Origin of the sequence: Mesorhizobium sp. CA16 (assembly GCF_020165175.1) — a bacterium.
Taxonomy (GTDB): Bacteria; Pseudomonadota; Alphaproteobacteria; order Rhizobiales; family Rhizobiaceae; genus Mesorhizobium.
Window position 1 is genome coordinate 169,752 of sequence record NZ_JAIUHP010000009.1, and the last position, 56,605, is coordinate 226,356.

Consider the following 56,605-nt stretch of genomic DNA (forward strand, 5'->3'; position numbering starts at 1 on the left):
ACGGCTGATCTCCCCCCTAGAGGGGGAGATGTCCGGCAGGACAGAGGGGGGCGCGAAGGAACGCCGTCCTGCGCGATTGACTTCCCGTCAACCGGGAGCATCCCCCAATGAACGCCCCCGATCACATCATCGTCGGCAGCGGCATCAATGCCCTGGTCTGCGCGGCGATGCTTGGCGCCAAGGGCGCAAAGGTGCTCGTGCTCGAGCGCAACGACCGTATCGGCGGCTGCGTGCGCAGCGAGGAAATCACGGCGCCTGGCTTCGTCCATGATGTGATGGCCACGACTTTCGTGCTGTTCATCACCTCGCCGGCCTTTGCCGCGCTCGGCAAGGACCTTGCGCGGCATGGGCTGGAGTTCTGCCACACCGCCACCCCGACAGGCGTGATCACGCCCGACGGCAGCCATGCCGTGCTCACCACCGACCACGCCGCCAATGTCGCGGCGCTGAACCGGATCGCCTCCGGCGACGGCGACCGCCATGGCGGCGATGTCAGCGGCATCGAGCGCAATGCCGGGCTGCTGTTCGGCCTGCTCGGCGGCGCACTGTGGTCCTATCCGACGACCAAGCTCGTCGCAGGCGAGGCCTGGCGGCGAGGCCCGCGCAACCTTGCCGCCTTCATGGGCGAGGCGCTGGTGCCCGCGCGCGGCTGGTTGGAAACGACTTACAGTTCCGACCTCGTCCGCGCGCTCTGGGCGCCCTGGGTGTTGCATGCCGGGCTCGGCCCGGAAGACGCCTTCTCCGGCCAGATCGCCAAGGTCATCGCCTTCGCGCTGGAGGCCGCCGGGGCGCCGATCGTCAAGGGCGGCGCCAAGAACCTGCTCGCGGCGTTCGAGGCGCTGATCAGGGAACGCGGCGGCGAGATCCGCGTCAACGCCGACGTCGCCTCGATCGTCCAGACCGGCGGCCGCGCCAGCGGCGTGCGGCTCGCCTCCGGCGAGACGTTGAACGCCGAGAAAAGCGTCATCTGCTCGGTCACGCCGACGCAGCTCTATGGCCGCCTGCTCGGCGATGCGGCTCCGAAGCGCGACGTCGAAGCGACGCGCGTTTATCGCTACGGCAAGGGCAATTTCCAGGTCCACTATGCGCTGAACAAGCCGCCCGCCTGGCGCGGCGAGGGCCTCGACAAGGTGGCGCTGCTGCATCTGACCCCTGGGTTGGATGGCGTGTCGAAGGCCTGCAACGAGGCGGTGCGCGGTCTGCTGCCGCAGGTGCCGACTATCTGCGTCGGCCAGCCGCACGCGCTCGACCCGTCGCGCTGCCCCGATGGCAAGGCGATCCTGTGGCTGCAGCTTCCGGAAGCGCCGCGCCACATCAGGGGTGATGCTGCCGGCAAGCTCGAAGCGCCCGCCGACGGCCGCTGGACCGAGGCGCTGCGCGAAGCCTATGCCGACCGCGTCGAGGCGATCCTCGCCAACCACATCGACGGTTTCCGCGAGACGGTCATTGCGCGCCGCGCCTATTCGCCGGCCGATCTTGAAGCCATGAACGTCAACCTTGTCGGCGGCGATCCCTATGGCGGCTCGTCGACCATCGACCAGTCCTTCCTATGGCGGCCGTTCAAGGCGAGCCGCAACCACGAGACCGGCATCAAGGGCCTCTATCATATCGGCGCCTCGACCCATCCAGGCGCCGGCCTCGGCGGCGGTTCCGGCTTCCTTCTGGCGGGGAGGCTGTGATGGAACAGAAGCTCGTCGAAAAGCGCCAGCGCATCTCGACCCTCGGCCAGATCGGCCTGCAGCAATTCGCGCCCTACCTGATGAACCGCATTATGGGCCGCTACAACGCCACCTTGCGCGACGACTTCCGCAAGCAGGGCCTGACCATCCCGCAGGTACGAACGCTCGCCGTGCTCTCGGTCGCCGACGGCGTCACCGTCAACGATCTCTCGGTTTACACGGTCATCGAGCAGTCGACCTTGAGCCGCACGCTCGATACGCTGGAAGGCCAGGGCCTGGTGCGGCGCGAGCAGGGCGTCACCGACAGCCGCATCCGCCATGTTTTTCTTACCGATGACGGGCGAGCGCTGTTCACCCGCGCCTGGCCGGCCATGCATGATGCCTTCGAGGCGATGTTCGACGGTATCGACGATGCCGAATACGCGGCGCTGATCGCGACGCTGCAAAAAATGCTGAAGAACATCCGCAAGCACGAGATCTAGATGTACGCGCCGCCCCATGGAAGGCGGCAACGGAAGGAGGCGGAGATGGCCGAACGGTCTTTTGCCAAGGAAGTCGAAAAGCTGAGGCTTGGCGCCGGCGAGGAATTCGCCGGCGAGGGCATCCTCGCCATCACCAAGGCGCTCTTGCAGTGCGGCGTAGGCTATGTCGGCGGCTACCAGGGCGCGCCGATCAGCCATCTGATGGATGTGCTGGCCGACGCGCAAGACATTCTGGGCGAGCTCGGCGTGCATTTCGAGGCGAGCGCTTCCGAAGCGACTGCCACCGCCATGCTGGCCGCCTCCGTGCATTATCCGATCCGGGGCGCCGCCACCTTCAAGTCGACGGTCGGCACCAATGTCGCTTCCGACGCGCTGGCCAACCTCGCCTCCGGCGGCGTCACCGGCGGCGCGCTGATCATCGTCGGCGAGGACTATGGCGAGGGCTCCTCGATCATGCAGGAGCGCAGCCACGCCTTCGCCATGAAAAGCCAGGTCTGGCTGCTCGACCCGCGCCCGAACCTGCCCTCGATCGTCAAGGCGGTCGAGGACGGCTTCGAGCTGTCCGAGGTGTCGAACACGCCGGTGATGCTGCAGGTGCGCATCCGCTGCTGCCATGTGCACGGCCACTTCATCGCCAAGGACAACAAGCGCCCGCCAATGTCGGTCGCCGACGCGCTTGCCGCGCCGCGCCGCGACACCGGCCGCATCGTGCTGCCGCCCGCCTCCTTCCTGCATGAGAAGGAAAAGGTCGCCAAGCGCTGGCCGGCGGCGGTCGATTTCATCAAAAACCGCAAGATCAACGAGATCTTCGGCTCGGATCACGGCTCGGTCGGCATCGTCATGCAGGGCGGCATGTATAATTCCGTCATCCGCGCGCTGCAGCGGCTCGGCCTTGCCGACACCTATGGCGAGACCGACGTGCCGCTTTACGTGCTGAACGCCGTCTACCCGCTGGTCGACGATGAGTTCCTCGCCTTCTGCGAGGGCAAGCAGGCGGTGCTGGTCGTCGAGGAAGGCCAGCCCAATTATATCGAGCAGGCCTTTGCCGCGATGCTGCACAAGGCCGGGCGCGGCACCAAACTGGTCGGCAAGGAGCATCTGCCGATGGCCGGCGAATATACCGGCCAGGTGATGCTCGACGGCATCGGCTCCTTCCTGCGCGCCAATGCCCCGCATCTGCTGCCGGGCGAGGTCCGGGCTCCGAACAAGGCGGGCGAGGGCGTCGACACGGCCGACCTCATCAATGTCGTTCCCGGACGGCCTCCGGGCTTTTGTGTAGGCTGTCCCGAGCGACCGATCTTCGCCGCGACGAAGCTGGTCGAGCAGGAGCTGGGCAAGCACCACATCGCCTCCGACATCGGCTGCCATCTGTTCTCGATCATGCCGCCCTTCGAGCTCGGCGCCACCACCATGGGCTATGGGCTGGGGCCGGCGTCGGCTTCCGCCTTCAACTCACCTGATGCCAAGCGCCGCTCGATCTCCTTCGTCGGCGATGGCGGCTTCTGGCACAACGGCCTGACCTCCTCGATCGGCAATGCTGTCTTCAACAAGAATGACGGCGTCATCGTCATCGTTGACAATTTCTACTCCGCCGCTACCGGCGGCCAGGACATCCTGTCCTCGCGCGCCAACAACCGCACCAAGTCGACCAAGCATCCGATCGATGAAGCGGTGAAGGGCATGGGCGTCAAATGGCTGCGCCATATCGACCGCACCTATGATGTCGGCAAGATGCAAGCCGCGCTGCGCGAGGCGCTGACCACCGAGGAGAAGGGTCCGAAGGTCATCGTCGCCTCGTCCGAGTGCATGCTCAACCGCCAGCGCCGCGAGAAGCCGCTGGTCGACAAGGCGATCAAAGGCGGCGAGCGCGTGGTCAAGCCGAAATTCGGCGTCGACGAGGACATCTGCACGGGCGACCATGCCTGCATGCGGCTCTCCGGCTGCCCGTCGCTGTCGGTGAAGTCGCTCGACGATCCGCTGCGCGACGATCCGGTCGCCTCGATCGACCAGAACTGCGTCGGCTGCGGCAATTGTGGCGAGGTGGCGGACGCCGCCGTGCTCTGCCCGTCCTTCTACCGCGCCGATGTCGTCCACAATCCCGGCCGTTGGGACCGTTTCCTGGAAGGTGCGCGCCGCGCCGCGATCGGCCTTCTGCAGCGCCGCCGCGAGAGCCGCAGATTGACGTTCGCCGATGCTTGACCAGGCTTCTCCCCTGCGCCCGAAGGCGGGCGCCTCTGACGACGAGCGGGTGATAAAACTCGCCGTGCTCGCGGTCGGCGGCCAGGGCGGCGGCGTGCTCGCCGACTGGATCACCGACGTCGCCGAGCGCAACGGCTATATCGCCCAATCGACCTCCGTGGCCGGCGTCGCGCAGCGCACTGGCGCCACGATCTATTACATCGAGATGGCCCGCGACACCGGCCGGCTGCCGGTTTTCGCGCTGTCGCCCTCGCAGGGTGACGTCGACATATTGATCGCCGCCGAGCTGATGGAAGCCGGCCGCGCCATCATCCGCGGTTTCGTCACGCCTGAGCGCACGACGCTGATCACCTCTTCACACCGCATCGCCGCCGTCTCGGAAAAGATCGAGCCGGGCGACGGCCGCGCCTCGTCGGAAAAAGTGCACGCGACGGCACAAGCGGCGGCCAGGCGCTTCATCGCCTTCGACATGGAAAAGATCGCCGCCGACAACGGCACCATGATCTCGGCCAGCCTGCTCGGCGCGCTGGCCGGCTCCGACGCGCTGCCCTTCACCCGCGACACTTACGAGCAGGCGATCGGCGCCGGCGGCCGTGGCGTCAAGCCGAGCCTCGCCGCCTTCGGCGCGGCCTACAACCGCGCGCGCGGGATCGCGGCAGCGCCGGCCGGGGAAAAAGCGGCGGCGGAACCCCCCGTTGCCCAGCCCAGGCCAACGGGGAGGGTCAGTGGCCCGGAAACCCTGCTCAAGGGCTGGCAGGCGCTTGCCGCTCGCGTCGCGTCGCTCCCGGAGCCCGTGCGCGACATGGCCGAGCGCGGGCTGAAGAAGGTCGTCGATTACCAGGACATCGCCTATGGCGGCGAATATCTCGACCGGCTGGACAGAGCGGTGGCGATGGACAATGCGGAGCGCGGCTATGCGCTGTCGATCGCCGCGGCAAAGCATCTCGCCAACGCCATGTGCTACGACGACATGATCCGCGTCGCCGATCTCAAGACGCGCTCGACCCGCGACAAGCGGGTGCGCAGGGAGGTCGGCGTCAAGGAAGGGGCGGTGCTGCAGGTCACCGAATATTTCCATCCGCGCATCGAGGAGTTCTGCGGCACGCTGCCGGCGGGGCTCGGCAGCTACATCGAGAACCGCCCAAAACTCGCCGCCTTCCTCGACCGCCGCATCAATCGCGGCCGCCACATCCGCACCGACAGTTTCACCGGCTTCGCCATGCTGTGGTTCATCGCCGGCCTGCGACGCTGGCGCCGCCGCCTGCTGCGCCACAAGGTAGAGCTCGAGCATCTTGAGCGTTGGTATAGCCTGGCGCTTAGCCACGCGCGCCAGGACTACGCTTTGGCCACCGAGGTCCTGAATTGCCGCCGGCTGATCAAGGGTTACAGCGACACCCATGCCCGCGCCCAGTCGAAGTTCGACCGCGTGCTCTCGGCGCTGCCGACGCTCGAGGGCAGGGAGGACGCCGCCGACTGGATCCGCCGCCTGCGCGAGGCGGCGCTGAAGGACGAGAAAGGCGACATGCTGGACGGCGCGCTGAAGACCGTAGCGACGCTCAACGAAGGCGCTACCCCGCTAACGAAGACGTGATCCAAACCGCTCCGACGGAATTCGACCGTGTCCCCCGTTTCACGGCGGTAGGGATTGAATCACGGAGACAAACCTTGATGACGAGATATTTTCTGCCTCTCGCGATGGCCGCCGGCACGTTGCTGCTATCCAGTGTCGGCTCGCAGGCTATGCCGATGGCCAGGTCCGATGCTGCGCCGCTGCCCATCGAAACCGTCGGCTGGCGCTGCGGTCCCGGCTGGCACGCGAGCCGTTGGGGTAATTGCGTGCCGAACGGCCGCCGGTTCATCCGGCCGGTGCGCCATTGGCATCCCGGCTTCTGGGCGCATCACCGCTGGCACCCTGGCTATTGGAGCTGGTGATCGCTCTCGGATCGCCGTTGATGCCCGCGCTGGCAACGGCGCGGGCGGTTTGGCTAAGGTCCCACGCACAGGTTCGAAACCTCCGCGCCAGCGTTGGTGATTGGCCGAGGCTCCTCAGCCTCGTCATCCACGGGCGGAGCAAGGAGCGAAGCGACGCAGCGCAGACCCGAGGATCCATTCCGTGACGTTCAGGCGTTGCCACGGTTCAGAATTCTGCTCCGCAGCACCCACGATCAAAGTCACGGAATGGATCCTCGGGTCTCCGCGTCCGCTTCGCTCCCGCTCCGCCCGTGGCGCCGCCAGCCTATCGCTGACCGGCAAACTCACGGCTCACGCCACCAGATCCCGCATCGGCTTCACCGCCGCCGACTCCGGAAACACCTTGTCGCCAAGCACGGCCGGCGACAGCCCGAACTGATCGGCCAGCAGCCCCTTCAGCACCGCACGCACATCGCTGGTCGGCGCGAGATCGCGCTGTTCGTAGAGCTGCGCCGGCTTCAACCCCGGCCAGTCTGCGATGACGCGGCCGCCCTTGATCGCGCCGCCGGCGAGCAGCACCACCGTGCCGGTGCCATGGTCGGTGCCGACCGTGCCGTTGATGCGCGCCGTGCGGCCGAACTCGGTGATGGCGACGACCGCGGTGTCGCGCCAACGCTCGCCAAGCCCCTTCTCGAACTCCTCGAACGCCCCGTCGAGGCCGCCGAGCAGATTGGCGAGCCGCCCTGTGGCGCCGCCTTCGTTGACATGGGTGTCCCAGCCGTCGAAGGCGAGCGCCGCGATGCGCGGCCCGTCGTCGGCGGCCATCAGCCGCGCCGCGCCTTGCGCCGATTGCCGCATGCCGGCGGCGTTGTCGAAGCCGGCCTTCGGCTTCATCGTCTTGCTGTCGAACTGGTCGCCCAGCGCCATGCGGTCGGCGTCGAGCCCTTTCTGAAGCACGGCCGCCAGCACAGGATCGCGATGGTTGTAGAGGTCGAGCACGCGCTCGGCCAAGGCGTCGCCGGGCGTCGGCAGCGCCTGAGGCGCCCAGCCGAGCACAGGGGCGGCACCGCGGATCACCAGCGGCGTCGAAGGCCCGACCGCCAGCCCGCCGAGCTTCGCCACGCGCTCGCCCGCCGGCAGGCTGGCCAACGCCCGGTTGAGCCAGCCGGTCGTTGCGTTGCCGGGGCCAGGCAGGCCGCTTTCCAGCACGTCCTGGCCGTCGAAATGCGAGCGGTCGCGGTAGCCGGTCGCCGCCGCATGCACGGCCGCCGCCTGGCCCGCCTTGAACAGGCGCGCAAACACCGGCATGGCCGGGTTGACGGCGAAGAAACCGTCAAGCGGCAATGCCGGGTTGGCGCCTGAGAGCGAAAGCGCGATGTCGCCGTGCAGGCCGGCATAGTCTGGATCGCCGACCGGACCGACGGTCGACAACCCGTCCAGGGCGCCGCGCAGCACGATGACAATCAGGCGCGGGTCGCGCTTGTCGGCTGCGCGCGCGAAGCGCGGCAGATAGGCCCAGGCAAACAGCGCGCCGCCGCTCATCAGCACCGCGCGCCGGGACAGGCTGGGGGTTTCGCAAAGAAGGCTCATGGCCGCATCTCCATCACTGTTACCGGCGCTGGAATTACCGGCGCTGGAATTCTGGCGCCATCAACAGCAGCGCCAGGCCTTGCTGCTTGGACTCCGCGCGCGAAATCGCCTGCCGCGTCTCGGCCGAGACGGATGTGCCGATCAGCGACGCGAGCATCTCGTCGGGATCGCCGATATCGTCCGCCTGCTTCGCCGCCTGCCACGCAATGTCCAGCCGCGTCTTGAGGCCCTCGGCGGAAACCCATGCGTCCGTCCGGTCGGGAAAGCCGTTCGGCCCCGGCGGTCGCCACAGCGGTTCGCCGAGCACGTTCAGCCAGCGAAGCGATCGTTGCGGTTCGTTGCCGGCGGTGGCGCCGACCGCCCGCCGCAGCGCCACGACATAGTCCAAGGGCGAACGCAGCTTCGTGAGCGGCGTCGACCAGGTTTCGGGCATGTCGATCAGCGTCAACGCGATCGCGCGCAGGTCGCCGTCGGTCTTGGTGAAGATCGTGGCCAGGCGGGCGACCGCCGCCGGGGGCGGATCGTCCGCGACGAAATGGCGGGCAAGCTTGGTGGCGATGTGCCGCGCGGTGGCCGGGTGACGGGCAATGTCGTTGAGCGCGGCCTCCGCCTGGCCCATGCCGCCATCGGGATAGGTCTTGCCGAGCAGCACCGCCTTGCCCGGCTGATGCGCATTGGCGTTGAAGACGAAGCTTCCCGGCTCGCCCAGCCGCCCCTCGCGGCCGGCCATCGTCCAGCCGGTCAGCATGTTCGCGAAACTGGTGACGTCGGCCTGGGCATAGCCGCTGCCGACGCCCATCGTGTGCAATTCCAGGATCTCGCGGGCGAGGTTCTCGTTGAGGCCGCGTCCGCGTCGCTTGCCGGCGCGGGAATCGGGGCCGATGGACTGCCGGTTGTCGAGATAGAACAGCATGGCCGGATGGTGCTCGACGGCCAAAAGCATGTCGGCGAAGCGGCCGAGCACGAAGGGGCGGATCGCCTCGCGCTCGAAGGCGCCGGCGCAGGCCCGCACGACCGGTGCCTTGGCGACGGAAACGCAGAAATGGTTCGACCAGAAGCCGACCAGGCGCTCTACGAAGCCGGGCGTCGCAGTGAGCGCCTTGTCGAACCGGGCCTGCGCTTCGTCGCGATAGATATCGGCCTCGACACGCGGCACCATGGGTTTGGCTTTTGCCACGGCCGGGCCGGCTGGATCATCCGTTGCCATCGGCTGCATAGCGGCGGCCGCCGTCTCGGCGCGCGCCGCCTTGCGCTCCATGGCTGCCGCCATGCTGGCCTGGATCGCCGCAGTGCTGTCCAGCAACCCGGCATTCCGTGGGTCGTCGGGGGAAATGAGCGCGATGTCCTGCTGCTTGAGCTCGGCCTCGAGGTAGCCGCGCGGATCGGCGGCGATCTTGCCAAACTCGTCGCCGGGTTTCGCGCCGAGGCCGAAGCGGTTGAGCACCACCAGGGCGGGATCCGGCGAGACGGAATTTGCAAACGGTGCGGCCAACGAAGCCTCCGTTGAACCCGGCGCAGATCGCGTCGGTTTCATGGATCATCGGGGATCCTCACGATGCCGGCCGCAGCACCGGCATCGAAGGGTTGTTACCAGCGGCGCCAGTAGTGCCAGCGATGGTAGGGATGCCAGACCGGGCCGATATAGACGCGCGGTCCGCCCCAGTAGTAATAGCCAGGATAGATCACGCGGCGATTGGGCACGCAGCGGCCCCAGTGGTTGGGATGCCAGCCTGGACCGCAGCCCCAGGCGACGTGCTCTATCATTGCGGGCGCCGGCGCAACAGGTGCGATCGGCATCGCTGAGGCGGCGCTTGCGGCGGCCGTTCCGCCGAGGGCGAGCGCAGCCGCGATCGAATATTTTGCCAGACTGTTCATGCGATACTCCCGAGAGTTTCGAGGTTGAAGAGAACCTGCCGCCGCCAAAGGCGGTCGCAGGCCTGTCCCTCTTCCCTTGAACGGAGCGCGCTTGCCCTTTCCGTCGCCGCCTATGGCAATTTTTTTGCAGGCGGCGGCTGCCGGCCAGCGCGTCGCAACAAGGCGTCCGCCAGCAGCCGGCGGTCCTCCGGGGAGCCCGATGCGGCGAATTCGATGATGCGTTGCTCGATCCGGGTGCGCACGGTGACATCGGCATTGCGCGCGCGCTCCAGGGCGGCGGCAAGCGCGTTGGTGTCGAGAGCTGGCTGTTGCAGAAGGTTTGCCGCCTCACGCCGCGCGGCTTGGCCGTCGAGGATCACGTCGCGCGACTCGCGGCGAACGTCGCGCAACGCTTGGCGGAAGACCTTGCGGTCGGCGGCAGGCAACCTACCGCCGGCCGATTCCAGCGAATAGCCCGGATTGGACTTGCCGATCAGCCAGCCGGCGCCGCCGGCCACCGCGCCGATCAGAAAGACGTTAAGCACCAGCGATGCCGCGACAAGACGGGGGTTCATAGATCTTCCTCGTAAGGATCGGCGTCGGGACCGGCATCGCCGAACGACGTCGCATTGGCATCCATCACATAGTGGTCGGGCTGGATATCCGGGTTGACGACGGTCACCAGCGCCAGGCCGGCCACGGCGCCGGCCAGCCCGACACCCGCAAGCCCGAAGCCCAGCCACCAGAACTGTCGGCGGCGGCTCTGCCTGACCTCGGCCGCTGCCCGGGCGACAATGGCGCGATGGAGCGCCGGGCTGGGTGCTTCGACCCGATGCCGGTCGAGCATGGCGTCGAGCCTGCCCGCGCGCGCCAGGATAGCTCGGCCCTCGTTGGTGTCGGCAAACAGCATCGCGGCTGCCTGTTCGCCCGGCGGCCAGCGGTGCAAGGCGCCGCCATAGGCATCTGCCAGCGCAGCGAAGCGCCCGGCATCCATCCGCCCCTTCGTTCTCTTCTCAGCCATCCCGTTCCCCCTTCCGCCATCCCGACCTGGCCCCCCACGTCCTTGCCCGCAACGCCGGCAATGCCTTTGCTGTCTCAGTCATCGCCATCTCCAACGAGCATGGCCTGCAACGAGCGACGACCCCGCGCGAGCAAACTTTCCAGCGCATCGACGCTGACCTGCATGGCGCCGGCGGCCTCGATGTTGGACAGCTCCTGATAATACACCAGCACGATGGCCTCGCGCTGGCGTGGCGCGATCCGCTGCAGCGCTTGGTTGACCCTGCGCTCTTCGTCGCCCGGCATGACATCGGGAAGCGGCGCCTCGTCCGCCACCTCCGGCAGCTCGTCCGTCGTCCATTCGCGCCGGCGCCGCAGCCGGTCGTAGCAGAGGTTGAGCGCGACGCGGTGAATCCAGGTGTCGAAGCGTGCGTGCCCCTGGCGCCAGCCCGAGGCATGGCGCCAGATGCGCACGAAAGTCTCCTGGGCGACGTCCTCTGCTTCCGCCGGGTCGCCAAGCATCCTGGCGGCCAGGGCCAGGATGCGCGGCAGCTTGCGCGCCACCATCGCCTGCACCGCGGCGGTGTCGCCGGCGCCGATGCGGCGTACCAGTTCCTCGTCCGGATCGGCGCCCATCACGTCGGGCGCTCGCAGCTGTCATTGTGCGGCATAGCCTCTTGGTCATTGCTCCTGATTGGGAGCGGTTTTATGGCCCGGCCTCTCGTCGGCGCCGAGCACGCCGTCGCTATTCTTGTCGAGCCTGGCGAAGCGCTCGGCGAGAAAGGCGTCGAGCTCGCCCCTGTCGACGAAACCGTCCTTGTTGGTGTCGATGCGCGCGAAGGATTTGGCCGGATCGCCCTTGGCCTTGCGCGTGGTCTGGAAAGCGGTCCATTCGGTGAGGCTGACCTTGCCGTCATTGTCTGTGTCGGCCCGCATGAACGCCCTTTCCCGGCGCGCCTCGAACTTTTCCAGCGTCAGGCCGGATTTGGGTTGGTCAGACTTGGCGGCCGGAGCCGGGCTGCTCGGCGCCGTCTGGGCCGGGGCAGGGAGCGGCGTCGTTGTCTGGGCGACCGCGGCCGCGGTCTGCAGGCCAAGGGCAACGACGAATATGGTGGGGCGGATCATGCTCTCGTCTCCGGTTGGGCGCGGCCATTGGCGGCCACGCTTCAACCATTGAACGCGAGACAGAGCAAAATCCGTCGGCCTTTTTCGACCGGACACCAACCTACCGGATCCGGCGCAGCCGGATCGAAGGATTGCTAAGGACAGGAGGCGACGGCTATCTCGGCTGGTCGACCGCCACCAACTGGTCCTGCTTGAAACCTGCATGTTGCGGCGTCCAGACGTCGCCCTCGCGGTTGAACCAGTGGCACAGATACGTGCCGGAAGCCGCCCCGTCGCTGACAGTCATTTCGGGGCCTCCGGACTTCAGCCTGACGACGTCTCCGGTCTTGAAACTATTGGGCATTTCGACCTCCCATGCTGACAAAGGGAGTTTCCCACCAACAGCTGTTCCCGACAATGGCCGAGATGCGCCGATCACGTGGTGCAGCCTGGGAAGGCGTGAACATGACGCCGCTTGTGAGACACGCCGGGCGTGGCCAGATCATCTCGAGATTTTGGAGCCGAAGCGAGCGGCCCGATCGCTCCTCGGATTCAATCGGTGTCGCGCTGTGGACCCGGCGGCTGTGCCGATTGGTTGTCTTCGGCTGGGCGGACGGTCATAGACCTTTCATTGGGCCACAACGCTTGTGCCTTCGTCACCGCTGCCAAAAGATCGTCTGCTTCAACGCTTCCGATTTCAGTTAGAAGCGGTCTGCCGCCCCCTGCTCTGAAACCGACGTGATAGACCGTCCAACTCCTCATTGAATTCCGACAAAAATTGCGTCTCGGCGTGGACACGCGGATGGAAGCCCGGCTCGCTTTTGTGGTTAGGATTTTGAGGTCCGCAAGCCGGGCATGCACCGACCGATAGGGCGGGGGGCTTGGGGTTATCAGCCGGTGCGATCGCGAGACTGTCTGATTTGCCCGCCAGCCCACAATCGACCGAGGTCCATCCTGCCGAACGCATTGGTCCGAAAGGACCAAAGATATAGCCCCTTATTCCGTTGGGGCAGGTTGCCCCCGCCGGTGACTTTTTGTCATCCGCCGATGGCCCATGGTTCACGGCAGACCGCTCAAGCGCTCGGCCTCCGCTAATGCGCCTGGGCAGAGATGGCGGGGACCGGCGAATCGCGGGACGTGAACCGCTGGACCTCACAGGCCCAAGCATTTCGCCGGAGCCTGTGAGGAAGATCCGCCCTAGCCCCCGTTAGCAGGTGCCGGTGCCGGTTTGGCGGGAGCGGCGGGCTTGGAGACGGACGGTGCGGACGGCGCCTCAACCTTGGGCGTGTTCACGCTAACGTTCACATCCTTACCTCCGCCCCCATTTATGTTTATCACCCCCGTGAAGAATAGTAGGGCAACAACTGCGATGATGCCAAGGATTATCGCAACGGCTGTTCCGCCACCACCAGAGTTTACGACTGTAGGGCCGTCAGACATGGCTTTTCTCCTTTTCTTGAGTTCTCACTCGGAAGAAAAGAGAACTTTGTGGTATTTGTTCCGCACTCGGGCCACAGTCTTAAAGTACATACGACCGAAGTCCATTGACTGGAATGCCCAGACGGTTGTCGCCGAGCTGTAACAGAATGAAAAAACCCGCCGGCCGAAGCCAGCGGGTGAAGGTGGTTGGGCTCGGCCCCGCCAGGACCGAGCGCCTATCATGTGCACACGGCCGAACTGGTCGCGCCTACAAATGTTAGGGCTAAAGGAAATTCCGAAGCACGGTCTAGGCGAGCAGAGAGAAAGTTAGCTGATCAGACGGTGAAGTTCGCGGTCGCTCAGGTCTACAGCCTTCGGCATCAGGTGTTTCTGTGCGGTTTCTGTACAAATCCGGCGAGGCGATCGGCTAAGTTATTGGAATTTTGGTGCCGCTTGCGTGACTCGAACACGCGACCCCATCATTACGAATGATGTGCTCTACCAACTGAGCTAAAGCGGCCCGGGAAGCGTCAGGCTTCCAGAATGGGCTGGGTGATAGACTCAACCGCTCGCTAATTCAAGATGGGCAGCGGTGAATTTCCGGCCTCGCCGGCGGCAATTCCGATCTACGGTTACCGCGCGACGGGCGCCGGCGCGGCCCGCGGCGGCGTGCGGGTATGCGGTCCTTCGCATCCGGTTGGCCGGCGCGGCTGCAGCCGCGGTGACGAAAAATGTTGATTCTTCAACAAAAAATGCCGAAATGGCTTTGGCCGGCAAGGCAGCCGCTCGCCGTTGATCGATTGGTCGTCTGCGGCTGACGACCAGACAACCGGGAGCGAACGCGCAGAGGGAGCTCGCTTGGACCCCATCGAGAAAGCGATCCGCAATGCCTTCGAGAAAGGCAATGCCGAGGACCGGGCGTTCCGCGAGAGGGTCTATCGATCCGCCTTTGCCGCGCTCGACCGCGTCCTGCAGGCCAATCCGAACGTCACGGTCGAGGCCGCCATCAGCCGCCGCAAGGCAGTCCAGGCCAAGATCACCGAGATCGAATCGGAGTTCCTGCCGGCTGTGCCAGAGGTGACGCTGCCGCCGGAAAACGTAGCGCCCGCCGGCAATGGCGCACCGGACCCCCGCGTCGAAGCGCCGTCCGAATCGGCCGCGCCGTCTGTCGACGCGCCGCTGCCGCCGTCGCAAACCGCGCCCTCGCCCTCGATTACCGTCGACAGCCCGGTCCAGCCCGATGCTTCGGACCGGCCGCGTGCGCGTGTGTTGCCGCGCGTGCCCGACATCATGCCGGATGAGACAGCGCTTCCCGATGCGCCCTCGCTCGATGATTCGCCGGGTGCTCCCGTCGGCAACGGCGCCCAGGTCGCGCCCGACCGCGACGAGCGGCGCATCAGGGGCCGGCGCTTGCCGCTCACCGCGATCTTCGTCGTCGCGACATTGCTCGCGGCCGCCGGCATCGGCCTCTATTTCGCCAAGCAGACCGGTGTCTTCAAGACGGCGGCCGAGCTCAACACCGGCCCGCCGGAGCCGGCGCCGGCGCTGGACGACGAGGACTCCTCGCAGCCGACCGAGCCAGGCTCGCCGCAGAAACCGGGCGAGGCCGACCAGTCGAAGAACTGGATCAACGTCTTCTCGCCCGCCGACCCGACCCATGTCAGCGCCCCGTCCGACGCCGCCGCCGAGGTGATGAAGGACGACACCGGCCAGTTCCTGCGCATCCGCTCGGGCGCGTCCGGTTCGGCCATCGCCTTCGATGTCGGCCAGGGCGTGCTGGAGAAGCTTGCCGGCAAGCATGCCATGTTCGACATCGTCGCCCGTTCGGAAGAAGGCAAGGAGACGCAGATATCGATCGACTGCAATTTCGGCGATCTCGGCGATTGCGGCCGCAAGCGCTACGCGGTCGGCCATGAGCGCAACGAATATCTGTTCGACGTGCAGTTCCCGAACAAGCATCCGGGCGCCGCCGGCACGATCGCCGTCAATTCCGATTTCGACCAGAAGGGCAAGTCGGTGGATATCTACGAGATACGCGTCTCGGTAGCGCAGTGATCGCGCCGCTCTATCCGCCAACGCAGGCGCTCGATCTTTAGCTATCCAGCAATGCCTGCAGCGTCTCGATGCGGTCGGCTTCCGCCGCCGGCTTGTCCCAACGCAGCCGTGAGATGCGGGGAAAGCGCATCGCGACGCCAGATTTGTGGCGGGTCGAGCGGTTGAGGCCTTCGAACGCCACCTCCAGCACCAGGCCGTTCCTGCGGTCGGCGCGCACCGAGCGCACCGGCCCGAAACGCTCGATCGTGTTGTCGCGCACATATTTGTCGATTTCTCTCAGCTCCTCGTCGGTGAAGCCGAAATAGGCCTTGCCGACCGGCACCAGCTCTTCCGACCCCTCGGGCCCGGACCATACGCCGAATGTGTAGTCGGAATAAAAGCTGGAACGCTTGCCGTGGCCGCGCTGCGCATACATAAGCACCGCGTCGATGGTGTGCGGGTCGCGCTTCCACTTGAACCACGGGCCCTTCGGCCGGCCGGCGAGATAGGGCGAATCCCAGCGCTTCAGCATCACCCCTTCGATGATCGGATGCGGCGGCGCCTGGCGCAGCCGCTCCAGCGTCTCCCAATCGGAAAACGCGACCAGCGGCGAGAGATCGAAGCGGCTCGGGTCGAGGGTTTTGACGAAGGCTTCGAGCCGCTTGCGGCGCTCGGCGAAAGGCAGCGCGCGCAGGTCCTCGCCGTCGATCTGCAGCGCGTCGTAGCAGCGCATGAAGGCCGGATATTGCTGCTGGATCTTTGGCGACACGCTCTTGCGGTTCAGTCGCTGCTGCAGGTCGGAGAAGGTTCCGGTCGCCTCGCGCGGGTCGCCGACCAAAAGCTCGCCGTCCAGCGCCGCCTCGAAATTCATCGCGGCGGCAAGGTCCGGGAAGGCGCCGGACACGTCGTCGCCGGTGCGCGAATAGAGCCGGCGCACCCCGCCTTCGCACACCGCCTGCACGCGTATGCCGTCCCACTTCCATTCCGCCGCATAATCGGCCGGGTCGAGCTTTTCGAGGTCGCCGTCGTCGACGGCATTGGACAGCATCACCGGACGGAACAGCGCCAGCGCGGCGCTCGTCGGCTTTTCCGCCCGGCCCTCGAGCCAAGCGAACAGCTCGGTGTAAGGCGGCGCCAGCCCGTGCCAGAGCTCCTCGATCTCGGCGACGTCGACTTGGCCAAGGTCGGCCAGCGCCTGCTTGGCGAGCCGCGCCGACACGCCGATGCGCAAGCCCCCGGTGACCAGCTTGATGATGGCGAAGCGCGCCGAGATGCTGGCGTCGTCGAGCAGCCGTGACAAAACCTTCGGCCCGTCGGAACGGCTCGCCGCCTGCAGTCTGCCGACCACCTCGGCAAGCGTCGGCACATGATTGGGGATGTGGCCTTGTGGTTGCGGCCAGACCAGCGACACGGTCTCGGCGAGGTCGCCGACATAGTCGTAGGAATAGCCGAATAGCACCGGATCCATGCGCTCGACCACCAGCGCGCGCAGCATCGCCGGCTTCACCGCCGCGATCGAGAGATCGCCGGTGATGGCGGCGAGCGCCAGACCGCGATCGGGATCCTCGACGCTGCGGAAATAATCGGTCAGCAGCGTCAGCTTGCCGTTGCGCGACGGCGTCAGCACGAGACGGTCGAGGAGCTCGGCGAAGCGGTTCATGGGCGTTTGCGCTGCGCCAATTGCGAAAGCTGGCGCGAGGCCCCCCTCTCTGGCCTGCCGGCCATCTCCCCCTCAAGGGGGGAGATTGGCAGCTTCGGTGCTGTCGCATCTCCCGCGACGTTGGAAATTGGCGAAGGCCGTCGCGACATCCGATCTCCCCCCTTGCGGGGGAGATGGCCGGCAGGCCAGAGGGGGGTGTGAAGGATCGCGGCGGTGGCGATTTCTGGATCAAAAAACGCCATCAATCGCCCTCATCCTCATACCCCACGAGATGCAGCGGCCGCGCCGCGATGCCCTCCAGCTCGCACCAGCGTACCAGCGCCTCCTCGCGGCCATGCGTGACCCAGATTTCCTCCGCGCCGGTTTCCTTGATCGTGATGATCAGCTCGTCCCAATCGGCATGGTCGGAAATGATCAGCGGCAGCTCGACGCCGCCTTGCTTGGCGCGCTGGCGGATGCGCATCCATCCCGAGGCGAAGCAGGAGATCGGATCCGGGAAACGCCGCGCCCAGCGATCGGCGAAGGCAGATGGCGGGCCGACGACGATCGCGCCGGCGAAATCGGCCTTGCCGCGGCTTTCCACCGTCCCCGGCTCGAGCTTGCCGAGATCGATGCCTTGGCTCTGATAATATTCGCTGAGCTTGGCCAGCGCGCCATGGATATAGATCGGCCTGTCGTAGCCGGCGTCGCGCAACAGCCGCATCACGCGCTGCGCCTTGCCGAGCGCATAGGCGCCGATCAGATGCGAGCGTTTGGGAAATTGCGCCGCCGATTTGAGCACGCGCGCGATCTCGTCCTGGTCCGGCGGATGGCGAAACACCGGCAGGCCGAAGGTTGCTTCGGTGATGAAGACATCGCATCGGATAGGCTCGAACGGCAGGCAGGTGGCGTCCTTCTGACGCTTGTAGTCGCCGGAAGCGACGATGCGCATGCCCGCATGCTCGACGCAGATCTGCGCCGAGCCCAGCACATGCCCGGCCGGATGGAAGGTGACGGCGACGCCGTTGATGTCGATTGTCTGGCCGAAAGCAGCCGCCTGCGTGGTTTCGGCGAAATCCTCGCCGTAACGCAGCCCCATGATGTCGAGCGTCTCTTGCGTGGCCAGCACCGAGCGGTGGCCGGAACGCGCATGGTCGGAATGGCCATGCGTGATCAGCGCCCGCCCGACGGGCCGTACCGGATCGATGAAGAAATCGCCGGGCGGGCAGTAGAGGCCCTCCGGCCGGGGCTTGAGCAGGTCGCTGGCGCGCATGGCTTTGAACATAGTGGCTAAATTTGCCTCGGGAAGCCTGTTGCAAGAGACTGCTGACTCGTCCTACAGCCCCTTGCCGGCTCTGCCTCGCCGGTGGGATTTTTCAAAAGATGAAACCGCTCCAGGCCTCCTCGGGCGATTTGAACGCCGATCGTCGCGCCGATTTCGCCGAGACGCTGCTCGCCTCGGGCGAGCTGGCGCAGGCGGCCGAGCTTCTGCTTGGCGCGCTGGAACTGGCGCCGCAATGGGCGGCGGGCTGGTTTCGCCTCGGCGAGATGCAGGAGGCGGCAGGCCTGCTCGACCAAGCCGCGCAGGCCTGGGCCATGGCGCTGAAGCTCGAGCCCGCGGACCGCCTTGGCGCCGCGCTCAAGCTCGAGCTGATCGGCAAGGCGCCGGCCGCCGCGGCGCCGCCCAGCGCCTTTGTCGAGACCTTGTTCGATCACTATGCCGACAGTTTCGAGGACGCGCTTGTCGGGAAGCTCGGCTACGGGCTGCCGGATTTTCTCGAGCGCGCCATACGCAAGGCAAGGCCCGGCCGGTTCCGGCTGGCCCTCGACCTCGGTTGCGGCACCGGCCTGATGGGCGAAAGGCTGCGGCTGCTCGCCGACCGGCTGGAGGGTTACGACATCTCGGCCGGCATGCTGAGGAAGGCGAAAGCCAAGGGCATCTATGACCGGCTCGCCAAGGCCGATCTCCAGCATTTCTCTTACACCGGCGACAGGGCCGACCTCGTGGTCGCGGCCGACGTGTTCATCTATCTCGGCGCGCTCGAAGGCATCGTCGGCGCGGTGGCCGGCATGCTTGCCGAGGATGGCCTGTTCGCCTTTTCGCTCGAGACGCTTGCCGGCGGCGGCGATTTTGCCCTTTTGCCGTCGCGGCGTTACGCCCATTCCGAGGCCTATGCGCGGCGCGTGCTTTGCGCCAACGGGCTTGCGGTTCTGTCGCTCGAAAGCATGGTCATCCGGCATGACCGGCGTGATCCGGTCGCGGGCCTGGCCATCCTGGCTGGGAAAGGACATCCGGTGTAAAGGATCGCCAATGCCGCGATCCTTCCCACCCCCCTCTGGCCTGCCGGCCATCTCCCCCGCAAGGGGGGAGATCGGATGTCGCGCTGGCTTTCGCCAATCGCCAGCGCCGCAGGAAGGGCGGCAGGCCGAAAACTGCCAATCTCCCCCCTTGCGGGGGAGATGTCCGGCAGGACAGAGGGGGGTGCTGTCCCGCCGACGTTGTATTAATTCTCTGCCCCCGAAAAAGCCCAAATCGCATGTCGGATTGTAAGGGGCGAATGTCGCAAGGAGATATCCATGCGCTGGACCATGGTTGCATTGGCGTCTTGCCTGACGGTGGCCGGCTGTGTCGGCGGCACGTCGATGGCCGAGCGTCAGGACGAGGATGTCCAATCCTCATTGCAATATGACGATGTGCCTTGCGACCAATTGCTGGCGCAGCGCAATCAACTGGCGCGGCAGAACAATCTGCCCGTCACCGCCAAGCCGACCTTTTCCAATCCAGCCATGGGCTTCGGCCCGTTCATACCTGACACGCGCTCCAAGGCGCAGCGCGCCAGCAACAAGGCGAGCGGCGAGATCGACGCCATGAATCGCTCGATCGAACGCCGCGACTGCGGCAAGCCGAAGAAAAAGGAGACGCTCGGGCTACCCGGCTCGAAGCCTTCCTGAGTGTCCGATATTCGATATTCCGTTTAACGCTCGGCTGGACCGGCGAGCGTTTGACCGCGCTTGAAAGATCAACCGATGAATCTCTGGGACCTCGGCGACCGCATCTGTATCCTGGGACCGTCCAACAGCGGTAAGTCCACCCTTGCCAACGCGATCGCGCGCAAGCGCGGGCTGGAAGCCGTTCACCTCGATCAGCTCTTTCATCTGCCCGATACGGATTGGCAGCAGCGTCCGAGGGAGGAATTCATCGCCCTGCACGATGCTGCGATAGCCTGCGAGCGCTGGGTGATGGACGGAAATTATTCAGTTTGCATGCCGCAGCGCCTTCGGCGGGCGACAGGCTTGATCCTGCTGGACATCTCTACCCCAGCGAGTCTGTTGCGCTACTTTCGGCGAACGCTGTTCGAGACCAAGCGGCACGGCGCGCTGGTAGGCGGGCGCGACAGCGTCAAATGGGACATGATCCACCACATCGCCGTCACCACGCCGCGAAACCGCAGGAAATACCGGGCAATGTTCGAAGAACTCGATCTGCCGAAGCTGCAACTGTGTTCGCTGCCGGCGATCAAACAGCGCTTCCACGAATGGGGTCTGACTCCCGACTAATACCCCGCCTCTCGGTCGACCAGGTTATCGAGCTTCTCGCCGCGCTCGTAAGCTGCCATCTGACGCAGCATGATGGGTACCAGGTGAGCGGGATCCGACGTCGCCGCCGCATGCGGCGTGACGAACACTTTCGGATGGCTCCACAACGGGCTGGTCTTCGGCAGCGGTTCGACCTCGAACACGTCGAGGCTCGCTTCCTTCAGCGTGCCGTCGTCCAGCGCGCGCAAAATGTCGGCATCCTTCTGCAGCCGTCCGCGCCCGGCATTGATCAGCACGGCGCCGCCAAGGCCGTTGCGCCGGCGCAGTTCCTTGAGCAGCCCGTAATTGACGATGCCTTGGGTCTGCGGCGTGAGCGGCAGAAGCACGACCAGGATATCGGTGGCATTGAGGAAGGGGATTAGCCCCGCCTCGCCGGCATAGGTCGAAACGCCCTTCATCGGCCGCTCGCTGCGCGACCATCCGTTGACGGCGAAGCCGAGCGACAACAACGCCGAAGCCGCGGCGCGGCCAAGACTGCCAAGCCCCATGATGCCGACGGAGACGTCGCCGGCCACCCGTTGCGGCGGCTCGTGCCAAATCTTCTTCTGCTGCTGGGCCCGGTAAAGCGACGCCTGACGATGGTGGTCGAGCACGCGCCAGACGACATATTCGACCATGTACTGGGTAAGATTGTCGGCGACGATCTTGACGATCGGCACGTCGGGCAGGCCGGGATCGGCAAAGATGTGGTCGACGCCGGCGCCGATCGAGAAGATGGCGCGCAGATTGGGCAGCGATTTGAGGAGGTTCGGCTTCTGCTTCCACACCACCGCATAGGTGATCGACGGGTCGTCGGCGCCGTTCGGCTCCAGCACGACCTCGCGCTCGGCCGAGAGCAACTCGTGCCAGCGCTGCGGGTGGATGCCCGTGAGGGCAAGCAGGATTTTGCCTTTTTCCATTCTCGGATTTTTCTTCCCTGTTCGCCAGTACCGGTCGGGTTACTCGCTGACCACGCCGGTCGGCGCGGTCTCGATCTTGAAGGCCGCCGCCATGAGCGCCCGCGTATAGTCGGTTTGCGGGCTGCTGAAAATCTGCTCGGAAGGTCCCGCCTCGACGATCTGGCCATTGCGCATGACGATGACGTCGTTGGCAAGGGCGCGGACGACCTTGAGGTCATGGCTGATGAAGAGATAAGCGAGATTGTGCTTGGCCTGCAGGCTGCGCAAAAGGTCGACCACCTGCGCCTGCACGCTCATGTCGAGCGCCGAGGTCGGCTCGTCGAGCATGACGAAACGCGGGTTGAGCACCATGGCGCGGGCGATGGCGACGCGCTGGCGCTGGCCGCCGGAAAACTCGTGCGGGTAGCGGTGGCGCGTTTCGGGATCGAGGCCGACCTCCTTCAGCACGGCGATCACCTTGTTGTCGCGCTGGTCGGCCGAGAGCTTCGGCTCGTGGATCTTCAGCCCTTCCTCGATGATCTCGGAGACCGAAAGGCGCGGGCTGAGCGATCCGAACGGATCCTGGAAGACGATCTGCAATTCGCGCCGCAGCGGCCGCATGGCGCCGAAAGAGAGCTGGTTGATGTCGCGTCCGTTGAAATTGATCGTGCCGGTCGAGGAGATCATCCGCGCGAGCGCCAGACCCAGCGTCGTCTTGCCCGAACCGGATTCGCCGACGACGCCAAGGGTCTGGCCGGCCCGCACTGTGACGTCGATGCCATCCACGGCCTTCACATGGTCGACCGTGGTGCGGAAGAAGCCTTTCTTGATCGGGAACCAGACTTTGATGTCCTTGCCGGTCATGACGGATTTGGCGCCCGGGTCGGTTGTGGGCGGCTTGCCCTTCGGCTCGGCCGCGAGCAGATGCTTTGTATAGTCATGCCGCGGATTGGCGAATATTTCCCTGGTCGGGCCGCTCTCCACGATCTTGCCCTTGGTCATGACGCAGACGCGGTCGGCGATCCTGCGCACGATGCCGAGATCATGCGTGATGAACAGGAGCGACATGCCCTTGCGGGCTTTGAGCTCCGCCAGCAGTTCCAGGATCTGCGCCTGCACGGTGACGTCGAGCGCGGTCGTCGGCTCGTCGGCGATCAGAAGCTCCGGCTCGTTGGCCAGAGCCATGGCGATCATGACGCGCTGGCGCTGGCCGCCGGAGAGCTGGTGCGGATAGGCGTCGAGGCGTTTTTGCGGATCGCGGATGCCGACCTCGGTGAGCAGTTCCAGCGTGCGGGCGCGCGCGGCTTGGTCACGCAGGCCCTGATGCAGTTGCAGCACCTCGACGATCTGCTGCTCGATCGTGTGCAGCGGGTTGAGCGAGGTCATCGGCTCCTGGAAGATCATGGTGATCTTGTTGCCGCGCACGCCGCGCAACGCCTTCTCGTCCATGGCGAGCAGGTTGGCCCCACTGAACAGGATCCTGCCCGACGGATGGCTGGCGGCGGGATAGGGCAGGAGCTTCAGCACCGACAGCGCCGAGACCGATTTGCCCGAGCCGGATTCGCCCACCAGGGCCAGCGTCTCGCCCTTGGCGATGTCGAATGAGATGTGATCGACGGCGATCGCCTGCTTGCCGCCTTGCGCGAAGGCGACGCTCAGGTCCTGGACGGAAAGGAGGGCTTGGCTCATTTGAACGTCTTGCGCGGATCGAAGGCGTCACGCGTCGCCTCGCCGATGAAGACCAGCAGGGACAGCATCAGCGAGATCACGATGAAGCCGGAGATGCCGAGCCAGGGGGCGTTGAGGTTGCGCTGCGCCTGTTTGAGCAATTCGCCGAGCGAGGCCGAGCCCGGCGGCAGGCCGAAGCCGAGATAGTCGAGCGAGGTCAGCGTCGAGATTGAGCCAGAGAGCAGGAAGGGCAGGAAGGTCAGCGTCGCCACCATGGCGTTCGGCAAAAGGTGGCGGAACATGATGGTGAGGTTTGGCACGCCCAGCGCGCGTGCCGCGTTGACATATTCGAAGTTGCGCGCGCGCAGGAATTCGGCCCGCACCACGCCGACCAGCGCCACCCATGAAAACAGGAGCATCAGGCCGAGCAGGATGAAGAAGCCGGGCGGCAGGATGGCCGAGATGATGAGCAGCAGATAGAGCACCGGGATCGCCGACCAGATCTCGATGAAACGCTGGAAGAGAAGGTCGGTCCAGCCGCCGAAATAGCCTTGCACCGCGCCGGCCGCGACGCCGATCAGCGACGAGCCGAGCGTCAGGATCAGGCCGAACAGAACCGAGATGCGGAAGCCATAGAGCACGCGCGCCAGCACGTCGCGGGCCTGATCGTCCGTGCCCAGCCAGTTCCAGTTGCCGACGGTGCAGTTGGCGTCGGCCTCGCCTTGCGGGTACTGGCTGCAGCGCGTCTTCTTGTCGTAAAGCCAGGACGGCTTTGCCGGCGCCGGTTCCGGAATGGCGTTGTTGACCGTCTGATAGGAGTAGCGGACCGGCGGCCAGATCATCCAGCCATTGGAGTTGATCTCGTCCTGGATCACCGGATCGCGATAATCGGTGACGGCATAGAAACCGCCGAACTTCTCCTCCGGATAGGCGACCAGGACCGGAAACAGGATCTCGCCCTTGTAGGAGGCGATGATCGGCTTGTCGTTGGCGATCAGCTCGGAAAACAGCGACAGCACGAACAGCAACAGGAAGATCCAGAGCGACCAGTAGCCGCGCCGGTTGGCTTTGAAATTCTGCAACCGCCGCTGGTTGAGCGGCGACAGAAATGGCCTGCGAGGCCGCGCCCGCGCGCTTTCTATCGCGGCCTCGGCCATCAGATGTCTCTCCGCTCGAAGTCGATGCGCGGATCGACCCAGGTGTAGATCAGGTCGGACAGAAGGCCGACAAACAGGCCGAGCAGCGAGAAGATGTAGAGGGTGGCGAACACCACTGGATAGTCGCGGTCGATCACCGATTTGAAGCCGAGCAGGCCGAGGCCGTCGAGCGAGAAGATGTTCTCGATCAGCAGCGAGCCGGTGAAGAAGGCCGAGATGAAGGCGCCGGGAAAGCCGGCGATGACGATCAGCATGGCGTTGCGGAAGACGTGGCCGTAGAGCACCTTGTGCTCCGACAGCCCCTTGGCGCGCGCCGTCACCACATATTGCTTGCGGATTTCTTCAAGGAAGGAGTTCTTGGTGAGCAGGGTGGTCGTCGCGAAAGCCGAGAGCACGAGCGCCGTCAGCGGCAGCGTCATGTGCCAGAAATAATCGGCGATCTTGCCCGGCCAGGAGAGCTGATCCCAATTGTCAGAAACGATGCCGCGCAGCGGAAACCAGTCCCAGAACGAACCGCCTGCGAACAGCACCATGAGCATGATGCCGAACAGGAAGCCTGGAATGGCATAGCCGACGATGACGACGCCGCTGGTCCACACGTCGAAGGTCGAGCCGTCCTTCACCGCCTTGCGGATGCCGAGCGGGATCGAGATCAGGTAGGACAGAAGCGTGATCCACAGGCCGATGGAGATGGAGACGGGCATCTTCTCCAGGATCAGGTTCAGCACCGAGATATCGCGGAAATAGCTGTCGCCGAAATCGAAGCGGATATAGTTCCACAGCATCATGCCGAAGCGCTCGAGCGGCGGCTTGTCGAAGCCGAACTGCTTTTCCAGCTTCTTGATGAATTCGGGATCGAGCCCCTGCGCGCCGCGATATTTCGAGCCGACATCGCCGGCAACGTCGAAATTGCCGCCGGCGGCGTCGCCGCCACCGCTGCCGAGGCGGTCGTTGCCGCCCTGGTTGGTCAGCCGAGCGATTACCTGCTCGACCGGCCCGCCCGGCGCGAACTGGATGACCGCGAAGGAGATCGCCATGATGCCGAACAGCGTCGGGATCATCAGAAGAATGCGGCGCAGGATATAGGCGCCCATCAGGCGACGGGCCCCGCGCGAACAGTGATGTCAGGCTTTGCCAATCTTTGCCGCCTTGCCCTTGTCGAACCACCACAGCGCCTCGACCGGAAAGCCGAAATCGGGTTTCTGTTCGGGGAAGCCGAACATGTCCCAATAGGCGCTTCGGTGATTCGCCAGATACCAACTTGGAATCCAATCGCGCCGCGCGCGCAAGGCCCGGTCCAACGCGCGCATGGCGGTGGTCAGGCTTTCACGATCCTTGGCGGCGCCGACGGTATCGATCAGCGCATCGATTGCCGGGCTTGCAACGCCCGACAGGTTGCGTGAACCCGATACTGAGGCGCTGCGCGAATGGAAGAAAATTTCCAGATCGTCGCGGGTCGGCGTGGCGCTGAAATTGAAGGCCGCCGAGAGCAGGTCGAAATCGAATGTCGATTGCCTGAGCTGATATTGCGCCGAATCCACCAGGCGGATCGAGGCATCGATGCCGATGGCCTTCATGTTGGCGACCCAGGGCGAATAGACCTGCACGAATGTTTCGTCGTCGACCAGGAATTCGGCGGCCAGCCGCCCGCCCTTGTCGTTGACCACGAAATCGCCGGAGCGTTTCCAACCGGCCTGTGCGAGCAGTTTCAGCGCCGCGCTCAGCTGCTTGCGGTCTCGTCCGGAGCCGTCCGACGGCGGTTGCGTCACCGCCTCGCCGAAGGTCTCTGGCGGCAGCTGGTCGCGCAACGGCTCCAGCAGCGCCAGCTCCTGCGGCGTCGGCAAGCCCGCGGCCCGGAAGTCGGATTTCTCGAAGCAGGATTGCGAGCGCTCATAGGAACCATAGAAGAAGTTGCGCCGTGTCCATTCGAAATCGAAGCAGAGCGCGATCGCCTGCCGCACGCGCGGGTCCTTGAACTGCTCACGCCGCTGGTTGACCGCGGTGGCCTGCATCGAGGGCACCGTTTCGGCGGGGAATTCGTGCTTGACCACCTTGCCTGCGGTAAAAGCTGGAAAGTCGTAGGCCGTCGCCCAGACGCGCGACGTAAACTCCTCGCGGTAGAGGATCTCGCCCTTCTTGAAGGCCTCGAACCCGGCCGTTCGATCCTGGTAGAATTCGATGCGGATGCGCCCGAAATTGTTCAGGCCGCGATTGACCGGCAGGTCGTTGCCCCAATAGTCGGCCACCCGCTCATATTCGATCCAGGCGCCCGCCGACCAGCGCCCGACCTTGTAGGCGCTTGAGCCGAGCGGCGGATTGAGCTGCGAGGAATCGAACGGGTTGGCCGTAAAGAAGGCCTTCGAAAGGATAGGGAATCCGACGACGTTGAGGATGGTGCGGGCCGACTGCTTGCCCGAGAATTTGAGCTCGACCGTGTGGGTGTCCTTCGCCACGGCGTCTGCCAGATGCGTCAGCGACAGCGCATAGTCCGGATGCCCTTTGTCCTTCAGCAGCTTGAAGGTGAAGGCGACGTCTTCGGCGGCGAGCGGCGTGCCGTCATGGAAGCGCGCCTGCGGGCGCAGCGAGAAGGTGAAGGTGTTGCGGTCGTCGGAGATCGTGACACTCTCGGCGATCAATCCATAGGCCGCATCCGGCTCGTCGAGCGCCCGCACCATCAGGGAATCGAAGCACATTTCCATGCGCTGCGGGGAATCGCCCTTGGGGACGAACGAATTCAGCGTGTTGAAGGTCTGCGGGCTCTGGTTGGCACCCCAATTGGGCGGCGAGAAGTTGAAGGTGCCGCCTTGCGGCGCATCGACATCGACATAGTCGAAATGGGCGAAGTCGGGCTTGTATTTCAGGTCGCCGAAGGCCGACAGGCCATGCAGCCTGATGCCGGTCGGAGTATCTGCAAAGGCCCGGCCCGGCAGCAACGCGGCGGCCGTGGCCGCGGCGCCGAGCGCCAGGAAGTCGCGGCGAGGAAGCAAAGTCCGCCGCTCCATCAATTGAGGCCTTTGTACTTGGCGGCCAGCGCCTTTTCCCTGGCCGTGTCGATCCACCAGGAATCGATATCGGCGCCGCGGTAGCTGGGCTGCTTATCCGGCATGCCGAATTTGTTCCAGTAGGCGAGCCAAACCACCGCGCGATAGTATTGCGGAACGACGTAGTAGTTCCACAGAAGGACACGGTCGAGCGCATGGGTCGCGGCGACCAGGTCGTCGCGGTCGGTGGCGAAGATGATGCGGTCGACGAGCGCGTCAACGACCGGGTTCTTGATGCCGGAATAATTGCGCGATCCGGGCGTGTCGGCGGCCTTCGAGCTCCAGAAATCGCGTTGCTCGTTGCCGGGCGATTCCGACTGCTGTAACTGGCTGGTGATGACGTCATAATCGAAATTATTGACGCGGTTGATGTACTGCGTCTGGTCGATCATGCGCAGATTGGCGTCGACGCCGATCTTGCGCAGATTGGCGATCCAGGGGCTGGAGATCACTTGATCGGTGTCGTTCCAGCCAAGGATCTCGAACTTGAACGGCGCGCCGGTCTTGGCGTTCACCATCTTGCCGCCCTTGATCACCCAGCCAGCTTGGGCGAACAGGTCGACCGCCTGCTTCAGATATTTCCGTTCCGCCTGCGGCGAGTCATAGACCGGCAGCTTGAATTCCTGAGTGAACAATTCAGGCGGCAGCTTGTCTCGGTATTTCTCCAGGATTTCCAGCTCTTTGCCCTGCGGCAGTCCGCTCGACGCCAGCTCCGTGCCCTGGAAGTAGCTATGGGTGCGTGTGTTCGAATTGTAGAAGAGCGTGCGGTTCATCGTTTCGAAGTCGAACGGAAGCGTCAGAGCCTCGCGCACGAGGCGGTCTTGGAACAGCGGTCGTCTCTGGTTGAGTATGAAGGCCTGCATGGGTTCCGGCGAGGTGGTCTTGAACACCTGCTTGACCACGTCGCCGGCGCTCACCGCCGGAAAATTATACGCCGTATTCCATCGCCGAGAGCTGTTTTCCGGCTTGATGTCGTCCAGCCCACCCTTGGTGAAGGCCTGCCAGGCGGCATTATCGTCAAGAATGTAGGTGAAGCGCTGGGTGTCGAAATTCTCGCGGCCGATCTTCACCGGCAGCTTGGCGCCCCAATAATCGGGGACGCGCTGCCAGACGATTTCCGAGCCCGGCTTGAAGCTGGCGATCTTGTAGGCCGCGGAGCCCAGCGGCGGCTCCAGCGTTGGGCGCGTGATGTCTCGCTTCTTGCCGCTGGCGTCAGTCCCTTCCCACCAGTGCTTCGGCAGCACGACCAGATCGCCCATGATCTTGGGCAACTCGCGGTTGCCCTTCTGGTTGAAATGGAATTCGACCTCGCGGTCGGAGATGGCTACAGCGTCGGTGACGTTCTCGAAATAGCGGTTGTATTGCGGGGCGTTCGCTTTCAGCACATTGAACGACCAGACCACGTCGTCGACAGTGATCGGCTGGCCGTCATGCCATTTCGCTCGTGGATCGAGCCGATAGGTCGCGGACGAATAGTCGGCGGGATATTTATAAGCCTCGGCGACCAAGGGGTGGCTGACGCTGCCCTCGTCGGTCGCCTGATCCATCAGCGTGTCGTAGAGCAGCCCGCCGCCGAAACCGACCAGCCCCGCGGCCGGCGATCCCTGCACGATATAGGGGTTGAAGCTGTCGAAGGTGCCGGTGACCACGGAGTTGTAGGTGCCGCCCTTCGGCGCATCTGGATTGACGTAGTCGTAATGCTGAAAATTCTCGCCATACTTCGAAGGTCCGATCAGCGACGACGTCGTGCGCCATTCATCGGCGAAGCCGGCCTGCAAGCTGGCGGCGAAGGCGAGCGCGAACGCCGATGCGAAAAGCGTGCGGAAACGGCCAACCTTCATGCGTTCTCCTCGTCGCGCACTCCAGAGCGGTTCATCGTTTCCCGGAAACGACAACCGCTCTATCGTTTTGTTTCGACGCAATTCCGGACGGAAACCGGTTCTCCCTTCCTGAATTGCGCTGCCCACCCGCAATCTAGATCATTTGACGCGGGTGGAAACCGCAAGTGCCGCCTTTGTCGCGGTCCATGCAGCTTTCCTAACAGAAAAGCCGGGACGAACCCGGCTTTTCCAAGGAAGTCTCTATGACGAATTGTTTATTGAGCGGGCGCGGCGGGCTTGGCCGGAGCGGTTCCCTCGGCCGGCTTGGCCGGAGCGGTTCCCTCGGCCGGCTTGGCCGGCGCGGCACCTTCCGCCGGCTTGGCTTCCGCCGAAGCACCCGGCTGCGGCAGCGGCTTCGGATTGTCCGACAGCGTGCGCAGATAGGCGATCACATTGGCGCGGTCTTCATCCTTCGGCAGGCCGGCGAAGCCCATCGCCGTGCCCTTCACGAACTTCTTCGGCGAGGTGATGAAGTGGTTGAGATTGTCGTAGGTCCAGTGCTCCTGGCCGCCCTTGGAGAAATCCTTCATGCCGGCCGAATAGGCGAAGCCTTCATGCTCGGCGACGGGGCGGTCGACGATGTCCCAAAGATCCGGACCGACCTTGTTCGGACCGCCTTTTTCGCCGGAATGGCAGGCCTGGCATTTCTTGAAGATCGCGGCGCCCGCCTCGACATTGGCGGTGGCGAGCAGGTCGGCGATCGGCTTGGCTGCCGCCGCGGGAGCAGCCGGACCGCCTTCGGCCGGTTCCTGCGCTTCGATGGCGAAGCCGGGCTTTTCGGGCGTCGGGGAGGCGAACAGCCCGTCCGAGACGAGGCCTATGGAAAAGACGATGAAGCAGGTTCCAAGAAATCCGCCGAGCAGCTTGTTGACTTCGTTGGAATCCATACGCCCCTTGCTCCCTTTTCCGGCGGACCGTCCCGTCCACTCCGTCCGTCGGTATCGCGAACTGCCCTGAAAGGCCAGTCAAACCGCGCGGAAACTAGGTCTTTTGCTCTGGCGTTGCAACACCTATAAGGGCGCTTCCAGTGAGACCTTTTGCCACTTTTCCATCCGCTTTTTTCGGCTGCCCTGAAATCCGATGTCGACCTTGATCCTGATCCCCGCCCGCATGGCCTCCACGCGCCTGCCGGGCAAGCCGCTGGCCGAGATTGCGGGCGTGCCGATGATCGTCCATGTCGCCCGGCGCGGGGCCGAGGCCGGGCTTGGCCGTGTGGTCGTGGCGACTGACACGGAAGCGGTCGCGCAAGCCGTGCGGGCGCATGGTTTCGAGGCTGTCATGACCCGAGCGGATCACGAATCGGGCTCCGACCGCATCTTCGAGGCGCTGACGGCGCTCGACCCCGAAAAGCGGGTGCAAACGATCGTCAACATCCAGGGCGATCTGCCGACCATCGCCCCCGAAATCATCGGCGCGTCGCTGCGGCCGTTTGAGGACAAATCGGTCGATATCGCCACGCTCGGCGTCGAGATCGTGCGCGACGAGGAGAAGACCAATCCCAATGTCGTCAAGATCGTCGGCTCGCCGCTGTCGTCGACACGGTTGCGAGCCCTCTATTTCACCCGCGCCACTGCGCCCTGGGGCGAGGGGCCGCTCTACCATCACATCGGCCTCTACGCTTATCGCCGCGCCGCGCTGGAACGTTTCGTCGCACTGAAGCCGTCGCCGCTGGAGCGTCGCGAGCGGCTGGAGCAGCTGCGCGCGCTGGAAGCCGGCATGCGCATCGACGCCGAGATCGTCCATTCCGTGCCGCTCGGCGTCGACACGCCGCACGATCTCGAACGCGCCAGGCAAATCCTTTCAAAATGAGACATCAGCATGCCTGAAAAGACCAACAGAATTTCCTTCCAGGGCGAGCCCGGCGCCAATTCCGACACGGCGTGCCGCAACATGTTCCCCGCGATGGAGCCGTTGCCGTGCCCGACCTTCGAGGATGCCTTCAACGCGGTCGAGACCGGCAAGGCCGATCTCGCCATGATTCCGATCGAGAACACCATCGCCGGCCGCGTCGCCGACATCCACCACCTCTTGCCGGAATCGAAGCTGCACATCGTCGGCGAATATTTCCTGCCGATCCATTTCCAGCTCATGGTGCTGCCGGGCGTGAAGCGCGAAGAGATCAGGACCGTCCACAGCCACATCCACGCGCTCGGCCAGTGCCGCAAATATATCCGCAAGAACGGCTGGAAGCCTGTGGTCGCCGGCGACACGGCGGGTTCGGCCAAGATGGTGTCGGAGGTCAGGGACCGCACCATGGCCGCGCTGGCGCCGGCTTTAGCCGCCGAGCTCTATGGGCTCGACATCGTCGAGAAGAATGTCGAGGACACCGACTCCAACGTCACCCGCTTCGTCGTGCTGACCAAGAACAAGCAATGGGCGGAGCGCCCCGCGCCAGACGCCAAGATGATGACCACCTTCATCTTCCGTGTCCGCAACGTGCCGGCCGCGCTCTATAAGGCCATGGGCGGCTTCGCCACCAACGGCATCAACATGACCAAGCTCGAGAGCTACCAGTTAGGCGCCTTCACCGCGACGCTGTTCTACGCCGACATCGAGGGCCACCCGGACGATCCGCTGGTCAAGCTGGCGCTGGACGAGCTGCGCTTCTTCTCGCGCGAGATGCGCATCCTCGGCGTCTATCCGGCCAGCGCCTCGCGCGAGCAGTGGAAGGTAGCGGACTGAACGGTCTTCGGTCCGTAAGCTGAGGGCTCAAAGGGCACGACTACCCCTCGGGGATTGGCAGAGGCCTTCGAGCTTCGTCATCCACGGGCGGAGCAAGGAGCGAAGCGACGCGCGCAGACCCGAGGATCCATTCCGTGACTTCGACGCGCTGCGATGGTCCAGAATTCTGCTCCGCTGCACCTTCGGCAGAGTCACGGCATTCCAGGGTCTCCGCTACGCTCCGCCCTGGCATGACGATGTCACGGGAGGCGCTAGTCTCGATGTCAGCGCTGTCGTTCAGCCAAACCCCAACGGCACGTAGTCGATCTCCATGAACTTCTCGACCTCGGGCACCCAGCGGTCGCGCACGAAGGCGACATGGTCGGGGTGCTCGTTGTAGCGAGTATAGGCCGCCTGGTCGGCGAATTCCATCGAGAAGCCGAACTGGTAATCGTTCTTCGGGCTCACCTGCCGCAACTGCTCGAAATGCGTGACGCCCTTGATCCCGGTCAGGATCTTCTTCGCATCGTGCAGGAAGCGCTTCGTCTCCAGCGATTGCAGCGGATGCTTCAAAGTGAACACGACGGTGTGGCGGATCATGTCTCGGCTCCTATTCGCTGTCGACCCAGGCGCGGATGAGGTGATGGGCGATTGCCCCTTTCGGCGGTGTAATCAGGCCCTCGGCATGCTGTCTGTCCAGCATGGTGCGCACCTCGTCGCGGAAGAACCAGCGGCAGTCCTCCAGCTCGTTGAGGTCGGCCTGGATATCCTCGTTAAGGGGCTCGCCGAAGCAGCCGATCATCAGCGAATAGGGGAACGGCCAGGGCTGGCTGGCGTGGTAGACGACGCGGCCGAGCCGGATGCCGGCCTCTTCGAGCGTCTCGCGCCGTACCGCCGCCTCGATTGTCTCGCCCGGCTCGATGAAGCCTGCAAGCGCCGAATACATGCCCGGCGCGAAATGCCTGCCGCGCCCCAATAGGCATTTCTCGCGCGTCACCGTCAGCATGATTGCCACCGGATCGGTGCGCGGGAAATGGTCGGTGCCGCAGGCAGGGCAATGGCGCCGGTAGCCGCCGGCGCGCATCTCCGAGCGGTTACCGCATTTGGAGCAGAAGGCATGGCTTACGTGCCAGGCAAGCAGCGCCGCGCCTTGCGCCAGCGCGCCGGCCGCCGCCTCGTCGACCAGCCCTTGCATATAGACGGAACGATAGTCGATCGCCTTGATCGTCTCGGGCAGCTTTTCCGGCTCGATGCCGGCGGGCACGGCCAGCACCGGCCCGCTGTCAGAGAAGCCGAGCAGCACGCCGCGATCGAGTGCGGCTTCGAAAGCTCCACTCTCATCCGTCCTGAACCAGGGGTCGAACGTGCCATCCTCGAGTTTGAGATAGAGCCGGCCGGCATGCATCAGCATCAGCCGCGCGGCCTGGTCGGCCAGCGCTTTTTCGACCGCATCATCGGCGCGGTTCTCGGACTGCCGATCGATGCGGTTGCCGGCGAAACCGACGAATTGGCTGGGCTCGCGCAAGGGCGCGTCGAACAGGCGGAAGCTCATGGAAACTCGGGTGGGCTCGATGTGCGGATGGACACTGGTCAGCTTATAGCGCCGCCTTGATCGTTTCGGCAAACCGCCTGATATCGGAGCGCTGGTAGGGCTCGCGTATGCCATAGCCCCAGACCGGTCCCGGCCAGCCGGGATCGCCCTCCGAGCGGGCGACGACGTGGACATGCAGCTGACGCACGATGTTGCCGAGCGCGCCGGTGTTGATCTTGGTGCATCCGGTCACCCGCTTCAGCGCCTGCGCCACCATATTGGTCTCGAAGGTCAGCATCGCCTGGTCGAGCGGCGTCAGGTCGTGAATTTCCTCCACGCCCGGCCGCTGTGGCACCAGAACCAGCCATGGCCAGCGGCGGTCGTTCATCAGCCTGAGCTCGCAAAGGCCAAGCCACAAAAGCTGCTCGCTGTCCGCCTCCAGCCGGGCGTCCAGCGTGAATCCGGCCTCGAGGCCCGGCAGCATGAGCGTTTCCTTCGCTTTTGTTGCAAGCATTTTCCAAACCAGGAACGCTAGAGCGGCGGCAGGGTGGCTGCAAGCGATTCATTGACCGCCATTATCGATTTGAAGGACTTTCCGCCTTCGATGCGGTTGCGGGTTGCAGCTCGGCCCTTGCATTTCGCCGCTGAATTGCCGATATGGAGCGCGGGAGGTTGGTGGTGGACGATCCACTCGCCAACCGGGTCAGGTCCGGAAGGAAGCAGCCCTAACGAGCCCGGAACGGGTCATTGTTCCAGCCTCCCACCTCTTCGCCTTTCTCCCGCGACATTGACGGCGCCAAGCCGTGCGGGTGAGACTATGCGCAGGAATCGGCCGCCTTCCGTCGCGGTCCTGGGAGCTTTTGACGGCGAATGAGCGAAGCCGGAAATTTGGGGCCACAAAGCCTGGAGACTGGCAAGGCCGCCGCTTATCGCGTCCTGGCGCGCAAATACCGCCCTTCGAATTTCTCCGAGCTGATCGGCCAGGAGCCGATGGTTCGCACGCTGACCAACGCCTTTGCCACCGGCCGCATCGCCCAGGCCTGGATGTTGACCGGCGTGCGCGGTGTCGGCAAGACGACGACCGCGCGCATCCTGGCGCGGGCCCTCAACTACAAAACCGCAACCGTCGACCAGCCCTCCGTCGACCTTTCGATCCTCGGCGAGCATTGCCAGGCGATCATGGAAGGCCGCCATGTCGACGTCATCGAGATGGACGCCGCCTCCCATACCGGCATCGACGACATCAGGGACATCATCGACCGGGTGCGCTACGCACCGGTCTCGGCGCGCTACAAGGTCTACATCATCGACGAAGTGCACATGCTCTCCACCCAGGCCTTCAACGGCCTGCTGAAGACGCTGGAAGAGCCGCCGCCGCACGTCAAATTCATCTTCGCCACCACCGAGATACGCAAGGTTCCGATAACGGTCCTGTCGCGTTGCCAGCGCTTCGATCTCCGCCGCATCGATGCCGGCGCGCTTGTCGGGCATCTGTCCTCGATCGCGGCCAAGGAAGGTATTACCGTCGACGACGAGGCGCTGGCGATGATCGCGCGGGCCGCCGAAGGCTCGGCGCGCGATTCGCTCTCCATCCTCGACCAGGCGATCGCCCATGGCAGCGGCACGGTCAGCGCCGAGGCGGTGCGAGCCATGCTCGGCCTTGCCGACCGCGCCCGCATCATCGACCTGTTCGAGCATGTCATGAAGGGCGATGTCGCAGCGGCCTTGGCCGAATTCCGCGCGCAATACGACACCGGCGCCGATCCGGCCGCCGTGCTTACCGATCTTGCCGAGTTCAACCACCTCGTCACCCGCCTGCGCTTCGTGCCGGCGGCAGCCGACGATGCTTCGCTTTCCGAGGATGAGCGCCGGCGCGGCGCCGAATTCGCCGGCACGCTTTCGGTGCGCGTGTTGTCGCGGACCTGGCAGATGCTGCTCAAGGGTATTCCTGAGGTGCAGTCTTCCAACCGCCCGGTCAGCGCCGGCGAAATGGTGTTGATCCGCCTGGCGCATGCCGCCGACCTGCCGACGCTGGACGAGGCGCTGAAATCGCTGGAAGGTGCGGCCCCGCAGTCGAATGTGGCGCCGCGCGCCAACGGAACACCCGCGGGGTCCGGCAATGGCAGCGCAACTGCTGTCGCGCAGACCCGGGTGCCAGCTTCCCCCGGCGGCGCGCAGACGATGCGCCTGGTCGAGGCGCAGCCTGTGCCGGATACCTTCGTTCCCGCGCCGGAGCCGGTCGCCGAGGCGCCTGTCGTTCCAGTGAAATCGCTGGCCGACATCGTTGCGCTTGCCGACGCCAATCGCGACATGGCCTTCAAGGTGCTGCTGAAACGCTGCGTGCGGCCGGTTCGCATCGAGCCCGGCCGGCTCGACGTTGCCTTGACTAACGACGCGCCGAAGATGCTGCTCAACGACCTCACCGCTAAGCTGCGCGCCTGGACCGGGCGCAACTGGCTGGTGTCGCTGTCGAAGGAAGAAGGCGGCCAGACATTGGCCGAGATGGAGACGACGAAGCGCGAGAATGCCTTCTCCGACGCCAAGAGCGATCCCGTAGTCGCGGCCATTCTCGCCCGTTTCCCTGGCGCCAAGATCATCGATGTGCGCATCCCGGACGTCCCGGATGTGGAAGAGGCCGAGGCCGACCTGCCGGTCGAGCCGGCGGCCGATGACGACGAGACCTGAAACATTTATGAGGACCAACCGATGAAAGATCTTCTCGGCCTGATGGGCAAGGCGAAGGAAATGCAGGCCAAGTTCCAGGCCATGCAGGACGAGATCGCCACGCTTGAAGCCACCGGCCAGGCCGGCGGCGGTCTGGTCAGCATTACGCTTACCGGCAAGTTCGAAATGAAGACGCTGAAGATCGATCCGTCTCTGATCAAGGCGGACGAAGCCGAGATCCTGGAGGACCTCATCCTGGCCGCCCACAATGACGCCAAAAATAAGGTCGAGCAGATCATGCAGGAGAAGACCAAGGCGTTGACGGCAGGCTTGCCGATCCCGCCCGGAATGAAATTGCCTTTCTGAGGCGGTGTCCGCCAGTTAATTGATTATGAACGGAAATTGAGTCCAGCCTGCAATATTAACCATTTTGCCGGCAATGCTCACGGGCTCATTTCGCGGCATTCATAAAGTTTTACCCAAGTCCAGAAGTTGCTAACCTTCTAGCCATCTTTTTGCCTGAAAGAGTCTCATTCTTGCCACATCTCGGGGCGGGCTGGCATCTGGACATGAGGCTTTTTTGGTGATCGCGACGCGATGGAAGACGCCGCTGCTGCTTATCGGCATCGTCACTTCCCCCTTGCTCCTGGCCGGTTGCAGCCAGACCACTTCCTCCCATGGCATGTCGGTGTCGGGTCTGACCGACGCCCTTACGCCGAGCTTCCTCAGCTCGCGCTCCTATACGATGAAGGACAAGGAATGCCTGCAAAGGGCGATGTTCTTCGAGTCCAACCGGTCGAGCCGTGACGGCATGATCGCCGTCGGCACGGTCGTGATGAACCGGCTGCGCTCGGGCCAGCATGGCAACACCATCTGCGAGGTCGTCGGCGAGAGGGGCCAGTTCGCGCCCGGCGTGCTGACGCGGCCGATGAACTCCAGGGCGCTGCCCGACGTCGAGGAAGCCGCGAACGCGGTGCTGAAAGGCGAGCGCAAGGCCAAGCTCAAGAACACAATGTATTTCCACACCGCCGGCCTGCGCTTCCCTTACAAGAACATGCATTACACCATGGTGGCCGGCGGCAACGCCTTCTATGAGAAGCGCGGCCGCAACTGGCAGCCGCTGCCGGACGAGCCGATGGTCGCCATGGCCTCCGACAAACAGCAGAAAATCGACCCTGCCGCCCCCGTGCTGGTGGCTTCCGCCGAGCCGGTGGTCAAGACGATCGTACGCCCGGATCCGGCCAAGCAGGCCGCGATGAATGCGGCCGAACCGACGCTTCCGGCCAAGGCGGCAATCGTTCCGGCCGAAGCGACCTATGTGACGGCTGCTGCTCCTTCGCAGAAATCCGGCCGCCTCGCGCAGAAGCCGATGGTCGTGGCGATGCAGGAGCCGATGGCCGAGCCGGACGCCTCGCGTTTCGGCGGCACGCTCAAGGGCCGCTACGTCTCTTCGGTGCCCAGCGCGCCGCAGGAAGCGTCGATGGGCTTCCAGTCGACACCTGAGAACACCGACGCCATCGGCGCGATGATCGCCAGCCAGGATCGGCCGCTCGAAACCAACTGAGCCCTGCCATGGCAGCATGGCGGGCCCTCCGCCCTTGCTGGCTGTTCCAAACCGCTCTGAAAAATCCTGGATCAGTCCACCGTTTCAAGAAGCGGCGAACTGATCCATCTTTTCCCTTGCACGCAATTCGGGACGGAAAACCGCTTCGCACTTTTCCTGGAATTGCTCTAGATCAGGGCGATGTCGAAGAGAATCGCCGGTCCGGAAATCGAACGCCTGATCCAGCTCCTGGCCAAGGTGCCGGGGCTAGGGCCGCGTTCGGCGCGGCGCGCCGCGCTTCATCTCATCAAGAAGAAGGAACAGCTGCTCGAGCCCCTGGCTGCCGCCATGAGCGAAGCGGTCGACAAGGTGCGCATCTGCTCGACCTGCGGCAATGTCGATACCGCCGATCCTTGCATGATCTGCACCGACCCACGCCGCGACGCCAGCACGCTGATCGTCGTGGAAGACGTCTCGGACCTCTGGGCGCTGGAGCGCGCGGCGGCTATGAACGTGCGCTACCATGTGCTGGGCGGCACGCTGTCGCCGCTCGACGGTATCGGTCCCGACCAGCTCAACATCCGCTCGCTGGTCGACCGCGTTGCCGGCGGCGAGGTGAAGGAAGTCATCCTCGCCGTTAATGCGACCGTCGAGGGGCAGACGACGGCGCACTATTTGACCGATCAGTTATCGGGCTTCGATGTGAAGGTGACGCGGCTCGCGCATGGCGTGCCGGTCGGAGGCGAGCTCGACTACCTCGACGAAGGCACGCTGGCCGCGGCGCTGCGGTCGAGGACGGCGTTTTGAGGGGATTGGAGAGGGGCCGCGCTGTGACTGGAATGCGTCCTTCGAAGCCAGCGCGAGGCACCCCCCTCTGTCCTGCCGGACATCTCCCCCTCAAGGGGGGAGATTGGCAGCTTCGCCCCCAGCGCTCTTCCTGCAAGGTTGGCGATTGGCGAAAGCCAACGCGACGGCCGATCTCCCCCCTAGAGGGGGAGATGTCCGGCAGGACAGAGGGGGGCGCGAAGGAACGCGGCCTCTACGGATTGGCCGTCACGATTTTCGTTGTAATCGTCATGGCGCTCGGCGTTTCGATTCCCACCCAAGCCGCCCCCATCGACGACCAGTTCCAGGCCTGGCTTCAAACCGACCTCTGGCCCGAAGCCAAGTCCAAGGGCATCTCGAAAAAGACCTTCGGCGAGGCCTTCCTCGGCGTGAAGCCGAACCTGAAACTGCCCGATCTCGTCCTGCCCGGCGAGAAGCCGACGACGCCTGAGAAGCAGCATCAGGCCGAGTTCGGCCCGCCGGCCAGCTACTTCGCCGAGAAGGTCATCCGCGCCGTCACCTCGGGCGGAAGGACTCGCGAGAGCGCCAATGCCCGGACACTCGGGCTGATCGAGAAGCGCTATGGCGTTCCAGGCGAGATCGTGCTGGCGATCTGGGGCCGCGAGACCGGATTCGGCGCGGCCAAGATGCCTTACGACGCCTTCGAGGTGCTGGGCACCAAGGCGTTCATGTCGACCAAGAAAGACTTCTTCCGTACCGAGGTGCTGGCGGCGCTCGAAATCGTCGAGCGCGGACTGGCGCCGGTCAATGCGATGAAATCGTCCTGGGCCGGCGCGCTCGGCCAGCCGCAATTCATGCCGACCTCCTTCTTGAAGCATGCCGTCGATTTCGACGGCGACGGCCGGCCTGATATCTGGAATTCGACGCCCGATGTGCTCGCCTCGATCGCCAACTACCTCGTCCATTATGGCTGGGTGAGGGGGCGCGGCTGGGGGGCCGAGGTGACGGTGCCGGCAAATGTGTCGTGCTCGCTCGAAGGACCCGACCGGGGCAAGAGGATCTCCGATTGGGTGGCGATGGGCATCAGGCGCGTCGACGGCAAGGCGTTTGCGGCGAGCGAATTGAAGGCCGAGGGCTTGCTGCTGATGCCGGCCGGGCGCAGCGGTCCGGCCTTCGTCGTGACGCCGAACTTCTATGTGCTGAAGCAATACAACAACAGCGATCTCTACGGCCTGTTCATCGGTCATGCCGCCGATCGCATCGCCAAGGGCGACGCCGCCTTTGTCGGCGGCTGGGGCGCGGTCGGCGATCTCCACCGCTCCGATATCGCCGTCCTGCAGCGGGCGCTGGAGGCCAAGGGCTACGATGTCGGCAGCGCCGACGGCCTGCCCGGCTTCAAGACCCGTCGCTCCATCGGCATCTGGCAGGCAAAGAACGGCAAGCCGGCCACCTGCTTTCCCGATGCGGGCCTAGTCGCGCAGCTGAAATAGCGGCTGCCTCGCAAGGGGCGGAGCTGATAATTTTTTGCGGATTGGCGGCTTCAATTAGCCGGCGCATGGGTCGACTCATGCGGCTCGTCTGGTCCTCCGATATAGCGTCTCGCAAAATGTCCGTTGCCGGTTCGAGAACCGCTGAATAGGGTGTTGACCAACTGGACAAAAAACACGACGGTAAGCGGTCAAAGCCGCAGCCGGCCTTGCAAAGAACAATACAGCCCTGAGCCGGGAACTCAGGTCAACAAAACAGGGAACGATCACTATGATGCTGGAAAAGTTTGCTCTCCGCTCGCGCGCCTTGCTTGCGGGCGCCGCGCTGTCCGCGCTGCTCGCCGCGCCCGCTTTCGCGGTCACGCCCGCCGATACGCTGGTCGAGGGCTTTGCCATCGACGACATCATCTCGATGGATCCGGGCGAAGCGTTCGAGCTGTCGACGGCCGAGGTGACCGGCAACACCTATGATCTTCTGGTCCGCCTCGATCTCAGCGACACCTCCAAGGTCAAGCCCGACCTCGCCGAGAGCTGGACCGTTTCCGATGATGGCCTGACTTATACGTTCAAGCTGAAGCCCGGCATGAAATTCGCCTCCGGTAATCCGATCACCGCCGCCGACGTCGCCTATTCCTTCGAACGCGCCATCAAGCTCGACAAGAGCCCGGCTTTCATCATCAACCAGTTCGGCATCACCGGCGACAACGTCACCGAAAAGGCCAAGGCCGTCGACGACACCACCTTCCAGTTCGTCGTCGACAAGGCCTATGCGCCAAGCTTCGTGCTCAACTGCCTGTCGGCCACCGTCGCGTCGGTCGTGGACGCCAAGCTGGTCAAGGAACATGTCGCCGCCGCCACGCCGAGCGCCGACTACAAATGGGACAACGATTTCGGCAATGCCTGGCTGAAGACCGGCTATGCCGGCTCCGGTCAGTTCAAGCTGCGCGAATGGCGCGCCAACGAGGCCGTCGTCCTGGAGCGCAACGACAACTACAACGGCGAGAAGGCCAAGCTCGCCCGCGTCATCTACCGCAACATGAAGGAAAGCTCGGCACAGCGCCTGGCGCTCGAAGCCGGCGATATCGACGTCGCCCGCAATCTCGAGCCGAACGACCTTGATGCCATTGCCAAGAACGCCGATCTCACCACCACCAGCGCGCCGAAGGGCACGGTCTATTACATCAGCCTCAACCAGAAGAACCCGAACCTCGCCAAGCCCGAGGTGCGCCAGGCGTTCAAATATCTGGTCGACTACGACGCGCTCAGCACCACCATCCTCAAGGGCATCGGCGAGATCCATCAGTCCTTCCTGCCCAAGGGCGATCTCGGCGCCATCGACGATAACCCGTTCAAGCTCGACGTCGCCAAAGCCAAGGAATTGCTTGCCAAGGCCGGCCTGCCGGACGGCTTCAAGGTGACCATGGACGTGCGCACTGGACAGCCGACCACCGGCATGGCGGAATCGATCCAGCAGACGCTCGGCCAGGCCGGCATCAAGCTGGAGATTATTCCGGGAGACGGTAAGCAGACGCTGACCAAATACCGCGCCCGCAACCACGACATCTACATCGGCAACTGGGGCCAGGACTATTTCGACCCGAACTCCAACGCCCAGACCTTCGCCTCCAACCCGGACAATTCCGACAACGCCAAGATCAAGACGCTGGCCTGGCGCAATGCCTGGGACATTCCGGACCTGACCAAGGAAACCGAGGCGGCATTGCTGGAGAAGGATGCGGCTAAGCGTGCCGACATGTACAAGGATCTGCAGCAGAAGATCATGGACACCAGCCCCTTCGTCATCATCCACCAGCAGCTGGAAGTGGCGGGCTTGCGGAAGAACCTCCAGGGCTTCAAGCTCGGCCCGAGCTTCGATACCAATTTCGTCTGGGCGGTCTCGAAGCAGTAACCCCGGGCGCGACGCGTGAGCGTAGCTGAAAACCAGGCGGCGGCCGGGCGCGGCAGCGCCCGCGCCATCGCCATCCTATCGTCGCTCGGCCGCTTTCTGATCATTGCGGTGACGACCTATCTCGGTCTGCTCGCGGTGACCTTCTTCATCGGCCGAGTCATCCCGATCGATCCGGTGCTGGCCGTTCTCGGCGACCGGGCGCCGACGGCCGTCGTCGAGCGCACGCGCCGCGAGATGGGTCTCGACCTGCCCTGGATCGAGCAGTTCTACCTCTATGTCAAAAGTGCGTTGAGCGGCGACTTCGGCACGTCGGTGCTGACTACCAATCCGGTGATGACGGATATCCGCCGCGTTTTCCCGGCGACCATCGAGCTGGCGACGCTGGGCACGATCATCGGCGCCGTCATCGGCGTGCCGCTCGGCGTGCTGGCCGCCGTCAAGCGCGGCAGCCTCATCGACCAGGTCGCCCGCATCGTCGGCCTCATCGGCTATTCCGTGCCGATATTCTGGCTGGGTCTGCTCGGGCTGGTGCTGTTCTACGCCAAGCTGCAGTGGATCGCGTTTCCGGCGCGGCTCGATGTCGTCTACGAATACACGTTCACGCCGATCACCGGCTTCTACCTGCTCGATGCCGCGATCCAGAGGCAGTGGGACGTCTTCTACGACGCCTGGCGCCACATCGTCCTGCCGGCTTCGCTGCTCGGCTACCTGTCGCTTGCCTATATCAGCCGCATGACGCGTTCCTTCATGCTGAACGAGCTGGCGCAGGAATATATCGTCGCAGCCCGTGCGAAAGGCCTGTCGGAGACGCGCATCATCTGGGGCCACGCGCTGCGCAACGCCGCCGTGCCGATGGTGACTGTGATTGCGCTTTCCTACGCCAACCTGCTCGAAGGTTCGGTGCTGACCGAGACCGTCTTCTCCTGGCCGGGCATCGGCCTCTACATCACCAACTCGCTGCAGAACGCCGACATGAACGCCGTGCTCGGCGGCACCATTGCCATCGGCTCGGTCTTCATCGCCATCAACCTTTTCTCCGATCTGCTCTACCGGCTGCTCGATCCAAGGACGAAGACCGAATGATCGGAGCTATTGCCGTTTTGGGCTTGGCCGCGGCCAACCACCCCCGCTCCGGCCCTTCGGGCCACCTCTCCTCGTGCCTGGGGGAGAGGACAAGCCGGTCGCACGCTTGGCGCCTTTCCTCACGCCCGTCGAACGGGGGAGAGGTGGTCTGCGAAGCAGACCGGAGTGGGGGCCGACTACTTCAGGAGGCATTGTCATGACCGCCGCCGACGCCGGCGCCTTCTCCCGTCGCGCATGGCTGCTGAGCGACCGACCGGCCTCGCGCCTGCAGGCAAGGCTCGGCCGCTCCTATGTCGCCTGGCGCCGCTTCTCCGCCAATCGCTTGGCGCTGGTCGGCATGCTGATTATCATCGCGCTGCTGGTGGTCGCCGCCCTTGCCGATGTGCTGGCACCGTATTCGCCGACCGTTGGCGATCTCAAGAACGCCCGCCTGCTGCCGCCCGGCGCCGCGCACTGGTTCGGCACCGACGATCTCGGCCGCGACATCTATTCACGCATCGTCTATGGCTCGCGCTGGACGCTTTATGTGGTGATCCTCGTCGCCATCATCGCCGCGCCCATCGGCCTGCTGGTTGGCACGATCGCCGGTTATGCTGGCGGCTGGACCGACACGATCCTGATGCGCATCACCGACATCTTCCTCGCGTTTCCGAAGCTTGTGCTGGCGCTGGCTTTCGTCGCGGCGCTCGGACCCGGCATCGAGAATGCCGTGCTGGCGATCGCCATCACCTCATGGCCGCCCTACGCGCGCATCGCGCGCGCCGAGACGCTGACGGTGCGCAATTCCGACTACATCAAGGCGGTGCAGCTGATGGGCGCCTCGCCCTTCCGCATCGTGCTGCGCCACATCATGCCGCTCTGCATCTCCTCGCTGATCATCCGCGTCACGCTCGACATGGCCGGCATCATCCTCACCGCCGCCGGCCTTGGTTTCCTCGGTCTCGGCGCGCAGCCGCCATTGCCCGAATGGGGCGCGATGATCGCATCCGGACGCCGCTTCATCCTCGACCAGTGGTGGGTGGCCGCAGCCCCAGGTGCCGCCATCCTCATCGTCAGCCTTGGCTTCAACCTGCTCGGCGACGGCCTGCGCGACGCGCTCGATCCCCGGAGTGGCGACCAATGAGCGACACGCTTCTCGAGGTCGACGATCTGCGCGTCACCTTCCCGACCCGCACCTGCCTCGTGCAGGCGGTGCGCGGCGTCTCCTTCTCGCTCGGCCGCGAGCGGTTGGGCATCGTCGGCGAAAGCGGCTCCGGCAAATCGCAGACCGGCCGCGCCATCATGGGGCTGACCCCGCCGCAGGCTGAGGTCTCGGCGAAGAAGCTCGCTTTCGACGGCATGGACTTGCTTTCCATATCGCCGCGTGAGCGCCGGGCGCTGCGGGGAAACCGCATCGCCATGATCCTTCAGGATCCGAAATATTCGCTCGATCCGGTCATGACCATCGGCCGCCAGATCGTCGAGACGCTGCGCACGCATGAGAAGGTAGGAAAGACCGAAGCGCGCGAACGGGCGCTGGCGATGCTGCAGGCGGTGCAGATCCGCGACCCGGCCCGCGTCTTCGATCTCTATCCGCACGAGGTCTCGGGCGGCATGGGCCAACGCGCCATGATCGCCATGATGCTGGTCACCGGACCCGAATTGATGATCGCCGACGAGCCGACCTCGGCGCTCGACGTCACCGTGCAGCTCGACGTGCTCAATATCCTCGACAAGCTCGTCGCCGAGCGCGGCATGGGGCTGATCTTCATCTCGCACGATCTGCGCCTGGTCTCCTCCTTCTGCGACCGCGTCGTCGTCATGTATGCCGGCAAGGTGGTCGAGCAGATCAAGGCTTCGGAGCTGCGCGACGCTCAGCACCCTTACACGCGCGGCCTGCTCAACTGCATGCCCAGAATCGGCTTCGAGCGCCATCCGCTGCCGGTGCTCGACCGCAAGCCGGAGTGGGCGGCATGACGGCTTCCATCACTGTCGAAGGGCTGGAAGTGGTCTTCGACCGGTTTCGCGCGCTGAAGGGCGTCAGCCTCGAAGTCAGGGAAGGCGAATCCTACGGCCTCGTCGGCGAAAGCGGTTCCGGCAAGTCGACGCTGCTGAGAGCAATCACAGGTCTCGCGCCGGTTTCCTCGGGCACCATTACCGTCAAGGGCAAGACGCTCGGCAAAACCCGCGACAAGGCGTTTTATCGCGAGGTGCAGATGGTCTTTCAGGATCCGTACGGCTCGCTGCATCCGCGCCAGACGGTCGACCGCCTTCTGCAGGAGCCCCTCGCGATCCATGGCATTGCCGACGGCGAGAAGCGCATCGAGCGCGCGCTGGACGAGGTAGGGCTTGGCAAGGGCTTCCGCTTTCGTTACGCGCACCAGCTCTCCGGCGGCCAACGCCAGCGCGTCGCCATTGCGCGTGCGCTGATCCTCGAACCTTCGATCCTGTTGCTCGACGAGCCGACCTCGGCGCTCGACGCTTCGGTGCAGGCGGAGGTGCTGAACCTGCTGGAGGAGGTCCGGCGGCGCCGCAAGCTCACCTTCCTGATGGTCAGCCACGACCTCGCCATCATCACCCATATGTGCGAGCGGCTGATGGTGATGCAGAATGGCGAGGCCGTGGAGACGCTGACCGCGAGCCAGCTGATCGGCCATCGCGTCAGCGAGGATTATACGCGCAATCTGTTGAGGGCCAGCGAAGGATTTGTGAGGGTTTAGCCCGCAATTGCCAAGCCGCGTCCCTGCCCAGGTGTACCGGGGAGGACTTTATCTGGGGCAGGCCCAATTGACTGGACTTCGTGCCGACTTGAGCAAAACGTGAAATAAGGCCAGAAGGGGTTTCAACGGCATCAAACGAGAACGGGCCCAGTCTCGATGAGGGATGGCCCGATTGAGGGATGAGATGAAGAATTCAGCCATTTCCGAACGCAAGAACCAGTCGATCTCGCGCGGCGTCGGCATGACGACACAGATCTACGCCGAACGCGCCGAGAATTCGGAAATCTGGGATGTCGAAGGCCGCCGCTACATCGACTTCTCGTCCGGCATCGCCGTCGTCAACACCGGCCACCGCCACCCGAAGGTGATCGAGGCCGTCAAGGCGCAACTTGACCGCTTCACCCACACCTGCCACCAGGTCGTACCCTATGAAAGCTACGTGCATCTCGCCGAGCGGCTGAACGGCCTGCTGCCCGGCAAGTTCGACAAGAAGACCGTGTTCGTCACCACCGGCGCCGAGGCGGTCGAGAACGCCATCAAGATCGCCCGTAACGCCACCGGCCGTCAGGCGGTCATCGCCTTTTCAGGCGGCTTTCATGGCCGCACCTTCATGGGCATGGCGCTGACCGGCAAGGTCGTGCCCTACAAGGTCGGCTTCGGCGCCATGCCCGCCGATGTCTTCCATGCCCCGTTCCCGGTGGCGCTGCATGGCGTGTCGGTCGCCGATTCGCTTGCCGCGCTCGACAAGCTGTTCAAGGCCGATGTCGATCCGGGCCGCGTTGCAGCCATCATCGTCGAACCGGTTCAGGGCGAGGGCGGCTTCTACGAAGCGCCGCGCGATTTCATGGCTGCGCTGCGCAAGATCTGCGATCAGCACGGCATCCTGCTCGTCGCCGACGAAGTGCAGACCGGCTTTGCCCGTACCGGCAAGATGTTTGCCATGGATCATCATGACGTGGCGCCCGACCTCACCACCATGGCCAAGAGCCTCGCCGGCGGCTTCCCGCTGTCGGCCGTCACCGGCCGCGCCGAGATCATGGACGCGCCCGGCCCCGGCGGGCTCGGCGGCACCTATGGCGGCAGCCCGATCGGCGTTGCCGCCGCGCACGCAGTGCTCGACGTCATCGAGGAGGAAAAGCTCTGCGACCGTGCCAATGCGCTGGGCGCGCGGCTGAAGCAGCGGCTGGTTTCGATCCGCGAGGACGTACCGGAGATCGTCGACATCCGCGGTCCAGGCTTCATGAACGCCGTCGAGTTCAACGACGTGCAGAAGGGGCTTCCGTCAGCGGAGTTCGCCAACGCGGTCAGGCTGAAGGCGCTGGACAAGGGCCTCATCCTGCTCACCTGCGGCGTCTACGGCAACGTCATCCGCTTCCTGTCCCCGATCACCATCCAGGACGGCGTCATGACCGAGGCGCTGGATATCCTGGAAACCTCGATCCGCGAGGCGCAGGCCGCCTGAGGATGGTGCGGTGCTCTTCTGACGGTCTGCACCGGCGCGCGCAAGCCGTCAGGAGCCCGGATGTTGTAACCAGGATGGGATATCCATCTTGGCGTGAAGCACGCGCCACACATCGATGTGGTTCTGCCTGTTCAATATAGAAGATCAAATATGGATGACGCTTGAGCGGCAGGCTGCGTAGGCCGGGCAACCCAACTTCATAACTATCTCAGAGAGCCTGATGCCGGGTGGCTGGCTATTAACTTGTAGGCATTCTGAAGGTCCTCGACATAGCCTAACGCCACGTGCGAACCAGCTTCACGTGCATAATAATCGACAGCGTCCTCGATATCGCGCAGAGCAAGGCTTCGAGGAATAATTGGCTTGGTGGCCACTAACTTATTGGCCCTGCGCTCGTTTCCTCAACGCTGCGAAATAATCATCGTCAACGGGCTCACTCGGCGCGGACGACGCGCCCTCTAGGAGCAAGCGGCGCAAAAGTTGACGATCCTGATCCTGGCGGATCAATTCACGCACATATTCGCTGCTCGTGCCATAGCCTCGATCAGTCACTTGCTGATCGACAAAATTCTTCAAGCTGTCCGGCAGTGAAATGTTCATCGTGCTCATTCAGCCACTTTATGATCTATGGCAAAAATCGGCAATCTCTACGCGCTCGCCCTTGCCGGTTCGTCCCGACTGAAGGCCGCAAGCGCCGCCTTCAGCGCATCCGGCCCGCCTGCCACCGTTTGCGGCGTCGGCGAGAAGCCGGCGCCGAGCATCTTGCGGCCAAGCATGTGGTCGGCCGGGCGGTTGACGGATTCGATACCGAGCAGCCGGTTGCCCGCATAGTGGTAGATCGAGAACTTGTTCTCGGCGAGATCGCCCAGCACGACATGGTGATCGCCGCCTTGGGTCAGGCCCACCATCTGCAGCTTCATGTCGCCGATATCCGACCAGAACCACGGCACGGCCGAGAAGGGCTCGCCATGGCCGAGGACGGTGCGTGCGGCAAGCCGCGCCTGGTCGGTGGCGTTCTGCACCGATTCCAGCCGCACGTCGCCGCCGGTGAACCAATGCCGGTAGGAGGCCGCGTCGCCGATGGCGAGGATTTCGGGAACAGAGCTTTGCATATGCTGGTCGACGCGGATGCCGTTGCCGGTTGCCAGGCCGGCGGCTTCAGCCAGTTCGACATTGGGCACCACGCCGATGCCGATGATCACCATTTGCGCCGGCAGGCGTTCGCCGCCCGAGGTGATCGCGGCCGCGACGCGGCCGCCTTCGCCCTCCAGGCGGGCAATGGTGGTGCCGGTCAGGATGCGCACGCCGATCGCTTCCAGGCGCTGGCGCACATGCGCGGCGATGATCGGCGCCACGGCGCGGCCGAGCAGCCGGTCGACCGCCTCGACGACGGTGACGTTGCGGCCGGCCGCTCTCAGCGTTGCCGCGATCTCCAGGCCGATGAAGCCGCCGCCGAGAATGACCACGTCCTCGGTTTGCGCGCTGAGCTCGCGGATCGCCCGCGCATCGGCCAGCGAACGCAGCGAGACCACGCCGGCAAGGCTGGCGCCGTCAAGCTTGAGCAGGCGCGGCCGCGAGCCGGTCGCGAGCACCAGCCGGTCGAAGGCAAGCGTTCCACCGCCTGCGACATTCAACCGGCTCGCGCGAGCATCGATGCTGTCGATGCGCACGCCCGGCCGGTAGTCGATGTTGTTGCCAGTGTAGAAGGCTTCGCCGCGCAAGGGCTGCGGCTTGGCCTCGGCGTCCTTGATGAAGGTCTTGGACAACGGCGGCTTGTGATAGGGCAGGTCCTGCTCGTCGCCGACCAGGACAACCGGCCCTTCATAGGCCTCTTCGCGCAGGCTGGCGGCGGCCTGCACGCCGGCATGGCCCGCACCGACAATCACAACCCCGTTGGTCATCGCAATCCTTTTTGGTCAGCAAATTTAGGCCCTTGCGCCAAGTGGCGATTGTCCGTCACCGCCGCAAGGGCCGCGCATCGGGTCGCACCCAGAATGGCTGTCTGTCAATCGGGCCCAGCGAGGCAATACCGAGCTTAAAGTTGACATTTGTAGTTTAGAATAATTCTAAACTGTTGTTTCAATTGTATATTTTCTCTCTCACCAGTTGACTCCCGGCCTCTCCATCGCTTTATGGAGAGCTGCGCTCAAAGCGCATTCCTTTGATGTCTGGGCCTTGAACCCTTTCGATTGGAGGCAAGTGGTTGTCTTTTTATCGCGAACCGCGCACTGGCGCGGCCACCATTTTTCCCGGCATGCTTATGCCTCGGCGCGGGTGGGCGCCTTTTATTGAATTTCCAAGGAACTGGAGAAGGATGATGACGGCACGTAATGGCGGCAGGCTGGCCGCGATCTGCGCCACGGCTGCACTGACGGCGGCGGTGTTCGTGTTGCCGGCGAAAGCCGAGACCGACGCCAAGGCGGTGATCAAGACCTATGCCGACATCGCTTTGGCCAAATACGAGGATTCGCTGACCACTGCGCAGGCGCTGGACAAGGCGGTGAATGCGCTCGTTGCCAGTCCCTCGGCCGACACGTTGAACGCCGCGCGCGAGGCCTGGAAGGCGGCGCGCATCCCTTACCAGCAGACCGAAGTCTACCGCTTCGGCAACAAGATCGTCGACGACTGGGAAGGCAAGGTGAATTCCTGGCCGCTGGATGAGGGCCTGATCGACTATGTCGCCAAGAGCTATGGCACGGAGTCGGACGAAAACGCGCTCTATACGGCCAACGTCATCGCCAACAAGGAAATCGAGATTAACGGCAAGAAGGTCGATGCCTCGAAGCTGACGCCCGAGTTCCTCTCCGGCACGCTGCAGGAGGCCGGCGGCGTCGAAGCCAATGTCGCGACCGGCTATCACGCCATCGAATTCCTGCTCTGGGGGCAGGACCTGCATGGCACCGGGCCGGGCGCCGGCGAGCGGCCCTTTACCGACTACGACCTCAAGAACTGCACAGGCGGCAATTGCGATCGCCGCGCCGAATATCTGAGATCGGCGACCGATCTTCTGGTGTCCGACCTGCAGGAAATGGTCGGCAACTGGAAGGAAGACGGCGCCGCGCGCAAGAACCTCACCGAGGGCGATGCGAATGCCGCCATCTCCACCATCTTCACCGGCATGGGCTCGCTCTCCTATGGCGAGCTCGCCGGCGAGCGCATGAAGCTCGGCCTGTTGCTGCACGACCCGGAAGAGGAGCACGACTGCTTCTCCGACAACACCTACATCTCGCATCTCTATGACGCGGTCGGCATCCGCGATGCCTACCATGCCAGCTACAAGCGGCTCGATGGCTCCGTGGTCTCGGGTCCGTCGGTGTCCGACATGGTGAAGGCCGCCGATCCGGCGATCGACAGGGAGCTGTCGGGCAAACTCGACACCACCGTCGCCAAGATGGAGGCCATCCAGGCGCGTGCCCTTGCCGGCGAGGCATATGACCAGCAGATCGCCGAGGGCAACACGGAAGGTAACGCCACGGTGCAGGCGGCGATCGACGCCCTGATCGACCAGACCAAGTCGATCGAGCGCGCCGTCGGCTCGCTCAAGCTGAACCAGATCGCTTTCGAGGGTTCCGACAGCCTCGACGCGCCCGACAAGGTGTTCAAGTAAGATCGGGCATGATCCCAAAAGCCGGTTTTTGGACAAGATCATGCTCAATTGAGAAACCAGCCAAGCGGCGCCGGAACGGCGCCGTCAGCCAGAGCAAGTAGATGCTGATCTGCCATTGCAACATCATCACCGAAAAGGAGATCGAGCAGACGATCGTCGGCCTGCTGGATCAGGATCCCTGGCAGCTGATCGTGCCCGCTAAGGTCTACCACGCGATGGCCAAGCGCGGTCGCTGTTGCGGCTGTTTCCCAAATGTGGTGGAAACGATCATTCGGGTCACCGAGAATTACCACGCCCGCTCAGAGGTGGGGGGCGTGGACATCGTTTCACACCTGGATCGCGTGCGAGGCTTGCGCGGCCAATACGGGAGCAGAACCCATGAAAGGCGAACCGCAGGTCATCGAGCGGCTTAATGAAGCTCTGTTTCTGGAGCTTGGAGCCGTCAACCAGTACTGGGTGCATTACCGTCTGCTCGAGGATTGGGGCTACACCAAGCTGGCAAAGAAGGAGCGGGCGGAATCGATCGAGGAAATGCATCACGCCGACCGGCTGATCGCGCGCATCATCTTCCTCGAGGGTCACCCGAACCTGCAGTCCGTCGCGCCCTTGCGCATCGGCCAGAATGTCAAGGAAGTGCTCGAATCCGATCTCGCCGGCGAATATGACGCACGCACCGCCTACAAGCGCTCGCGTGAGATCTGCCAGGACGAAGGCGATTTCGTTTCGATGAAGCTGTTCGAGGATCTTTTGGCGGACGAGGAAGGACATATCGACTTCCTGGAAACGCAGCTCGATCTGCTTGCCTCGATCGGCGAGGAAAAATACGGCCAGCTCAATGCCGACTCGGCCAACGAGGCGGAGTAAGGACATGCGGGAATGCGGCGCCCCGTAGATTTTTCGCGCCGCGCGTGGCGGGCCGGGATTCACGGCTTGCCGTCCCAAAAGACCCCGCGATACCGGATTGGTCGCGGGGCATGGCTTTTGCTGGCGATCATGCCTTCCGCATCCGCCTTGGCCGGTGAGCCCGCCGCTCTGCCGACAAGCCGCACCGACCTGACGCCGAAGGACCAGGCGCGGGTTCTGGCGGTCACCAGGCCAACGGCCGATTTCACCAGGCCGGAGCCGTTCGAGCTGATGCAGGGCGGCGCCGGCACCTCGCGCAAGGACATCAACCGCGATGCCTTCTCACAATCCTCCGCCAATATCACCTTCGAAGAAGAAGGAACCTTCAAGCTCGGCAACGCGCTGTTTCGCAAGAACTGGGTGTCGTCGCCGTCCTCGACCCAGGCTTCGGACGGGCTCGGCCCGCTCTTCAACGAACGCGCCTGCCAGAACTGCCATCTGAAGGATGGCCGCGGGCGTCCTCCGGAAGGCGATGCCGGATCGACATCGATGTTCCTGAGACTCGCGCGCGATGCCGGCAGCGCCGAGGAAAGGGCCGCGCTCACCGATCATAAGCTGCTGAACTTTCCCGATCCCGTCTATGGCGCGCAACTGCAGGACCTTGCGGTTCCCGGGCTCAGGGGTGAGGGCCGGATGCGCGTCGATTATCAGGAGCAAAAAGTTACGCTCGGCGACGGTGCCGTCGTTTCACTGCGCAAGCCGAGCTATACGATCGAAAATCTCGGCTACGGTCCGCTCGATCCGCGCACCACGCTGTCGCCGCGCCTGACGCCGCCGATGATCGGGCTGGGCCTGATCGAGCAGATCGCGCCGGCCGATATTCTCGCCAATGCCGATCCGGACGATCGCAACAGTGACGGGATCTCGGGCAGGCCGAACATGGTGCGCGACGAGCTGAGCGACGCGGTGACCTTGGGCCGCTTCGGCTGGAAGGCGCAGACCGCCTCGATCCGCCAGCAAACGGGCGATGCCTTTGCTGGCGATATCGGCATCTCGACGCCGGAAATGCCGAAGCATTGGGGGGATTGCACCGAGGCGCAGACGGATTGCCTGGCCATGCCAAACGGGGTGCAGCAACGCCTCGGCACGGCCGAGGCGTCGCCGCCGGTGATGGACCTCGTCACCTTCTATTCGCAGAACCTGGCCGTGCCGGCGCGGCGCGACATCGGCAAGCCGGACGTGCTCGCCGGCAAAAAGCAGTTCTACGAGATGGGCTGCATTGCCTGTCACACGCCGAAATTCGTCACCATGCGCGGCACGCCGAACAAGGCGCAGGCCTTTCAGCTGATCTGGCCCTATTCCGACTTCCTGTTGCACGACATGGGCGAGGGCCTTGCCGATGGGCAGCGGGTGGGCGAAGCCACGGGGACCGAATGGCGCACCCCGCCGCTCTGGGGCATCGGGCTTACCGCGACGGTCAACGGCAATGCCTTTTACCTGCATGACGGCCGCGCGCGTACGCTTGCTGAGGCGATCCTGTGGCATGGCGGCGAGGGACAGAAGGCGCGCGACCGCTTTGTCGGTGCCGCCGCGGCCGATCGCGACGCGCTGATCAAATTCCTGGAGTCCCTCTGATGTCGAAACGCGTCGCTCTGATGTCGAAACGCATGGCCCTTGCTCTTCCGTTCCTTCTGGCCGCAGTGATGCCGGCATCGGCTGCGGTCAAGGCTTCCGATGTCATCGGCCGCGCGATCGACGGCTTCGTCCGCCCCGCCTATGCCAGCCTCGATGAGCATGCGGCGGGCCTGACCAAGGCGATGCACCAGCTTTGCGAAGCGCCGTCCAAGGAGAAGCTCGAAGCGGCTCGCGCGGCGTTTTCAGGCACGGTCGAGGCCTGGTCGGTAGCCGAGATCATCGCCTTCGGGCCGATCAAGGAGAACAACCGGCTGGAGCGCATGCTTTATTGGCCGGACCGCAAGAGCATCGGCCTGAGGCAAGTGCAGGCCACGCTCGCATCCAAGGACCCATCAGACATCGATCCGGCGCAACTGGCGCAAAAGAGCGTCGCCATGCAGGGCCTCGGCGCGCTCGAATATGTGCTTTACGGCGACGGCGCCGAAACGCTTGCCGGGAAAGACGATCCTTACCGCTGCGCCTATGGCGCGGCGGTTGCCGGCAATATCGAAACGATGGCGGGCGAGGTGCGCGACGCCTGGCAAAAGCCCGATGGTTTCGCGTCGCTCTGGGCCAATCCGGGGCCGAAGAACCCGCTCTACCGCGACGGCAACGAAGCGGTGACGGAACTGGTCGGCGTCTTCATCAACGAGCTGGAAATGATCCGCGACGTGCGGCTCAAGGGATTTCTCGGCGCGAAACCCGATGCCGATAAGCCGAAGCAGGCGATCTACTGGCGCTCGCAGAACACGACGGCCTCACTGGCCGCAAACCTGTCCGGCATCGACCAGCTGTTCCAGGCCTCCAGGCTCGGCGACGCGCTGCCCGCCGACGCGCAATGGATGGCAGAGTCCATCCACATCCAGCTCAGCAACGGCGTGACGACAGCGAAATCCGTTGCCGGTCCGATCGACAAGGCGCTCGCCGACCCCGCGCTGCGCGGCAAGCTCGAGCATTTCGCGCTGATCACCTCCAGCCTGTCGACCTTGATCGGCACCAGGATGACCGCCGAGTTCGGCCTGACCGCCGGCTTCTCGTCGCTGGATGGGGATTGATGCCGTGAGAACCGCCCTCATCCACCGCCGCGATTTCCTGCGGGCAGCGGGCGTGGGCTTCGCCGCCGCCATGGCGCCGCGCGCATGGGCTGACACGCTTGCCGCGGATGCGGTGTTTGCCACGGCCTTCGTCAAGCGCGACGGCAGCTTCGGCGCCGCCGTGCTCTCCGAGGCGGGGAAAATCCTGCATACGGTCGATCTGCCGGATCGCGGCCACGACGTCACTTTCGATCCGGTGTCGAAGCGCTCGGTGGTCTTTGCCCGCCAGCCCGGCACCTTTGCGGTGGTCTTCGACCATGCCGGCCGCGACAAGCCGCTGACCATCGCCAGCATCGCCGGCCGGCATTTCTTCGGCCATGGCGTGTTCTCGCCTGACGGCGCTCTGCTCTACGCTACGGAGAACGACTTCGACAACGCGGCAGGTGTCGTGGGCGTCTACGATGCGCGGGCGAAATTCAATCGCGTCGGCGAGTTCCCGACCTACGGCATGGGACCGCATGAACTGCTCCTGCTTGGCGATGGCCGCACTTTAGCCATCGCCAATGGCGGCATCGAGACCCATCCCGATTTCGGTCGCGCCGAACTCAACATCGCGACAATGAAGCCGTCCTACACGCTGGTCGACCGCGTCACCGGCGACCTCATCGAAAAGCACGAACTGCCGCCGGCGCTGCATCAGCTTTCGATCCGCCACATGGATCGCGACCAGGTGGGCACCGTCTGGTTCGGCTGCCAGTATCGCGGGCCGGCGACCGACCGGCCGGCGCTGGTCGGGCGCGCCGCGCGCGGCAAGGAGCTCGAGCTCCTGGAGATGCCGCAGGACGTGCTCTCAGGCTTGCGCAATTATGTCGGCTCGGTCGCCGCCAATGGCGCAACGGGCACCGTCGCCATCACCTCGCCGGAGGGCAATTCGCTGGCCGTCATCGATGCCGCCAGCGGACGCGTGGTCACGACAAGAGCGCTGGTCGAGGTCTGCGGCGTCGCGCCCGACGGCTCCGGCTTCATGGCGACGACCGGCGCCGGCGAGATCGTCGGTGGCGACGGCGCCACCCGTTCCGAACCGGACTATGTCTGGGACAATCACACGCTGTGCATCGCGGCCACGGCCTGACAACACCAAGATGCCGCTGTGGCGCTGAACCGAAGCCGCTTAACATTTCTCCGCCCTGGCCCTTGCGGCGGCGGCCTATGCCGGGCAGAGGGAATTGTGTTTCGATCCAGTTCGTTAACCGGCCTATGAAGCTGCCCGTATGAAGCTGCTTGCCATCGATTGCGCTGCCAATCTCTGCGCCGCCTGCGTCTATGACGCGGGCGCGGGGAAGGAGCTTGGCCGCGAAGTGCGCGACCTAGGCAAGGGGCATGCCGAGCATCTGATGGCCGTCATCGAGACGGCCTTGAAAGCGGGCGGCATCGGCTACCCTGATCTCAACGCCGTTGCCGTCTCGATCGGACCCGGCTCGTTCACCGGCCTGCGCGTCGGCGTCTCGACCGCGCGCGGCCTGGCGCTGGCGTTGAAAATCCCGGCGATCGGCGTGACGACGCTGGAAGCCCTGGCGGCGGAGGGTGCGAAAACTTTTCCCGAGCGCGCGGTGCTTGCCGCGCTCGACGCCGGCCGCGACGAAATCCACGCGGCGCTCTACGATAAAGCGTTAGCGGAGGCTTACCGACCTTCAGTGATCACGCTTTCCGTGGCGGCGATCATGGCCAACGGCGCCGATGCCGTCCTTGTCGGCACCGCTGCGCCACAGATTGCCGCAGCGGCGGGACGGGCCTTCGACACCGGCCCGGTTGCCGCCACCGCCGACATCGCGACCTATGCCAGGCTGGCGTCGGCCAGAGGGCCGGGCGAAAAGCCCAAGCCGCTCTATCTGCGCGGCGCCGACGCCAAGCCGCAGGCGGGCTTCATTCTTCCAAGACAGGACAACAGTCCAAAGGAAAACCATGATCCCAAAAAGGGGGAGGCGGTTTTGCGGAAAAGTCGTGGTCCAAAAGGAAACGACGCCTGATGCGCATACCGTTCTTTCAGCCGCGCCGCAGGGAATATGCCTTGGAACCGCTGACGGTTGCCGACAGCGCTGCCGTCTCGGAGCTGCATCGCGAGGATTTCGTGCGGCCCTGGACCGATGGCGAGTTCGCGGCGCTGCTCGAACAGGACACGGTGTTCGGCTACGCCGCGCGCGAGACAGGGCAGGGATCGAAACCTCCGGTCGGTTTCGTGCTGGCGCGGCTCGCGGCCGGCGAGGGCGAGATCCTGACCGTGGCCGTCGCCCGTAGCCATCGCCGACAGGGCCTTGGCTGGCAATTGATGGATGCGGTGCTGCGCGAGCTTCATGCGCAGCGCGCCGAAGCGCTCTTCCTTGAGGTCGACGAGACCAATGCGCCGGCGATCGCGCTTTATCGCAGGCTCGGCTTCATCCAGGTCGGTCATCGGCCCAACTATTATCGCTCGACCGAGCACGGTCCGACCGGC

The 56,605-nt window shown here is 64.5% G+C and carries 52 protein-coding genes, 1 tRNA gene, 1 other RNA gene and 1 pseudogene (1 of these 55 running past the window's edge); 31 read left to right on the top strand and 24 right to left on the bottom strand.

From position 1 onward, the window contains the following. The first annotated feature begins 107 nt into the window (after positions 1-107). The 5 genes from LB525_RS15070 (at position 108) to LB525_RS15090 (ending at position 6,292) form a co-directional block, all read left to right on the top strand. Positions 108-1,679 carry a phytoene desaturase family protein gene (locus LB525_RS15070; protein WP_224545190.1) on the top strand — a complete coding sequence of 524 codons (1,572 nt, stop codon included), beginning with the start codon at positions 108-110 and terminating at the stop codon, positions 1,677-1,679. Then, positions 1,679-2,161: a MarR family winged helix-turn-helix transcriptional regulator gene (locus LB525_RS15075; RefSeq protein ID WP_224545191.1), complete on the top strand. Its 483-nt coding sequence runs from the start codon at positions 1,679-1,681 to the stop codon at positions 2,159-2,161. Before LB525_RS15070 ends, LB525_RS15075 begins: the two co-directional genes overlap by 1 nt. A gap of 45 nt (positions 2,162-2,206) precedes the next feature. Then, positions 2,207-4,360: an indolepyruvate ferredoxin oxidoreductase subunit alpha gene (locus LB525_RS15080; RefSeq protein ID WP_224545192.1), complete on the top strand. Its 2,154-nt coding sequence runs from the start codon at positions 2,207-2,209 to the stop codon at positions 4,358-4,360. Then, entirely contained in the window at positions 4,353-5,951 is a 1,599-nt protein-coding gene (locus tag LB525_RS15085; protein ID WP_224545193.1) for an indolepyruvate oxidoreductase subunit beta family protein, read from the top strand. The genes LB525_RS15080 and LB525_RS15085 overlap by 8 nt, the downstream gene beginning before the upstream one ends. A 74-nt stretch (positions 5,952-6,025) precedes the next feature. Beyond that, positions 6,026-6,292, top strand: a complete 267-nt coding sequence (locus LB525_RS15090) for a GCG_CRPN prefix-to-repeats domain-containing protein (protein ID WP_411971028.1) — start codon at positions 6,026-6,028, stop codon at positions 6,290-6,292. A gap of 330 nt (positions 6,293-6,622) precedes the next feature. On the opposite strand, the gene LB525_RS15095 is transcribed toward LB525_RS15090, so the two are convergent. From LB525_RS15095 to LB525_RS15135, 9 genes are all read right to left on the bottom strand, one after another. Beyond that, positions 6,623-7,861, bottom strand: coding sequence for a DUF1501 domain-containing protein (locus LB525_RS15095; RefSeq protein WP_224545195.1), 1,239 nt, complete (start codon positions 7,859-7,861; stop codon positions 6,623-6,625). A 34-nt stretch (positions 7,862-7,895) separates the two neighbouring features. Further along, positions 7,896-9,353 carry a DUF1800 family protein gene (locus LB525_RS15100; protein ID WP_224545196.1) on the bottom strand — a complete coding sequence of 486 codons (1,458 nt, stop codon included), beginning with the start codon at positions 9,351-9,353 and terminating at the stop codon, positions 7,896-7,898. Positions 9,354-9,448: 95 nt separating this feature from the next. Then, positions 9,449-9,736, bottom strand: coding sequence for a GCG_CRPN prefix-to-repeats domain-containing protein (locus LB525_RS15105; RefSeq protein WP_224545197.1), 288 nt, complete (start codon positions 9,734-9,736; stop codon positions 9,449-9,451). A gap of 110 nt (positions 9,737-9,846) precedes the next feature. Next, positions 9,847-10,290, bottom strand: coding sequence for a periplasmic heavy metal sensor (locus LB525_RS15110; RefSeq protein WP_224545198.1), 444 nt, complete (start codon positions 10,288-10,290; stop codon positions 9,847-9,849). Beyond that, positions 10,287-10,736: a hypothetical protein gene (locus LB525_RS15115; RefSeq protein ID WP_224545199.1), complete on the bottom strand. Its 450-nt coding sequence runs from the start codon at positions 10,734-10,736 to the stop codon at positions 10,287-10,289. The genes LB525_RS15110 and LB525_RS15115 overlap by 4 nt, the downstream gene beginning before the upstream one ends. A gap of 74 nt (positions 10,737-10,810) precedes the next feature. Next, positions 10,811-11,350: an RNA polymerase sigma factor gene (locus LB525_RS15120; protein WP_224545200.1), complete on the bottom strand. Its 540-nt coding sequence runs from the start codon at positions 11,348-11,350 to the stop codon at positions 10,811-10,813. A 45-nt stretch (positions 11,351-11,395) separates the two neighbouring features. Next, entirely contained in the window at positions 11,396-11,839 is a 444-nt protein-coding gene (locus LB525_RS15125) for an EF-hand domain-containing protein (RefSeq protein ID WP_224545201.1), read from the bottom strand. Between the two features lie 154 nt (positions 11,840-11,993). Further along, a complete protein-coding gene (locus LB525_RS15130; protein ID WP_095766010.1) occupies positions 11,994-12,182 on the bottom strand; it encodes a YodC family protein in 189 nt (62 codons plus the stop codon). A 1,499-nt stretch (positions 12,183-13,681) separates the two neighbouring features. Further along, a tRNA-Thr gene (locus tag LB525_RS15135) sits at positions 13,682-13,757 on the bottom strand. A 338-nt stretch (positions 13,758-14,095) separates the two neighbouring features. Here LB525_RS15135 and LB525_RS15140 point away from each other — a divergent pair. Next, positions 14,096-15,292, top strand: a complete 1,197-nt coding sequence (locus LB525_RS15140) for a hypothetical protein (protein ID WP_224545202.1) — start codon at positions 14,096-14,098, stop codon at positions 15,290-15,292. 37 nt (positions 15,293-15,329) lie between these two features. On the opposite strand, the gene LB525_RS15145 is transcribed toward LB525_RS15140, so the two are convergent. Both LB525_RS15145 and LB525_RS15150 read right to left on the bottom strand, forming a co-directional pair. After that, a complete protein-coding gene (locus LB525_RS15145; protein WP_224545203.1) occupies positions 15,330-16,931 on the bottom strand; it encodes a cisplatin damage response ATP-dependent DNA ligase in 1,602 nt (533 codons plus the stop codon). Between the two features lie 241 nt (positions 16,932-17,172). Beyond that, the gene (locus LB525_RS15150) at positions 17,173-18,183 is read right to left on the bottom strand and encodes a ligase-associated DNA damage response exonuclease (RefSeq protein ID WP_224545241.1); all 1,011 of its coding nucleotides are present in this window, start codon (positions 18,181-18,183) and stop codon (positions 17,173-17,175) included. Between the two features lie 110 nt (positions 18,184-18,293). Here LB525_RS15150 and LB525_RS15155 point away from each other — a divergent pair, with 110 nt between their 5' ends. The 3 genes from LB525_RS15155 (at position 18,294) to LB525_RS15165 (ending at position 20,468) form a co-directional block, all read left to right on the top strand. After that, positions 18,294-19,211: a class I SAM-dependent DNA methyltransferase gene (locus tag LB525_RS15155; protein WP_224545204.1), complete on the top strand. Its 918-nt coding sequence runs from the start codon at positions 18,294-18,296 to the stop codon at positions 19,209-19,211. A gap of 276 nt (positions 19,212-19,487) precedes the next feature. Further along, positions 19,488-19,862, top strand: coding sequence for a hypothetical protein (locus LB525_RS15160; RefSeq protein WP_224545205.1), 375 nt, complete (start codon positions 19,488-19,490; stop codon positions 19,860-19,862). Between the two features lie 75 nt (positions 19,863-19,937). Further along, positions 19,938-20,468, top strand: a complete 531-nt coding sequence (locus tag LB525_RS15165) for an AAA family ATPase (protein WP_224545206.1) — start codon at positions 19,938-19,940, stop codon at positions 20,466-20,468. Here LB525_RS15165 and LB525_RS15170 read toward each other — a convergent pair. The 7 genes from LB525_RS15170 to LB525_RS15200 form a co-directional block, all read right to left on the bottom strand. Then, positions 20,465-21,406, bottom strand: a complete 942-nt coding sequence (locus tag LB525_RS15170; protein WP_224545207.1) for a 2-hydroxyacid dehydrogenase — start codon at positions 21,404-21,406, stop codon at positions 20,465-20,467. The genes LB525_RS15165 and LB525_RS15170 overlap by 4 nt on opposite strands. A gap of 39 nt (positions 21,407-21,445) precedes the next feature. Beyond that, positions 21,446-23,074, bottom strand: coding sequence for an ABC transporter ATP-binding protein (locus LB525_RS15175; RefSeq protein WP_224545208.1), 1,629 nt, complete (start codon positions 23,072-23,074; stop codon positions 21,446-21,448). Then, the gene (locus LB525_RS15180; protein ID WP_224545209.1) at positions 23,071-24,210 is read right to left on the bottom strand and encodes an ABC transporter permease; all 1,140 of its coding nucleotides are present in this window, start codon (positions 24,208-24,210) and stop codon (positions 23,071-23,073) included. The genes LB525_RS15175 and LB525_RS15180 overlap by 4 nt, the downstream gene beginning before the upstream one ends. Next, on the bottom strand, positions 24,210-25,304 hold the full coding sequence (locus LB525_RS15185; protein WP_224545210.1) for a microcin C ABC transporter permease YejB: 1,095 nt from the start codon (positions 25,302-25,304) through the stop codon (positions 24,210-24,212). The genes LB525_RS15180 and LB525_RS15185 overlap by 1 nt, the downstream gene beginning before the upstream one ends. Positions 25,305-25,334: 30 nt before the next feature. Beyond that, positions 25,335-27,212 carry an extracellular solute-binding protein gene (locus tag LB525_RS15190; RefSeq protein WP_224545211.1) on the bottom strand — a complete coding sequence of 626 codons (1,878 nt, stop codon included), beginning with the start codon at positions 27,210-27,212 and terminating at the stop codon, positions 25,335-25,337. After that, positions 27,212-29,092, bottom strand: coding sequence for an extracellular solute-binding protein (locus LB525_RS15195; RefSeq protein WP_224545212.1), 1,881 nt, complete (start codon positions 29,090-29,092; stop codon positions 27,212-27,214). Before LB525_RS15195 ends, LB525_RS15190 begins: the two co-directional genes overlap by 1 nt. Positions 29,093-29,346: 254 nt before the next feature. Continuing rightward, a complete protein-coding gene (locus tag LB525_RS15200; protein ID WP_224545213.1) occupies positions 29,347-30,018 on the bottom strand; it encodes a c-type cytochrome in 672 nt (223 codons plus the stop codon). A gap of 193 nt (positions 30,019-30,211) precedes the next feature. Here LB525_RS15200 and LB525_RS15205 point away from each other — a divergent pair, with 193 nt between their 5' ends. Continuing rightward, positions 30,212-30,940, top strand: coding sequence for a 3-deoxy-manno-octulosonate cytidylyltransferase (locus tag LB525_RS15205; protein WP_224545214.1), 729 nt, complete (start codon positions 30,212-30,214; stop codon positions 30,938-30,940). A 9-nt stretch (positions 30,941-30,949) separates the two neighbouring features. After that, positions 30,950-31,813, top strand: a complete 864-nt coding sequence (locus LB525_RS15210; protein WP_224526763.1) for a prephenate dehydratase — start codon at positions 30,950-30,952, stop codon at positions 31,811-31,813. A 276-nt stretch (positions 31,814-32,089) separates the two neighbouring features. Here the strand turns inward: LB525_RS15210 and LB525_RS15215 are convergent, their stop codons facing one another. The 3 genes from LB525_RS15215 to LB525_RS15225 are packed head-to-tail and all read right to left on the bottom strand — an operon-like array spanning position 32,090 to position 33,807. Continuing rightward, on the bottom strand, positions 32,090-32,392 hold the full coding sequence (locus LB525_RS15215; protein ID WP_140843772.1) for a Dabb family protein: 303 nt from the start codon (positions 32,390-32,392) through the stop codon (positions 32,090-32,092). Positions 32,393-32,402: 10 nt separating this feature from the next. After that, a complete protein-coding gene (gene nudC / locus LB525_RS15220; RefSeq protein ID WP_224545215.1) occupies positions 32,403-33,344 on the bottom strand; it encodes an NAD(+) diphosphatase in 942 nt (313 codons plus the stop codon). A gap of 43 nt (positions 33,345-33,387) precedes the next feature. Beyond that, positions 33,388-33,807, bottom strand: coding sequence for an HIT domain-containing protein (locus LB525_RS15225; protein ID WP_224545216.1), 420 nt, complete (start codon positions 33,805-33,807; stop codon positions 33,388-33,390). A gap of 183 nt (positions 33,808-33,990) precedes the next feature. Between LB525_RS15225 and ffs the strand changes: the two genes are divergently transcribed. The 12 genes from ffs (at position 33,991) to LB525_RS15285 (ending at position 46,956) form a co-directional block, all read left to right on the top strand. Then, positions 33,991-34,087: signal recognition particle sRNA small type (gene ffs / locus LB525_RS15230), an RNA gene on the top strand. Between the two features lie 106 nt (positions 34,088-34,193). Next, positions 34,194-36,008 carry a DNA polymerase III subunit gamma/tau gene (locus LB525_RS15235; protein ID WP_224545217.1) on the top strand — a complete coding sequence of 605 codons (1,815 nt, stop codon included), beginning with the start codon at positions 34,194-34,196 and terminating at the stop codon, positions 36,006-36,008. 21 nt (positions 36,009-36,029) lie between these two features. Further along, on the top strand, positions 36,030-36,353 hold the full coding sequence (locus tag LB525_RS15240) for a YbaB/EbfC family nucleoid-associated protein (RefSeq protein WP_095765991.1): 324 nt from the start codon (positions 36,030-36,032) through the stop codon (positions 36,351-36,353). Positions 36,354-36,570: 217 nt separating this feature from the next. After that, positions 36,571-37,551 carry a cell wall hydrolase gene (locus LB525_RS15245; protein WP_224545218.1) on the top strand — a complete coding sequence of 327 codons (981 nt, stop codon included), beginning with the start codon at positions 36,571-36,573 and terminating at the stop codon, positions 37,549-37,551. Between the two features lie 180 nt (positions 37,552-37,731). Beyond that, positions 37,732-38,337 (top strand): recombination mediator RecR, encoded by a 606-nt coding sequence (gene recR / locus LB525_RS15250; protein ID WP_224545219.1) that lies wholly within the window; start codon positions 37,732-37,734, stop codon positions 38,335-38,337. A gap of 191 nt (positions 38,338-38,528) precedes the next feature. After that, a complete protein-coding gene (locus LB525_RS15255; RefSeq protein ID WP_224545220.1) occupies positions 38,529-39,806 on the top strand; it encodes a lytic murein transglycosylase in 1,278 nt (425 codons plus the stop codon). A 268-nt stretch (positions 39,807-40,074) separates the two neighbouring features. Continuing rightward, the gene (locus LB525_RS15260; RefSeq protein WP_411971029.1) at positions 40,075-41,712 is read left to right on the top strand and encodes an ABC transporter substrate-binding protein; all 1,638 of its coding nucleotides are present in this window, start codon (positions 40,075-40,077) and stop codon (positions 41,710-41,712) included. 15 nt (positions 41,713-41,727) lie between these two features. Next, a complete protein-coding gene (locus tag LB525_RS15265) occupies positions 41,728-42,795 on the top strand; it encodes an ABC transporter permease (protein ID WP_224545221.1) in 1,068 nt (355 codons plus the stop codon). A gap of 196 nt (positions 42,796-42,991) precedes the next feature. Further along, positions 42,992-43,918 (top strand): nickel transporter permease, encoded by a 927-nt coding sequence (nikC, locus tag LB525_RS15270; RefSeq protein WP_224545222.1) that lies wholly within the window; start codon positions 42,992-42,994, stop codon positions 43,916-43,918. Then, positions 43,915-44,751, top strand: a complete 837-nt coding sequence (locus LB525_RS15275; RefSeq protein ID WP_224545223.1) for an ABC transporter ATP-binding protein — start codon at positions 43,915-43,917, stop codon at positions 44,749-44,751. The genes nikC and LB525_RS15275 overlap by 4 nt, the downstream gene beginning before the upstream one ends. Further along, a complete protein-coding gene (locus tag LB525_RS15280; RefSeq protein ID WP_224545224.1) occupies positions 44,748-45,494 on the top strand; it encodes an ABC transporter ATP-binding protein in 747 nt (248 codons plus the stop codon). Before LB525_RS15275 ends, LB525_RS15280 begins: the two co-directional genes overlap by 4 nt. 184 nt (positions 45,495-45,678) lie before the next feature. Further along, positions 45,679-46,956, top strand: coding sequence for a 4-aminobutyrate--2-oxoglutarate transaminase (locus LB525_RS15285; RefSeq protein ID WP_224545225.1), 1,278 nt, complete (start codon positions 45,679-45,681; stop codon positions 46,954-46,956). Between the two features lie 48 nt (positions 46,957-47,004). Here LB525_RS15285 and LB525_RS15290 read toward each other — a convergent pair. From LB525_RS15290 to LB525_RS15300, 3 genes and pseudogenes are all read right to left on the bottom strand, one after another. Next, a pseudogene (locus LB525_RS15290) lies at positions 47,005-47,330 on the bottom strand (type II toxin-antitoxin system RelE/ParE family toxin). Positions 47,331-47,334: 4 nt separating this feature from the next. Then, entirely contained in the window at positions 47,335-47,565 is a 231-nt protein-coding gene (locus LB525_RS15295) for a type II toxin-antitoxin system ParD family antitoxin (RefSeq protein WP_224526731.1), read from the bottom strand. A 38-nt stretch (positions 47,566-47,603) separates the two neighbouring features. Next, positions 47,604-48,857 (bottom strand): NAD(P)/FAD-dependent oxidoreductase, encoded by a 1,254-nt coding sequence (locus LB525_RS15300; protein ID WP_224545226.1) that lies wholly within the window; start codon positions 48,855-48,857, stop codon positions 47,604-47,606. 416 nt (positions 48,858-49,273) lie between these two features. On the opposite strand from LB525_RS15300, the gene LB525_RS15305 reads away from it, so the two are divergent. The 8 genes from LB525_RS15305 to rimI all read left to right on the top strand — a co-directional run. After that, positions 49,274-50,563 carry an imelysin family protein gene (locus LB525_RS15305; RefSeq protein ID WP_224545243.1) on the top strand — a complete coding sequence of 430 codons (1,290 nt, stop codon included), beginning with the start codon at positions 49,274-49,276 and terminating at the stop codon, positions 50,561-50,563. A gap of 101 nt (positions 50,564-50,664) precedes the next feature. Continuing rightward, positions 50,665-50,976 (top strand): (2Fe-2S)-binding protein, encoded by a 312-nt coding sequence (locus tag LB525_RS15310; RefSeq protein WP_224526726.1) that lies wholly within the window; start codon positions 50,665-50,667, stop codon positions 50,974-50,976. Next, on the top strand, positions 50,942-51,427 hold the full coding sequence (gene bfr / locus LB525_RS15315) for a bacterioferritin (protein WP_095765979.1): 486 nt from the start codon (positions 50,942-50,944) through the stop codon (positions 51,425-51,427). The genes LB525_RS15310 and bfr overlap by 35 nt, the downstream gene beginning before the upstream one ends. 129 nt (positions 51,428-51,556) lie before the next feature. Next, positions 51,557-53,041 carry a di-heme oxidoredictase family protein gene (locus LB525_RS15320; protein WP_411962567.1) on the top strand — a complete coding sequence of 495 codons (1,485 nt, stop codon included), beginning with the start codon at positions 51,557-51,559 and terminating at the stop codon, positions 53,039-53,041. Positions 53,042-53,061: 20 nt separating this feature from the next. Continuing rightward, a complete protein-coding gene (locus tag LB525_RS15325; RefSeq protein ID WP_224545244.1) occupies positions 53,062-54,135 on the top strand; it encodes an imelysin family protein in 1,074 nt (357 codons plus the stop codon). A gap of 4 nt (positions 54,136-54,139) precedes the next feature. Further along, positions 54,140-55,246, top strand: a complete 1,107-nt coding sequence (locus LB525_RS15330) for a DUF1513 domain-containing protein (protein WP_224545228.1) — start codon at positions 54,140-54,142, stop codon at positions 55,244-55,246. 139 nt (positions 55,247-55,385) lie between these two features. Beyond that, entirely contained in the window at positions 55,386-56,141 is a 756-nt protein-coding gene (tsaB, locus tag LB525_RS15335) for a tRNA (adenosine(37)-N6)-threonylcarbamoyltransferase complex dimerization subunit type 1 TsaB (RefSeq protein ID WP_224545229.1), read from the top strand. After that, a protein-coding gene (rimI, locus tag LB525_RS15340; RefSeq protein ID WP_224545230.1) for a ribosomal protein S18-alanine N-acetyltransferase crosses the window boundary here: on the top strand, positions 56,141-56,605 show its 5' portion. It continues 30 nt past the right edge of the window; only the first 465 of its 495 coding nucleotides appear in the window; it begins with the start codon at positions 56,141-56,143; its stop codon lies beyond the right edge, outside the window. Before tsaB ends, rimI begins: the two co-directional genes overlap by 1 nt.

Bases quoted from the DNA above. Each gene is read 5' to 3' on its own strand.
- LB525_RS15115 (WP_224545199.1), bottom strand. From the start codon at position 10,736: ATGGCTGAGAAGAGAACGAAGGGGCGGATGGATGCCGGGCGCTTCGCT.
- LB525_RS15155 (WP_224545204.1), top strand. From the start codon at position 18,294: ATGAAACCGCTCCAGGCCTCCTCGGGCGATTTGAACGCCGATCGTCGC.
- LB525_RS15145 (WP_224545203.1), bottom strand. From the start codon at position 16,931: ATGAACCGCTTCGCCGAGCTCCTCGACCGTCTCGTGCTGACGCCGTCG.
- recR (WP_224545219.1), top strand. From the start codon at position 37,732: ATGTCGAAGAGAATCGCCGGTCCGGAAATCGAACGCCTGATCCAGCTC.
- LB525_RS15210 (WP_224526763.1), top strand. From the start codon at position 30,950: ATGCCTGAAAAGACCAACAGAATTTCCTTCCAGGGCGAGCCCGGCGCC.
- LB525_RS15280 (WP_224545224.1), top strand. From the start codon at position 44,748: ATGACGGCTTCCATCACTGTCGAAGGGCTGGAAGTGGTCTTCGACCGG.
- LB525_RS15080 (WP_224545192.1), top strand. From the start codon at position 2,207: ATGGCCGAACGGTCTTTTGCCAAGGAAGTCGAAAAGCTGAGGCTTGGC.
- LB525_RS15295 (WP_224526731.1), bottom strand. From the start codon at position 47,565: ATGAGCACGATGAACATTTCACTGCCGGACAGCTTGAAGAATTTTGTC.
- LB525_RS15305 (WP_224545243.1), top strand. From the start codon at position 49,274: ATGACGGCACGTAATGGCGGCAGGCTGGCCGCGATCTGCGCCACGGCT.
- LB525_RS15175 (WP_224545208.1), bottom strand. From the start codon at position 23,074: ATGAGCCAAGCCCTCCTTTCCGTCCAGGACCTGAGCGTCGCCTTCGCG.
- LB525_RS15160 (WP_224545205.1), top strand. From the start codon at position 19,488: ATGCGCTGGACCATGGTTGCATTGGCGTCTTGCCTGACGGTGGCCGGC.
- LB525_RS15095 (WP_224545195.1), bottom strand. From the start codon at position 7,861: ATGAGCCTTCTTTGCGAAACCCCCAGCCTGTCCCGGCGCGCGGTGCTG.
- LB525_RS15225 (WP_224545216.1), bottom strand. From the start codon at position 33,807: ATGCTGCCGGGCCTCGAGGCCGGATTCACGCTGGACGCCCGGCTGGAG.
- LB525_RS15240 (WP_095765991.1), top strand. From the start codon at position 36,030: ATGAAAGATCTTCTCGGCCTGATGGGCAAGGCGAAGGAAATGCAGGCC.
- nikC (WP_224545222.1), top strand. From the start codon at position 42,992: ATGACCGCCGCCGACGCCGGCGCCTTCTCCCGTCGCGCATGGCTGCTG.
- LB525_RS15105 (WP_224545197.1), bottom strand. From the start codon at position 9,736: ATGAACAGTCTGGCAAAATATTCGATCGCGGCTGCGCTCGCCCTCGGC.
- LB525_RS15110 (WP_224545198.1), bottom strand. From the start codon at position 10,290: ATGAACCCCCGTCTTGTCGCGGCATCGCTGGTGCTTAACGTCTTTCTG.
- LB525_RS15195 (WP_224545212.1), bottom strand. From the start codon at position 29,092: ATGAAGGTTGGCCGTTTCCGCACGCTTTTCGCATCGGCGTTCGCGCTC.
- LB525_RS15255 (WP_224545220.1), top strand. From the start codon at position 38,529: ATGTCCGGCAGGACAGAGGGGGGCGCGAAGGAACGCGGCCTCTACGGA.
- LB525_RS15325 (WP_224545244.1), top strand. From the start codon at position 53,062: ATGTCGAAACGCATGGCCCTTGCTCTTCCGTTCCTTCTGGCCGCAGTG.
- LB525_RS15070 (WP_224545190.1), top strand. From the start codon at position 108: ATGAACGCCCCCGATCACATCATCGTCGGCAGCGGCATCAATGCCCTG.
- LB525_RS15120 (WP_224545200.1), bottom strand. From the start codon at position 11,350: ATGGGCGCCGATCCGGACGAGGAACTGGTACGCCGCATCGGCGCCGGC.
- LB525_RS15300 (WP_224545226.1), bottom strand. From the start codon at position 48,857: ATGACCAACGGGGTTGTGATTGTCGGTGCGGGCCATGCCGGCGTGCAG.
- LB525_RS15085 (WP_224545193.1), top strand. From the start codon at position 4,353: ATGCTTGACCAGGCTTCTCCCCTGCGCCCGAAGGCGGGCGCCTCTGAC.
- LB525_RS15205 (WP_224545214.1), top strand. From the start codon at position 30,212: ATGTCGACCTTGATCCTGATCCCCGCCCGCATGGCCTCCACGCGCCTG.
- LB525_RS15215 (WP_140843772.1), bottom strand. From the start codon at position 32,392: ATGATCCGCCACACCGTCGTGTTCACTTTGAAGCATCCGCTGCAATCG.
- tsaB (WP_224545229.1), top strand. From the start codon at position 55,386: ATGAAGCTGCTTGCCATCGATTGCGCTGCCAATCTCTGCGCCGCCTGC.
- LB525_RS15285 (WP_224545225.1), top strand. From the start codon at position 45,679: ATGAAGAATTCAGCCATTTCCGAACGCAAGAACCAGTCGATCTCGCGC.
- bfr (WP_095765979.1), top strand. From the start codon at position 50,942: ATGAAAGGCGAACCGCAGGTCATCGAGCGGCTTAATGAAGCTCTGTTT.
- LB525_RS15125 (WP_224545201.1), bottom strand. From the start codon at position 11,839: ATGATCCGCCCCACCATATTCGTCGTTGCCCTTGGCCTGCAGACCGCG.
- LB525_RS15185 (WP_224545210.1), bottom strand. From the start codon at position 25,304: ATGGGCGCCTATATCCTGCGCCGCATTCTTCTGATGATCCCGACGCTG.
- LB525_RS15190 (WP_224545211.1), bottom strand. From the start codon at position 27,212: ATGGAGCGGCGGACTTTGCTTCCTCGCCGCGACTTCCTGGCGCTCGGC.
- LB525_RS15165 (WP_224545206.1), top strand. From the start codon at position 19,938: ATGAATCTCTGGGACCTCGGCGACCGCATCTGTATCCTGGGACCGTCC.
- nudC (WP_224545215.1), bottom strand. From the start codon at position 33,344: ATGAGCTTCCGCCTGTTCGACGCGCCCTTGCGCGAGCCCAGCCAATTC.
- LB525_RS15130 (WP_095766010.1), bottom strand. From the start codon at position 12,182: ATGCCCAATAGTTTCAAGACCGGAGACGTCGTCAGGCTGAAGTCCGGA.
- LB525_RS15170 (WP_224545207.1), bottom strand. From the start codon at position 21,406: ATGGAAAAAGGCAAAATCCTGCTTGCCCTCACGGGCATCCACCCGCAG.
- LB525_RS15260 (WP_411971029.1), top strand. From the start codon at position 40,075: ATGATGCTGGAAAAGTTTGCTCTCCGCTCGCGCGCCTTGCTTGCGGGC.
- LB525_RS15320 (WP_411962567.1), top strand. From the start codon at position 51,557: ATGCCTTCCGCATCCGCCTTGGCCGGTGAGCCCGCCGCTCTGCCGACA.
- LB525_RS15180 (WP_224545209.1), bottom strand. From the start codon at position 24,210: ATGGCCGAGGCCGCGATAGAAAGCGCGCGGGCGCGGCCTCGCAGGCCA.
- LB525_RS15235 (WP_224545217.1), top strand. From the start codon at position 34,194: ATGAGCGAAGCCGGAAATTTGGGGCCACAAAGCCTGGAGACTGGCAAG.
- LB525_RS15075 (WP_224545191.1), top strand. From the start codon at position 1,679: ATGGAACAGAAGCTCGTCGAAAAGCGCCAGCGCATCTCGACCCTCGGC.
- LB525_RS15150 (WP_224545241.1), bottom strand. From the start codon at position 18,183: ATGCGCGCCAGCGACCTGCTCAAGCCCCGGCCGGAGGGCCTCTACTGC.
- LB525_RS15200 (WP_224545213.1), bottom strand. From the start codon at position 30,018: ATGGATTCCAACGAAGTCAACAAGCTGCTCGGCGGATTTCTTGGAACC.
- LB525_RS15275 (WP_224545223.1), top strand. From the start codon at position 43,915: ATGAGCGACACGCTTCTCGAGGTCGACGATCTGCGCGTCACCTTCCCG.
- LB525_RS15310 (WP_224526726.1), top strand. From the start codon at position 50,665: ATGCTGATCTGCCATTGCAACATCATCACCGAAAAGGAGATCGAGCAG.